The following is a 55,851-nucleotide window of genomic DNA, read 5'->3' as shown; positions in this document are numbered from 1 at the left end:
GGTCTGGGCGGGCTCTACGACTCGTCCTGGATTAGCGGCAAGAAAAACGACTAGACAGCAAAAGGGCCGGCGCCCGACGGGGAACCGGCCCTTAGCTACCCCGGTTTTTGTGCAAGTACCCCCGTTTTTACCCGGGGTATCTGCACCAAAACTGGGGTACTTAGTAGAAGGGGCTGACAGGCATGCACGGCGTCTGCTGGCACGGGGCTGACTGGCTGAAGAGGACGCACGGATGCGCTGGGAGCCGGCTGGCTGGGGCTGGCAGGCATGCGCGGCGTCTGCTGGCACGGGGCTGGCGTGAATCATGACGAGCCCCCAGGCGAGGAATGAGAGGGTCGCAGACGCAAGCGTGCCTGCCAGCCCCCTGTTCTCCGCACGTCCTCCAAATTGCCTTATCGGCGCATGACCTTGCGGGCCAGCATGTTGCCCACCAGCTGGATGAGCTGCACCAGAATAATAATGACGGCGACAACTGACCAGGTGATGACTTCGTTGAAGCGCTGGTAGCCGTCCACCAGGGCGACCTTACCCAGGCCGCCACCGCCGATGTAACCGGCCATAGCCGACATGTCGACTACGCCGATGACCAGGAAGGTGTAGCCCAGGATTAGCGGGCCGAGGGCTTCGGGGATCATGACGGTGAAGAGAATACGCATCTTGGAGGCTCCCATGGCGCGGGCGGCCTCAATAACACCGGGGTCAATCGATACCATGTTCTGCTCGACGATGCGGGCAATGGCGAAGGTTGCGCCGAAGACCATGGCGAAGATGGCGGCGTTGACACCCAGGCGGGTGCCGACCACCATTTGGGTCAGGGGGCCCAGGGCTGCGAGGAGGATGATGAAGGGGATGGGGCGTACTACGTTAACCACGACGTTTAGCAGGATGTTGACGAAGCGGTTAGCCAGGATGTTGCCCTGGCGGGTGGTGTAGAGCAGCAGGCCGAAGATCATGCCTAGGGCACCGGCGACCAGCATGGTCAGTGAGACCATGTAGAGGGTGTCGCCGAGGGCGGGGATGAGTTTGTCGGTGACGAAGGTTGAGTCCACGGTTAGCGTACCTCCTGCACGCGGGTGACGGTCTTGAGTTCAGCGACCACAGCGTCGAGGCTGGTGACGTCGCCCAGCAGTTCGAGGGTGAGGTTGCCGTAGCTCTTACCTTGCAGGGTTTCGAGGCCGCCCTGCACGATGTTGAAGGAGACGTTGCGGGAGCCCAGGTAAGAGAGGACCTTGCCGATGCCGTTGTTGCCTTCGGTGATTTCGATGTTGATGAGGTAGCCCTTGTGGCGGGCTTTGAGGTCGGCAGCTTCGTCGCCTACAGGCAGGGACTTGACGGTGGTGCCCACGAAGCGGCGGGCGACCTCGGTTTGCGGGTTGGAGAAGACGTCGTAGACGTTGCCTGATTCGACCACACGGCCATTTTCCATGACGGCGACGCGGTCGGCGATGGTGGAGACGACGTCCATTTCATGGGTAATGACGATGACGGTGATGCCCAGCTCGGCGTTGACCTTTTTGAGCAGGTCGAGCACTTCAGCGGTGGTTTCGGGGTCCAGGGCGCTGGTTGATTCGTCGGCCAGCAGCAGGGAGGGTGAGGTGGCGAGGGCGCGGGCGATACCGACGCGCTGCTTCTGGCCGCCTGAGAGCTGGTCGGGGTAGTTTTTGGCCTTGTCGGCCAGGCCCACGAAGTCCAGCAGCTCGGCTACGCGTTCGGCGCGCTTGGCCTTGTCCCAGCCTGCGATGATGAGGGGGAATTCGACGTTGCCGGCAACGGTGCGGGAGTTCATGAGGTTGAACTGCTGGAAGATCATGCCGATGTTGGTGCGGACCTGGCGCAGCTGGGATTCGCGTTTACCTGCGATTTCAAAGCCGTCGACGGTGAGTGAGCCTTGGGTGATGGCTTCTAGGCCGTTGATCAGGCGAACCAGAGTTGATTTACCGGCACCGGAGTAGCCGATGATGGCGAAGATTTCACCCTTATTGATGGTGAGGTCTACACCGTTGACGGCGGTGACGGTTTTTTTGCCGACCTTGAACTCTTTGGTCACGTTGTTCAGCACGACCATGGGCTGGGGCCCGGTTGGCTGTAGTCGCTGTTCGGTCATGTCTTCTTCTTCGGTTGGGGGCTTACTGTGGCTGCGGGCGGACGCACCTGCTGGGGTGGGTGCACAAAGCGGCAGCTGCTGCGGGGCTAGAGCTGGGCACCGGACGGAGCCGAAGTGTCTAGCCTACCGCAGGTTGGCTGCCGCTTATGGGGTGCGTGAGCTAGCTCAAGGGTGAGCTTTCACCTAGTGTTTTAGCCGTTGCGCTTCTGCTCTTCGAGGGTTGCCAGGGTGGAGCGCAGTTCGGAGACGTCGGTGGTGACTTCAACTGCGGTGCCCTGGGTGTCTTCCTGTACCACTGCCTGAACTTCTTCGGTGTGGTAGAGCTCTACGATCTTCTTGTAGGTCTCGTTGTCGGCGTTATCGGCGGTGGAGACGAAGAGGTTGACGTAGGGGCGGGCTGACTCGTTAGCGGGGTCGTCCTGGGCCAGGGCGTCCTTGGGGTTCAGGCCGGCGTCCTTGAGGAAGTCGTTGTTGATAACGGAGCCGTCAACGGACTCGAGAGCGAGAACGGTCTGGGCTGCATCAACGGGGGTGACGGTGACCTTGGAGGCTGCGGTGTCGAGGTCGTCAACGGTGGGGCTGGTGGTTTCTGAGGTGAAGGAGACCAGGCCGTTAGCTTCAAGCAGCAGCAGGGCGCGTGCTTCGTTGACGGTGTCGTTGGGGATGGCGATTTCAGCACCCTGAGGCAGGGCGGAGATGGAATCGTGCTTGTTGGAGAACAGCGCCATGGGGTAGATAACGGTGGGGCCTACGATCTGCAGGTCGTCGTTTGCTTCTACGTTGTAGTTGGAGAGGTAGGCGATGTGCTGGAACCAGTTGAGGTCGATTTCGCCGGAGCTCAGAGCGGGGTTGGGCTGGGTGTAGTCGGAGAATTCAACGATTTCGATGTTGATTCCCTCTGCCTTAGCGACCTCAACGAGCTTGTCGTTGGAGGGGTCGGTGCCCACTACGCCGATTTTGACGACGTCGTCGCTGGAGGATGAGCCGCAAGCTGCAAGACCGAATGCAAGGGGTACGAGAGCCAGAGTGGCAACAAATTTCTTCACGGCTATGAATCTTTCTGTTGAGAAATAGTGGTGTGTGCGGCCACGGTTCAGCGGCACCGTCTCTAGCGCTGTGTGCTGATGTGGTTTCGGGCGTCCAGGCTAGACGCCTCTTCTATTAGAACACTGTGGCGCCACCGCTCCCCAATGCGGCTTCTTTTTGGGTCATATGTCACGTGTATGACCGCAACAAAAAGTTACGTCGTCATAAAACGTCATAAAAGGAAAGTTGGTTTACCGTGAACGCTCCGCAGCTTTGCTTGGTCGCCATGTACGATCAGTAAGTACATGAGGTATTGATAGGGGCACTGATGCCACGCACCATTCTTTTTCATTCGCTTCGCCATCTCACCCTGCAGAGCAGCCTCACAGTCTGGGTTCTGGTGGAGGGCGAGCGCCTGCTGGCCATGGGGGAAGGTGAGAGCTGGCGGGAGGAGCTGACGGCAGATCAGCTGGCCTCCACCCAGGTTCGCGAGGCCCACGACTGGCTCCTGGCCCCCGGCTTTACCGATATTCACTGTCACGGTGGGGGCGGCACTGCCTTTGAAGATGCCCCTGACGTTGCCCCTGCCCTGCGCGTGCACGGTCAGGCGGGGACGTCCGCCCTGGTAGCTTCCCTGGTGTCTAACCCGCTAGAGCAGATGCAGGCCAGCATGGCCCAGCTCCTGCCTCTGATGGATCAAAAGGTGCCGGGGCAGGCCCGTCTGGTGGGCTTTCATGCTGAGGGGCCCTTCATTTCCCCGGCGCATAAGGGGGCCCACGCCCCCGAGGCCCTGCGCACCCCAACACCCGATGCCCTGGAACAGCTCTGGGAGGCCTCAGAAGGTAGGCTCCTGCAGATTACCCTGGCACCCGAGACCGACCCCGGCTTGGCCACTCTGCAGCGCTGTGTGGAGCTGGGTATCAAAGTAGCGGTCGGGCATACCGACGCCACCTACGACCAGGCTAAAGCCGCCTTCGACGAGGGCGCGTCGCTACTGACCCACACCTTTAACGCCATGCGACCCCTTCACCACCGTCAGCCCGGCCCGGTGGCCGCTGCCGCAGACAGCTCCCACGTTACTCTGGAGGTTATTTGCGACGGGGTCCACGTACACGGGCCCATGGTGCGGGCCGCCTTCGCCCTGGCACCGGGGCGGGTAGCCCTGGTCACCGACGCTATGGCCGCTGCCGGGTGCGCGGACGGTCCCTACCGGCTGGGTTCTTTGGCGGTAGAGGTGCAGGACTCGGTTGCCCGCATCAGGGGTACCGAAACGATTGCAGGGAGCACCCTCACCCTAGCGCGAGCGGTAGAGCAGGCTGTCGCCTTCGGCATTCCCCTCACCGAAGCAGCCAGGGCTGCCACCAGCGTCCCCGCCGCTGCCCTCGGCCTAGCAGAGCCCGCAGACAGCTACGCCCTGCTGGGGGCGGACGGCTCCCTGCAGGGCGTGTTTCAAGCGCGAGCCTGCATAGCCTAGCTGTATTTGGCTTCGAGGCTTTCGCGCACCTTGCGGCGCAGGGTCTTGCCCAGCATGGAGCGGGGCAGTTCGTCGACCTCGTAGTAGTTCTTGGGTACCTTGTAGCGGGTCAGGCGCTCGTAGCAGTGCTGTTTGAGCTCTTCGGGGTCGATGGCGTGGCCCTCGGCGGGGATGATTACGGCGGTAACCTTTTCGCCGCCGGAGCCGTCCGGTAGGCCAACTACGGCGCAGTCCGCTACCGAGTCGTGCTGTTTGAGCACGTTTTCAACCTCGGTGGGTGAGACGTTGAAGCCGCCGGTGATGATGACTTCCTTGATGCGGTCAACGATTTCGATGAAGTAGTCGTGGTCCAGGCGCACGATGTCGCCGGTGCGTAGCCAGCCGCCGGGTAGCAGGGTTTTGCTGGTGTCTTCGCCGCGTTTCCAGTAGCCGCGCATGACCTGGGGGCCGCGTACCAGCAGTTCGCCTTCGGCGCCGTCGGGAACGTCTTTGAGGGTTTCGGGGTCGACCACGCGGATGTCGGTGGAGGGGAAGGGCACGCCGATTGAGCCTGCTCGGCGGGTGGAGTTCAGGGGGTTGCAGGAGACCAGGGGTGAGCACTCAGAGAGGCCGTAGCCTTCAACCAGCATGCCGCCGGTGGCTTCTTCCCATTCAGCGACCAGGTCGGTGGGCAGGTGCATGGCACCGGATACGGCGTAGCGGATGCCTTTCAGGGAGACACCGCGCTTTTTAGCTTCTTCGAGCATACGGCGGTAGACCGGGGGCACAGCAGGGAGAATCGTGGGGGTGGTTCGTTTCATGGCCCGGAAGATGAGGTCCATATCTACGGTGGGGAAGAGCACTAGGCGGGCCTTGCAGACCGCCGCGATGGTCTGGCCCAGGGTCATGCCGTAGGCGTGGAAGAGGGGCAGGACGGCGTAGATGACCTCGTCGTTGCCGGGCTGGATCCATTCCTCACCCATGCGTCCGTTGGATTCGAGGTTGCGGTGGGTGAGCATGACGCCCTTGGGCAGGCCGGTGGTGCCCGAGGTGTACTGGAGCAGGGCCAGGTCGTGGGCTGTGGGGCGGTGGTGGTCGGCGGCAAGGGGGCTGTTCTTCATGAACTGACGCCAGGGAGTGGTGCCGCGGGCGGTGCCTTCGAGCTTTTCGCGGGAGGCCTTGAGGCTGCCGATAGGCAGCTTGAGGGCGGTACGCATGGTGAAGGGCATCTCTTCGATCATGTTGACCGCGTAGATATTCTTAGGGCGGATATCGGCGGGCAGGGAGGTGATGTTGTCTGCGATCTTGTCCCAGACAATGGCGGCCTTGGCGCGGTGGTCTTCGAACATGTGGCGCAGCTCGGCGGAGGTGTAGAGGGGGTTGTGTTCAACCACCACAGCGCCCAGGCGCAGAATCGCGTAGAAGGCCACGATGTGTTGGGGGCAGTTGGGAAGGACGAGGGCCACGCGGTCACCGTGCTGAATACCGGCCTTGCGTAGGCCTTCGGCAACGCGCAGAATCTGGTCACCCAGTTCACCGTAGGTGGTGGTGGCGCCGAAGAATTCCAGGGCAATTTTCTGGGGAACGGTGCGCACGGCTTCAGCCATGAGGTGGCTCAGTGAGGTTTCCGGCAGAGCAACGTCTCTGTTGCTTTCTGGCCTGTAGTTCTTAACCCAGGGGCGGTGGGCTAAGGGGAAGTCGGTGTCGGTCTGGGATGAATTTTCGGCTGACTGCATACACACGATTGTGCCACAGGGGCGGTGGAGCTGACATACTTAGGGGTATGGCTCGACGTAGAAATGACGATATTAGCCCCGAAGAATTCCGGGAGCTCATGCGAGAGATTAACAAGCGCATGATTATTGCCGGTCTCATTGCAATCGGGGTTGGTCTGGCGATTATTGCTCTAATGACCCTGATGTATGGGAGCTAGCATGACGAACTGGAATGAACTGCGCGCCGGTAAGAGCGTCTTTGAGCAGATGACGGCGGGCTTTGCCTACCGCCCCGATCAGGAGTGTGCCGATACCCATTACCGGGTGGTGGAGCTGGTTGAGGAGTACACCCGTCTGTACCGGGCTCGCGATAGCCGCAAGCAGGAAGTACTGGCACAGATCGTTGGCTCTCTCGGTGAGGGGTCGATGATTCGCCCTTCGGTCTCCTTTGATTATGGAGTGAACACCCATATCGGGGCGGGGTGTTTCTTTAACTTTGGCTGTGTTTTTCTGGACGTGGCCCCCATTACCTTTGGCGATGCCGTCCTCGTGGGCCCCAACGTGCAGTTTTTGACCCCCACCCACCCCCTTAACCCGGTAGACCGTGAGGCCCTATGGGAAGGTGGCCTGCCGATTACGGTGGAGCGTAACGTCTGGATTGGCGGCGGGGCGATTCTCTGCCCGGGCGTCACCGTGGGTGAGAACGCCGTGATTGGCGCCGGTGCGGTGGTGACCAAAGATGTTCCGGCCAACGCTGTGGCTGTCGGCAACCCCGCACGGGTCATTAAGTATGTGAATGCCGATGAGCGCCCCGCCGACCCGGCCCACCAGTACAGCCCCCAGGCTCTGGGGCTAGCCTAAGTATTTCCACTACAGAAAGGGGTACCGGTGACCGAGCCGTCCCAGAACCGCCGCGACTTTGATGAGTGGGATGCCGTCTTTGAAGACTCCGACCCCACCCGGGTTCTCGATCCGCGTACCTTTGGGCAGGACGCCCGCGGCAGCCAGGCGTCCACCCCAGCAGACCCCGAGGTCTCGGCTACCCGCTACCAGCGCGTCCCGCCCGCAGAGCAGAACCACCAGCAGACCGCACCGCCCCAGGCGCAGCCCCAGCCCACGCAGCAGGTTTATTCTGCTGAACCGGCAACTCCTGCCCAGCCTCTGCAGGCGGTACCGGCGTCCGCCCGCCCGGCAGCGAATCTGGGCGTGACGGTGCCCGTTGCCGCCCTCAAACGGGTGCAGTTCATCCCGGCTTTCTGCGGTGCGCTGGTTGCCTACGGTTTGGCCACCGGGGGCCTGGCCCTAGCTCGAACTCTCATGGGGCTGCTGGGAGTATCTATCTACAGCGGCCTCACCGAAACGGTTCTAGCTGTTACCACACCCGCCAGCCGCACCCAGGCCCTGCCCTGGCTTATCACGGTCGCCGTCCTTATCTCGGTGGCCTTTGGTTTTGCAGGCTACACCGCCTCGCGCATGACGGCCCTAGCCCCCAGCAAACAGGCCGTGGGCGTCCTTGCCATGAGCACCCTGGGCGTACTTCTTGCCACCCTGCTCACCTGGGCAACCGCCCAGCTCACACACCCCCTAGCACCCGCCTACGCCCTCCAGCCCCTCTTGGCCCCCGATCTACCTATCGGTGCCCTGACCGTCCTGGCCACCGGTGTCCTAGCTCTTCTTGCCGCCCTCGCGGGAGCCGGGTTAGGCCTGCGCTACCACCGTGCCCTGACTACCGCGGACGCCCACAGCCGCTAAAACAGTAAGAGCGCGTCACCGCGCCCATAGTTCAGCCCACGAAGCACACTTTGCCTGTAAAATATTTTCGTAAGAAAAACACCCCGGTCTGCTCACCGCACCACACACAGCAACCGACGAGCAGCCACCGCCCACAGGTGAAGGTTGCACCAGCACACGAGGTAAGTAGGGATCATGAGCGTAGTACGCGTAGGCATTGTCGATGACCACGAAGTCGTCCGTGAGGGCATGCGAGCCGTCGCAGCAGGCGCCAGCGAAATCGAACTGGTCGCCGCAGCACCCACCGCGGCAGACCTTCTCGTTGCCCTGGGTCGCAGTCTCTCCGACCCCTCGTCCGCTGACCTGGGCAAGCTCAAGCGCGACTGCGACGTTGTGCTGCTCGACCTCTCCCTGCAAGATAAGTCCCGCCCCTCAGAAAACGTCGACATCCTGCAGCGTGCCGGCATCAAGGTGCTCATCTTCAGCATCGGAGAAAACCCCGGCCTGATTCGTGAAGCCCTCAAGGCAGGTGCCCTTGGTCTGGTGCGCAAGTCAGAGCCCCTCGAACATGCGCTGGCAGAAGCCAAGAACATCGCCGAAGGCAGGGCCGTTGTCACCAAGGAACTGGCAGCAGCAATCGACGGTGACCACGAGTTCTCCCGCGCCAACCTCTCCCCCCGCGAGCAGGAAACCCTGCGCCTCTACGCCTCAGGTTTCGCACAGGTACAGGTAGCCCGCCGCATGGGCATCAAGCAGTCCGCTGTTAAGACCAATATCGACCGTATCCGCGAGAAGTACGCCCGCGTCGGCCGCCCCGCCCCCACCAAGATCGACCTGCGTATTCGCGCTATCGAAGACGGCCTGGTTGATTCCATGGAAGACACCTCAACCGCAGACCGCAACCTCTAAGACGCGAAGACCTAAGGACGCACCCTGTCTACCACCACCGGCGGCGCCTCCCGGGACCTAGCCCACGCGCTACAACCGTCGCGGGCAGACCGCATCCGTTCTTTCTCCTTCAAGTCACTCTCCCTCACCACAGGGCAGCAGCGACTCATGGGGCCGAGCTCCTTCGGCCTCTACTGCACCCTGGAAATCATCTACTCCCTCATCGCTGTAGGTCTGCTATTCCAGTCGCTTGCCAACATCTCTGAGATTCGCGGGGGTGACTCCTACTGGTATCTGGCGATCATTCCCTTACTAGTAGCCCACGCTGCCCTGCTGATGTTCAACGGCATTCGCAAGGAGGTCTCTGCTAAGGTTGTGAGCTTTATGCTGGCGATCGCCTACGGCTCTTACCTTCTGTGGCCCTTCACGGTAGGGGCTGAACACTCCGCAATTCCCTGGTCTTGGCTCTTTGGCATCTATGCCATGCTGGTTCCGGTCTTCGAAGAAAGCCCGCGAGAGAGCATCATTCACAGCATCGTTTTCCCGGTGCTACTGGTCATCAGCTCGGTGTCTGCCCACGTGATCAAAGGCTCCCCCCTCGACGCCACCGAGCTTCTCATTCGTGTGGCCTATCTAGGCTTCTGTTGCGCCCTGCTGGCCGGCCTGGCCCGCTTTGCCCTCAACGCCGTCCGCGAATCAGATAAGACCTACTACGAGACCCTCTCTGCCCAGCTTCTGCTCAACCGCTCCCGCGACTACGCCAAGGAGCTGCAAGACTTCGATAAGCTGGTCCACGATAACGTGATGGCAGCCCTGCTCGACGCCAGCCGTAACCCCGGCGAGCTACCCCAGCGCACCCGACTGCTAGCCCGCCGCGCCATCGGCGTGCTCGAAGAAGAGGCTCTCAAGTCCCAGCCCCAGCGTCCCATCACCTTCCAGGCTCTAACCGAGCAGATTGCAGAGGGCGTGGAGCCCTGGAACCAGCGCCTGCGCTTTGTCTCCGACTCCATCGAAAAGCACCCGCTCGCCAGCCCCGATTCCACCCTGCCCTACACCGCAGCAAGGGCCTTCACCCACGCCGTCACCGAGGCGGTATCTAACTCTGCCCGCCACTCGGGCACCCGCACCACCCAGATCTCGATTCGTACCGAGATGCGCCGCCCCTTCAACTCCACCCGCTCCGACGAGGTGCGCCCCTACATTCTCTGCACCATCTCAGACAAGGGCCAGGGCTTCTCGATGAGCGATATCGATTTCCGCCGCCTGGGCGTGCGCGTGTCGATGATTCGATCGATGGAGGACGCCGGTGGTATGGTCACCATTACCTCGGCACCGGAGAAGGGCACCCGCGTCGTCGTCCAGTGGCCCCATGAGGAACCCAATGCTGGCTAAGTACTATCGCTCCCGCATCCTCACCCTCATTCTGGGTACCGTCACCCTGCTGATTCTGGGGTCTTTCTTCTTCTGGTACAACCACTACACCGTCACCCGCGCCCCCCACTGGGCGATTCTGCTGAGTCTCTACGCCCTGGCTACACTACCGGTTTTCCTTCCCACCAAGCGTCTGGCCCTGCCCGACGTCATGATGCCCATCATCATGGTGCTGGGGCTTAACTCGGTTGATACTACGCTGAGCGCTATCAGCCACTCGATTACCTTCTCCAATCTCTCCTGGCCCCTCATGGCCTACACCCTGCTGGCTGCGGGGCTGGTCTTGCGCCGTCATACCTTCTTTGGCTGGCTCTTCTTTTGTGGCTTTGTGGTGCTGGTGCTGAGCTGGCACACCAACTATTTCGATACCCGCCTGACGCTCTCTACCGAGTTTGCTATCCCCTTCCTGCTCATGCTGGTGAGCATGATTGTGCCCAAGCAGATTGAGCAGGCGGTCTCTAAGACCAGGCAGGCCCGCGGTATGCGCATTATCGCGGACGCCGGGCGCGCCGAAGAGACCGATATGGGCGCTATCGCTACCCAGCGTGTGCAGGAGGTCCGCGCCCTGACCGAGGATATGCTGCACCGCATCGCCTATAACGAGTCACCGGTGACCCGCGCCGAGATGGACGAATTCCGCTTCACCGAGGCGCAGCTGCGCGATACGATTCGCGGTCGCTACATCGTGAATAAGGAGATTCTGGACGCCGCCTGGCTGGCCCGCCAGCGCGGGGTCAAGGTCGATATTCTGGACGAGCGCGGCTCGGCCCTACCCTCCCGCGTATCGCTGGCGCTTACCCAGTGTGCGGTTGATCTTTTTGACAACGCCTCAGGCGGTACTATCACGGTGCGCGCCTTCCCCGCCGACGACCAAACCGCCGTGATGCTAGTGCACGATGGCAATTCAGAGGACGAAGAGCCGAGCGCTATCGAAATCTCTCAAACCGGTGTGATTGAGCGTTTCTAGTCTCCTGCGGTCTGGGTCTTCTGCACCACGGTGGGGCCATCTTGTGGACGTTTTAAGGGAAGCCCTCAACCGGTTGCCCCCTGCTTAAGACCTAGTGTCGCCCTATATGAGGACATACAGCGGCCTATAACCTTAGCTAAAATATAAGTACCTTGAATGCTTCTTGCATCGAGTCGGGGGACTCGGTGTTCTGGCGACGTTGGGGGACTGACCCAGAGCTTATCAAGAGAAGTTCTTTCAAGGGCATAAGGTAACCTACGAGACCTGAACCCATGTGGGCTCAGTGCCCATAGATTCGGATTTCTTGGGGGAGATAATTCGGATTATGCTCCAGGTTTCGTACCTTGGCGTTGTGAGGCTCCCGCCCTAACCGGCGGGAGCCTCACTCTGTTCACACTCGTTCCGTTGGTTTTTAGCCATCAGGTTGAACTTTCGACGGAGCCAGCGAGGTTACCGTGTGCTGCAAGGCCCGGGCACTCTTTTACAGTGCCCGGGCCTTGTGCTTTCCCAGCGTTTTACATATCCAGAAGCAGGGCAGGCTCTTCTAGGATCGAAGCCACATCGGCTAAGAACTTAGCGGAGAGATCACCGTCAAGGACGCGGTGGTCAAAGGAGCCACCTAGGGTAGTGACCCAGCGGGGGATGACCTCACCATCGACAACCCAGGGCTTCTGCTTGATGGTGCCAAAGGCAATAATGGCAGCCTCACCGGGGTTGATAATCGGGGTTCCGGTATCAATCCCCAGAGAACCAATGTTGGTGATAGTCATGGTGCCCTGCTGCATTTCGGCGGGCTGGGTCTTCCCCTCGCGGGCCCTGGTCGTCAGGTCGTTAAGAGCCAGGGCTAGTTCGCGCAGGTTCATGGTCTGGGCGTCCTTGATATTAGGCACCATCAAACCCCGTGGAGTGGCAGCTGCTATCCCCAGGTTCATGAAGTGCTTAATCTGAATCTCAGAGTCGGTCCAGGTGGCGTTAACCTGAGGGGTTCGGGCGGTAGCCCAAATGACGGCCTTGGCCAGGATCAGCAGCGGGGTAACCTTAACACCCTCAAACTGGGGGGACTTTTTGAGTCGCTTGACGAACTCCATGGTGCGGGTGGCGTCCACGTCCACGAAAATAGAGACGTGAGGGGCCTTGAAAGCAGATTCGACCATGGCTTTGGCGGTGGCCTTGCGGACGCCCTTGACCTTGATACGTTCGATGCGGTCGCCGCCAACACCTGCCGGGATCCAGAAGCTGGTGGGGTCGGTGGTGTCGGTGACGTTGGCCTGCTCGCTGAGACTTAGGTGGGCTGCGTAGTTGAGCAGGTCTCGCTTGGTCACCTGCCCCTGGTCACCGGTGGGGGTCACTTGAGCTAGGTCAATGCCCATGTCTTGAGCGGCTTTACGCACGGGGGGCTTGGCGAGGGGCTGGCGGCGGGGTACCTCACTGGTGCCGGTTTCTGTAGGTAGCTCGTGGCTTCCCAGGCGGCGGAGCACTCCCTTGCCGCCTTCGCCCAGGAGCTTGCCTGCGCGGGCGGGCAGGCCGGTCAGCAGCTGACGGCGGCTGTCGGTGCTCAGCGGTACGGACGCCGCTGCAGGGGCGAACGTATCTGTACCAGCGGTTGCCGCAGGCTGGGGGACGGCGACGGGCTGGGCAGCAACCGGGTGGGTAGCGGCTGTCTTCTTACGGGCCCGGCGCTTGACGGGGTCGGCCTTGGGGCCTGAGCCTACCAGGGCGTTGCCGCCGCCCTGCTCCCCTGCCGGTGCGGCAGACTGCTGGGGGGCGGCGTCCGGACGCTCTGCCGCAGGCCTACTCCCCCCGCCATCTTCGGCGCCTTCCCCGGCGATAGCGATGATGGGGGTGCCTACCTCTACCGTCTCGCCCTCGGCAACCAAGAGCTCCTGCACGGTGCCCTCGTAGGGGGAGGGCAGCTCAACGACCGACTTGGCGGTCTCGATTTCAACGAGCACGTCGTTGACCTCGACGGTGTCGCCGGGGGCTACCTTCCAGCTGAGGATTTCTGCCTCGGTGAGGCCTTCGCCCACATCGGGCAGGTTAAAGATCTGTGACATGGTGTGCCTTTCGGGCTTTAGTAGGCCAGGGAACGGTCGACGGCTTCGAGCAGGCGGTCGATGCCGGGCACGTACTCTTCTTCGACGCGGGAGACGGGGTAGGGCATGTGGTAGCCGCCCACGCGGATCACGGGGGCCTCGAGGTGGTAGAAGCAGCGCTCGGTTATGGCGGCTGCGATGTCTGAGCCAATACCGCCGAAGGCGGGAGCCTCATGGGCCACCACAAGACGCCCGGTTTTCTGCACCGAAGCCTCGATGGTGGGGATATCAAGCGGTGAGAGGGAGCGCAGGTCGATGACCTCGATGGAGCGGCCGTCCTCAACCGCGGCCTGGGCGGCAGCCAGGGCCACCGGAACCAGCGGGCCGTAGGTGGCGATAGTGAGGTCGTCGCCCTCACGTACTACCTGGGCGGTAAAGGGGTCGAAGTCGGTATCTGCCAAGTTGACCTCGCCCTTCATCCAGTAGCGGCGCTTGGGCTCGAAGTAGATGACCGGGTCGGGGTGGGCGATGGCTTTGCGGAGCATCCAGTAGGCGTCGTGGGGGGACGAGGGGGTCACCACGCGCAGGCCCGGGGTATGGGTGAAGAGGGCCTCGGGGGACTCCGAGTGGTGCTCTACCGAGCCAATCATGCCGCCGTAGGGAATACGGACGGTAACGGGCACCTCGTACTGGCCGTGGGTGCGGCCGTGCATTTTAGAGAGCTGCGAGGTGATCTGGTTGAAGCCGGGGAAGACGAAACCATCGAACTGAATTTCGGGTACGGGCCGGTAGCCGCGCAGGGCCATGCCGATGGAGGTTCCGATAATACCGGATTCGCCCAGGGGGGTGTCCATGACGCGGGTGGGGCCAAAGGTTTTTTGCAGGCCGTCGGTTACGCGGTAGACACCGCCGAGTTTGCCGATGTCTTCGCCCAGGGCCAGAACCTTGCGGTTGGCGGTCATTTCATCGTGTAGGGCGCGGGTAATAGCCTTAGCCAGGGTGAGGGTTTCGGTGCCCTGCTGAGGGGTCTGGTCTGACATGGTTTAGTCCTCCTCGAAGCCGTCGTTGTAGGCGCGGTAGAAGGCGCGGTCGTCCTCAACCTGCTGGTGGGGGGCCGCGTAGGCGCGGTCCAGGTAGGTTTCGAAGGTGTCCGGTTCGCTGGCAAGAACGTAGGAGCGGACGCCCTTCACCTGCTCTTTGGTGTAGGCGGTGACCTCGTCAAAGAAGGCGTCATCGGCCTGGCCTGTTGAGCGCAGGTAGGCTTCGAGGCGCACCATGGGGTCGAGCGGCTCGTAGGTGGCGCCGTGGTCTTCGGGGCGGTACTTGGTGGGGTCGTCGGCCGTGGTGTGGGGGCCGAGTCGGTAGGTTTCTGCCTCAATCAGCACGGGCCCCTCCCCCGCCCTGATTTTGTCCATGGCGTAGCGGGTGGCGGCGTAGACGGCTAGCACGTCGTTGCCGTCCACGCGCAGACCCTCGAAACCGTAACCGGCGGCGCGGGTTGAGATGGGCACGCGGGACTGCACGCTAAAGGGCACAGAGATGGCCCAGTGGTTGTTTTGCACAAAGAACAGGACGGGCGCGTTGTAGCTGGCCGCAAAGACCATAGATTCGTGTACGTCGCCTTCGGTGGTTGACCCGTCGCCAAAGTAGACCGCTACGGCGGGTTTCTCGGCGTCCTGTTCGGGGTCGGTTCCCTGCCCCTGGCCGGTCTGGGCCTGACCGGTTTCTGACTGGATCTCGGCGTCGAGGTTCAGGCCCATGGCGTAGCCGGTGGCGTGGAGTACCTGGGCGGCCAGCACCAGGGTATAGGAGTGCACGTTGTGTTTTTTAGCGTCCCAGCCCAGGGTGCCTGAGCCCCGGAAGAGGGGGGTGATTTCTTCGGGAGTAATACCGCGTTCAAGGAGCACCCCGTGGTCGCGGTAGGAGGGGAAGATGTAGTCGTTGGCGGCAAGGGCCCGAGCGGACGCCACCTGGGCAGCTTCCTGCCCGCGGGAGGGAACCCAGAGAGCCAGCTGCCCCTGGCGTTGCAGGGAGGTCATTTCGTCGCAGAAACGGCGGGTCAGGGCCATGGTGCGGTACATGTCTTTGAGGTCTTCGCCGGTGAGTTCGTCGGCGTAGGCTGAGAAGCTGGTGTGGGAGGTGGTCTCACCCGCTTCGTTCATGAGCTGGATACGCTCTGGTATTCCCCAGGGATTACCTGGGGTTTGTGTCTGTGACATGGGGTCTCCGGTCTTGCTCTGTTACTACCTTTTCTTAACCCTACGCCTGCTCAGGGGCAGAGAGGGCCTATTTTTAGAATTTTGAGGGATTAATTGCAAATAAGTTGAGGTAGGCGGGCGGTCAGATGGCCCCGTCCGCCTACCGTCCGCCTGCCCTAGAGGGGCTTATCAGTGCGTCCTTCGAACTCTGCTGCGATTTTGAGCAGGCGGGCGTTGGCTTCATCCTCGCCAATGCTCACGCGCACGCCCTCGCCGGCGAAAGCGCGCACGGACAGGGCGTTGGCTTCAGCCAGGGCAGCGAAGGCTGCCGAGTGCTCACCCAGGGGTAGCCAGACGAAGTTTGCACGGGTTTCGGGCACCCAGTAGCCCAGATCTTTGAGACCGGCGACGACCTTTTCACGCTCAGCCACCAGGTGCTCCACGCGCTCCATAACCTCATCGTTATGGTCAAGGGAGGCCACGGCGGCCTTTTCGGCAAGGGCACTTACAGCAAAGGGGGTCGCACCCACGCGCAGGTGGGCGGTGACCTCGGGGTGGGTGATGGAGTAGCCCACGCGCAAACCCGCCAGCCCCTGGGCCTTGGAGAAAGTGCGCAAAATAGCGACGTTGGGGTAGTCGGGGTAGACGTCCAGGCCATTGACGGGAGGCTCTTGCCCTTCAGGAATCTCGGAGGCCGCACAGAATTCGAAGTAGGCCTCATCGATGACCACCAGCACGTCACTGGGCACCTTGGCCAGGAAGTCACGCACCTGCGACTCGGTGACGGCGGGGCCGGTGGGGTTGTTGGGGGTGCAAATCAGGATGACGCGGGTCTGGTCAGTGACAGCTGCGGCCATGGCATCCAGGTCGTGGGCACCGTTGGGCAGGTTGGGCACCTGCACGCTCTTAGCACCCGCTAGGCCAACGCAGATGGGGTAGGCCTCGAAGGAGCGCCAGGCGTAAATTACTTCATCCTGCACACCGTCGGCGTGGGTTCCTGCGAAGGTGGTCAGAATCTGGGTCAGAGCACCCAGACTGCCTGCACCGGTGACGATGTCGCTAGGGTCAACCCCCAAGTGCTCCCCCAGGGAGGTGCGCAGGGCGGTGGAGAGCGGGTCGGGGTAGCGGTGGACGGTATCAAACTCAGCCAGAATCTGAGCTACCGAGGCCACCGGCCCGAAGGGGTTCTCGTTGGATGAGAGCTTGTACTGGGTGAGCCCCTCAACCGGCACCGGGGGTTTACCGGCGGAGTATTTGGGAAGCTGGTTGAAGACCGGGCGGGGGTGTAGCCCGGAACGCTGTGAACTTGTCATGCCATCCATTCTAGTGTCGCAGGCCACAAAATCTAGGGTTGGGGGACCGCTCTTTTGGTCAGCGGTGCACGCAACCGGTGGTTGCAGCCCTCTCTTTCTGGTAAAGTTTTCTTTCGTTCGCCCCTGATAAAGGGGTAGGAACAGGCCTCCATAGCTCAGGGGTAGAGCATTTCCCTCGTAAAGAAAAGGTCGTCGGTTCAAATCCGACTGGGGGCTCCATCAACAAAATCTCGCGACCCGCACCGGTTCAGGTGCGAGCCGCGAGATTTTTTGTTGTCTATAGACCGTCCGTGCGGACGCGTCCACCCGCTTCCGGCGTCACCCGAGCCTGCGCGGGTGAGCTAGCCTTCGTCCAGGTGGTTTTCGGCCCCGTACCCGATGAGGTAGGCCCAAATCCAGGCGGTAATAACCGCCAAGAAAGGTACCACCAGCAGGTGGGTGTCGTTGGCAAAAAGCCAGCGATAGAAGCCCCAGAGAGCCAATGAGGGCACGAGGAGCAGGGCAAAGAGCAGCAAGAAACCGCGGGAGAAGCCGCCGCTGGGCGTCCTGCGCGTTTGAAAACCGAGATATTTCTTCACGCTGCCTATCCTATCGCTGTCACCTGGGAGTTCTTCTAGCTACGCCACAGGCCGTAGGTCTTGGCCAGGGATGAGACCTTGCGGGCGCGGGCCAGACGGGGCAGGTAGGAGCCGTCCTTGGGCACAGAGTCCCCCTCGCTCTTCTGCAGTAGCTCGCGGGCCCACTCGATTTCATCGGCGCTGGGAGCTAGGCCAACGTTGATGGTTTCGGTCTGGCCGGGGTCGAGGGTGAGCTTACCGGTCATGCCGTGGCTGGTGGTCACCGCGCAGTCCTTGAGCAGATCCCCGCCGTGCTTGCCCACGGAGGGGCCGTCAATGGGGCCGGCTAGACCGCCAACACGGGAGGCTAGCACCAGCTGCGAGCGCGCATAGGCCAGGGCGATGGGGTCGGCGGAGACGCCGGTGTCGCGGCGGTAGTCGCCTACGCCGAAGGCCAGGCGGAAGGTACCGGGGGCCTTGGCAATGCGTACCACGTTGACCATGCCCAGGGCGGTTTCGATCAGGGCAATGACGGGGGTACCAGCAGGGAGCATCATGGCGGTGCGGGTGACGTGGTCGGGGTGTTCGGTCATGGCTAGCATGACGCCTTTGAGCCCGGTTGCCCGGTTGAGGGCTTCAAGGTCTTTGGCCCAGTGGTCGCTTTCAATGCCGTTGATACGTACCCAGGCTGAGGCACCCTGGTTGAGCATCTCGATAGTGTGCTCGCGGGCTTCGTCCTTCTTCTCCTCGGGGCAGCCGTCTTCAATGTCGATGATGACCGAGTCAGCTTCAGATTCTAGGGCTGCGGCAATGGTTTCTTCGCTGGCGGCGGCTGAGACCAGCAGCCAGGAGCGGGAGAGGCGGGCGGGCAGGGAGGCGGCGCGTTCGTTGCGGTGAAAGTTAATCACGGGTGTGTCCTTGTAAAGGTTATTTTGACCTCTTCAAGTTTACCCTGCCCGCTGGGGCCCGGGAGGGCTGTCTCTCTGGGTAAAACCTAGGCTTCCGGTCAGGCCTGGAGTCGGCCGTCAACCATGTGTTCTACCCGGTGGGTGAGCTGGATCTGTTCGAGGTCGTGGGTGATCATGAGGGTTGCGGTCTTGAACTCGGCGGTGATGTTGGCCAGGAGCTCGACGATGGCGGCGGAGCGTTCGGCGTCAAGGGCGCTGGTGGGCTCGTCAGCCAGGAGCAGGGAGGGCGAGCCCATGAGGGCGCGGGCGATATTGACGCGCTGACGCTGACCGCCGGAAAGCTGGTGTACACGGCGGTTGGCGGCTTCGCCCAGCCCCACCATGTCGAGCAGGTCGGCGGCGGTGGCACGGGCGGCTTTGAGTTCTGCTCCTCGGGTGCCGCTGATGCGGGCGGTGAGTTCTAGCTGTTCGGCGGCGGTGAGGGAGGCAATGAGGTTGGGTTGCTGGAAGATAATGCCGATGTCGGTGCGGCGCAGGGCCGCAAGGTCGGCGTCCTTATAGGCGGTGGTGTCGGTGCTGTTGATCAGGCGGGCCCCGGCTGTGGGGGTGATGAGCCCGGCGGCGACCGAGAGCAGGGATGACTTACCCGAGCCGGATGCCCCGGTTAGGGCGATGAACTCGCCGCGGCTGGCAGTGAGGTTCACGTGGTCGAGGGCGCGCATGGTACGCGGGGTACCGTCGGCGTCTACACCGTCGGGGTAGTTCAGCACGATGTCGCGCAATTCAAGGACGCTGGGGGCAACCAGGGTTTCCTCAGCCAGGGGGCGGGTGAGTAGGTCAGTCATGAATAGTCTCTTTCAGGGGCAGTAAGCGAGTTTAGATAGAGGGAGCGGGCGCGCTGGAGCCTGCTGGCTGCGATGGAGCAAGCGGGTGCGCCAGCACGCAAGAGCGAGCGGAATCCGCCGCAAGGCGGGGCGTGAATCGGCCGAGCGCCCCGGCGCGAGTGCCGAGAGGGTCGGCAGGCGAAAGCGCGCCCGCTCCCTCTAGGCAAAATGTTCTAGTTGCCGCCGAGGGCAATCATAGGGTCTACTATGGCGACGCGGCGCAAGGCGATGAGGGCGCCGCCCATGCCCAGGGCCCAGATGCCGGCGGCAGGCCCAGCGATGGTAAGGGCGGAGAGTTGGAAGGGCACGGCTTCTGCAGCCAGGGTTCCCAGGCCCCAGCCCACCAGGGCACCCAGGACGGCACCGGCTGCCAAAATCACGGCGGCCTGGGCGAGGGCGTCCTTGGTGAGGAAGGCGCGGGAGGCACCCAGGGCGCGCATGACGGCGATGTCGCGGGTGCGCTGGATGGTCCAGACGGTCAAGAAAGAAATAATGACTAGGGCAGAGATACCGTAGAGGAAGCCCTGCATGGTTTTGAGGGAGCCGTTCTCGGAGGAGTAGGCGGGCAGGGCTGCGAAGGACTCGCGGGTGGTCAAAGCCTGGGTTCCGGTGGCATCTGCGGTGGCTGCGTAGTCTGCGCTACCGGTTACGGCCAGGACGGTGCCGAGTACGGCGTCCTGCCCTTCGGTTTCACGCTGGTGGGTGATGTTCTGCCAGGTAGCGGTGGTTGCCCAGCCTGTGTTGGTGTGGGAGTAGAAGGTGTCTTCGGTGATGCCTGAGACGGTTACGTCGGTACCCGAGAAGGTAACGGTATCGCCCACGGTCGCGCCGATCTCTTCAGCGACGCTGGTGGGCAGGGCGGTCTGGCCGTCACCGGGCTCGGTGCCCTGGAGCAGGGGCGCAGTGTGTTCAGCCAGGTCAGAACCGGCAGGGGTAGCGATGAGGCTCATCGAAGCGGCTCCGTTGCCCTCAACCTTGCCGGTGAGGAAACCGACCGGGGTGGCATTGGCACCGGCTGCCTGCCACTCGTCCTGCAGCCCAGCAGTGACAGCAGAGTCGGTGAAGGATGCCTTGCCTCCGCTCTCAGATGGGGCGAATACGAAGCGGTCAGCCCCCACCTTTTCAAGGGCATCGGTGTTCTGGTTACCCAGCCCGCCGGTCAGGCCAGTCAGCATCACCAGCAGCAGGGTAATCAGGGCTACCGTCGCCCCAATCAGGGTGAAACGGCCCTTAGCGAAGAGGATGTCACGCCAACCAACGAACATGACTGCACTACCTTTCAAACACAGGAAAACTTGATACTTCTATTCAAGCTCCCACCGGGGGTTACCCACATCGGGGTAAGGGTTGAACCTGGAATCAACCATTTGGTTGATGCGCTCCCCCGCTAGCTGTGCAGGGTTCTTGGTGCGTGTGCAGGTTTTTCTCTGCACACAGCCCAAAAACCCTGCACCGCCTCAGCTAAAGGTAAAGTGAATTTGTATGACGACCGCGCCCAGCCCCCTCCCCGCTACCTCCTCGCAGCAGACCCTGCTGGTGCTCAAGATTCTGCGGGTGAGCCTGCACGTCATGTTCGCTTTTCTGCTGTGTTTTGGTGCCGTTCTGGCCGTGGTCGGCAGCGTCTATCAGGTGCGGCATACCGTTATCGGGGTGCTCTCGCTGGCACTCGGTGGCATCTATCTGGCCGGTACGGTCTACGAGAACCGGCGGGGGCTGCCTGCAACCTTCACCGACTTCTTCCCCCGGTCGGGTGCGTCCGCCCGCTACCGGCAGGCAGCCAGGTTTACCCCCGCCCACCTATGGCTGCTGATCATTACCCTGCTGTGGCTGGGGCTTATGGCGCTCGATAGCTCCTTCACCTGGATGGTCTTCCCCATCATGTTCCTCTACCTGCACCTGCTCGCCCCCGTAGCGGGGGTAGCTGCCACCCTCGTCCTTTGTGCCCTGGCCATTGCCCTACCCCTGGTGGGGCCTGCCGGGTTTGGCCTCGACTACCTTCACTCCGAGGGGCTAGCCCCCGGCTACCTCATCGGCCCCACCCTGGGGGCCCTGCTCGCCATCGTCATCTCCTTCACCTACCGCGCTCTGCGCGCCGACGCCGCCCGCCAGTACCAGCTCGCCCAGCAGCTTCGCGCGGTGCAGGCCGAACTCGTCCAGCAGCAGTACAGCGCCGGTAAGCTCGAAGAACGCGAGCGCCTGGCCCGCGAAATCCACGACACCCTGGCCCAGGGGCTTTCGTCTATTGTGTTGGTCTCCCGGGCAGCGGCGTCCTCGCTTCAGGAGGGAAAGGCGGACGCCGCAGCCGCCCAGGTGCGTGTTATCCAGGACTCTGCCGCCGCCAACCTGGCTGAGGCCCGCCGTTTTATTCGGGATCTCTCATCCCCTGCCCTGGATGACTCCCTGGTGTCAGCGCTCAGGGCTCTCGCCGCGTCCACCGAGACCGCCCAAAAAGCCGCCGGGAAATCCCTCACCTGCGCCTTTATCCTCGAAGGGAAGGAAGAAATAGCCAACGCCCTACCCGAGGCGGTTTCGGCAACCCTCATGCGCGTAGCCCAGGGCGCCCTGGCCAACGTCGCCGCCCACGCCGAAGCCAGCCGCGCAGCCCTCACCCTCAGCATCTGGCCCGGCGAAGTCACCCTCGACGTCTTCGACAACGGCCGCGGCTTCACCCCCACTCCCCTAGCAGCGGGCCCCCTCAGCGAAACCGGAACCGGCTACGGGCTCACCTCCCTCGGCGAGCGCGTTGCCCACCTCGACGGTAGCCTAGACATTGAAAGCACCCACGGTGAAGGCACCGTCCTCACCGCCCGTATCCCCCTCAACCAGACCAACCAGCACCGACCCGACCAGGAGGCCCAGTGACCGTCCGCGCCCTACTCGTTGATGACCACCCCGTTGTGCGCGCCGGCCTGCGCGCCATGTTCGAAAGCTTTGAAGGTATCGATGTGGTTGCCGAAGCAGCTGACGGGTCGGCGGCGCTCGCCGTGGCCGCGGAGCAGGCCCGGGCTGGGGCGGCGCTGGATGTGGTGGTTATGGACATTCAGATGAAGCCCATGGACGGCATCGAGGCAACCCGCGCTTTCAAGGCTGCGGGCGGGCCGCCGGTGCTGATTTTGACGACCTTTGACACCCAGGGCGATATCGTTGCTGCTATTGAGGCAGGGGCCCTGGGCTATCTGCTGAAGGACGCCCCGCCCGAGCAGGTGCAGGCGGCGGTGCTGGCGACGGCGCGGGGTGAGCGGACGCTGTCGCCTGAGATCACGGCGGCCCTGATGGAGCGTATGCAGCGGCCCGCTATTTCTCTGTCGGCCCGCGAGATGGAGCTGCTCAAGCTACTGGCTACCGGGGCTACCAATAAGGAGCTGGCTGAGGCCCTCTTTATTTCTCAGGCCACGGTGAAGACCCACCTGGTGCATATCTACACCAAGCTGGGCGTCGATAACCGCACGGCAGCTATCGCGGCAGCCCGGAGCGAGGGGCTGCTCTAGCTCTTACTTCCCGCTAGCTCTTGGTTCCCATGGGGCCGGGGGTATCGGTCGCTGCTGCCTGCTTCTTCCAGTTCGCCCCGAAGTAGCGGTCTTTAAAACGCATTACCGGCACTTCGACCACCAGATACATCGCCACACCGGCGGCCACGCCCAGAGGGGCCAGCAGGGCAACCTGGGCCAGGGTAGGCAGCCCGTGCAGGTGGGGTTCCAGGGCCTTGAAGAGCACGTCGTGCACCAGGTAAATGCTGTAGCTCGACAGGCCAATCAGCTGTAGGGGTCGCCAGGCCAAGAAGCGGTGCACGGTAGCACCCAGTGGCTGGCGCGAAGCAACCAGGCCCCAGAGCATCACAGCGGACGCCGCCCAGGCCTGGAGTGAATAGCGCACCGTATCGCGGAAGGTATCATCACGAATCACCAGGGTCAGCAGGTAGACCCCCAGGGCGGCACAAAGCACCCAGTTGCGCCCCAGAAGCGGGATGGTGCGTCCGTCCTGAATCAGGGCCCCCGACCGGTAGCGGCGGCCCACGACCTCACGCCCCAGCACCATCTCGTCCGCGGCGTAGCGGTGGTACCACAGGGCGGTGAGCATGCCGATGGCAATAGCCTCCACGCGGGTGTCGGTGCCGAAGTAGATGCGGTCGGCACTAGCACCGGCGTCATGCAGAACCCAACGAGACAGCGACGAGTAGAGCACCACAGCTACACCCAGTACCGTCAGGGCCCGCCGGTAAGCGGTCCAGCGCACCAGTACCAGCCAGATTAGGGCAAAGACCAGGTAGAACTGCTCTTCAATCGACAGGGACCACATCACGTGCGTACCCGGCAGTACAGTAATCTGCGAGTCCAGGTAGCGCAGGTTAAAGAAGAAGAAGACCTGCCCCAGGAAGTCCAGGGTATCGACCGCCCCACCCATCGACCGATAAACCAGCGTGGGTATCACAATCGCCAGAATCAGGGGCGGTGCGATTTTGAGCAGGCGGCGAATATAAAAGCCTGCTAGGTCGAAGCTACCGGTCTTATCACGCTCCCGCAGCAGCAGGTAGGTGATGATAAAGCCCGAGATAGCAAAGAAAATTGTTACACCCGACCCGCCCGGCACAAAGGTCAGCCCGGCGTGGGAAAACACCACCAAAAGCACCGCAAAAGCGCGCATTGCATCAATGTGGGCGTAGCGGTTCATGACGTAGAAATCCCCTCTGAATCAGGTGCGGTGTGTGGCGGTGCCCTGAGAAAGCGCGAACGGGCACCCACCTACCTTACCGGCTAGCGGCACATGCGGGCAGGCACTTTTTAGGGGATAGCTACGCGATATGGATGACAGAACCGGTTAGGACGCCGGGGCAAGGGCTTCCTGCCGGGCGGCATCCAGGCGGGCTTCGGCGTCCGCAACGTGCTGCTGCACCGTTTCAACCCGGTGGGCGATAGTGGCGGTGCGGGTGCAGTCGGTGCCGCACTCACCGGCACAACGGGTCATAGCCAGGGCCTCAGCGCAAAGGGCTAAGGAATTACCCGCCTTGGAAAGCGCCCGGTGCAGGTCGGAGTACACCCCGGTGGGAGAAGCGGGGATATCGTTTGATTCGCTGGGCGCCAGGCGCTGGGCCTCAGCGGCAACGGTGCGGACGCGCGGCAGCAGGTCAGCCAGGTCATTAGCCAGGGGGACAAGCTCTTCAAGAGTGGGCCCGGCGGGCACACGTTCAAGAATCTGGTGGAAACGATCGAGGCCACGGACGAAGCGGTCGTGGGCGCGACGCCAGAGACCTTTGCCGAGTTCGGCGTCGTCCCTGCGGCTCTGCAGGAAGTCTTTGATACCCACGGTTACTCCTTTCACGAGGTCTACATACTTAGGTTACCCTAATATCGCTGTTCCCCAGAGAAGGTACCATCGTAGTCAGAAATACCCAGCTAGTTCGTGGGTTTTTCTCACTGCGATGGTACCTACCCAATCAGTGGGCAGATGCGCGGACGCCCGCGGTTTAGGGGGTCAGCAGAATTTTGCCGCGGTGCTCCCCGGCTTCTAAATGGGCGTGGGCTTCTGATGCCCGCTCAAGCGGGAAGACGGCGCTGGTATGGTTCGAGATTTCCCCGCTTTCAATCAGGGGCCACACGAACTGCCCCACACCGTCCACAATGCGGGCCTTATCAGCAGTCGACCGCGAGCGCAGGGAAGTGGCGTGCACGCTCAAGCGGCGCGGGAGCATATAGCCCAGGTTGAGCTGCCCCTTGGGCCCGCCCTGCAGGCCAATGACGGCCATAGAGCCATCTACCGCCAGGGTCTTAATGTTCTCTTCTAGGTAGGCTCCACCCACAACGTCCAGGATGTAGTCGGCCCCGCGTCCGTCCGTCAGCTGGCGGACGGTTTCGCGAAAGTCTTGAGTGCGGTAGTTGATAGCCTCAGCACCCAGCGCCCGGATAAAATCGCACTTTTCATCACTACCGCCGGTGGCAAAAACCTGCAGCCCCAGGGCTCGGGCCAGCTCGATAGCATGGGTGCCGATGCCACCGGTACCACCGTGAATGAGCAGGGTTTTACCGTCGTTTCCCTCGGGGCGGGGTGCAACTCCCAGGGTAAGAACCAGGTTGGAGTAGACCGTTGCAGCCACCTCAATGAGGCCGGCGGCGTCTTCGAGGCTGGTGCCTTCAGGCACCGGCAGGGTATGGCTCAGATCCACCGCCACGTACTCGGCATACCCACCGCCAGCGAGCAGGGCGACCCGCTCCAGGTTCAGGTAGCCCTCGTCGACACCCTCCCCCACGGCTTCCACCGTGCCCGAGACCTCCAGACCGTAGATGGAACTAGCCCCAGGGGGCGGAGGGTAAAAGCCCTGCCGCTGGGAGACGTCCGCCCGGTTTACCCCGCTGGCCGCCACACGCAGCAGCACCTGGCCGGGGCCGGGTGTCGGTGTAGGCTGCTCGCTCACGATCAGCACCTCGGGGCCGCCGTGTTCTTCTTCGAGGATGGCGCGCATGGGGACTCCTTTTCTCACAGGGTTTTCTGCCCCTTACCGGGGCAGTTAGGCGGACGGACGCTTACCTCCCACCCTTACACCTCAGCCTAACGAGAGCAAGGGCACAAAGACCACTATTTTGCTTTGGGGCGGCAACTGTGTACCATGGTAGGAGTGCTCAGCACAGTTTGGATGGTTGTCCGAGCGGCCGAAGGAGCTGGTCTTGAAAACCAGTAGGCGGCAACCCCGTCTCGTGGGTTCAAATCCCACACCATCCGCCACGAAGCCCGCTTCCGTAAGGGAGCGGGTTTTTTCATGCTTGTCTTCTTCTTGGTCGACCCGTGACCCCGTAAATTCACGGTTCTCAGCCCCACCCCTGCTTGAGGGGTTTTGACCGCCGCTATTTTTGTCGCTAGTATGGGTAGAGCTGTGTTGCTAGGCCACGTTGACGAGCCTCTACACAGACTATGGAGACGTGCCAGAGCGGCCGAATGGACTTCACTGCTAATGAAGGGTCGGGGTTAAACTCGACCGGGGGTTCAAATCCCCCCGTCTCCGCCACAAAACCCCGGCTAACCTTGGTTGACCGGGGTTTTTCTGTACCTTCACGGCACTCTGCTGGCAGGTGTGCTGCTAACCGCCAAATGTGGCGATGCCGCCGCCACATTTGGCGGTTAGCGCCACAGGTACGGACGCCCCACCCGCGCGGACGTCCGCTAGAAGGTCGCGAAGTGGGTGAGGCGGGCTTCCCCCTCAATCAGCTGGCCCCAGTCGCCCGTTACCTCAAAAACGGTCAGGGACGACGGAGCATACCCGTAGGAGGCATCCATGAGCGCCTCATATTCTGAATCGGGGCGGGCCAGCTGCAGGGCGGCGTCCTGAACCCCGGGTAGATGGGCAATCAGCATCAGGGACTGCACCCCGGCGGGGGTGCGATTGATAGCTGTGAGCAGAGCTGAGGCTGGCGCGTTATAGAGGCGTTCGTCCAGGCTGGCAGTGGGTGCTTTCTCCCCCAGGGCATCTGAAACCCAGGTAGTGGTCTGCCTGGTACGTAGTGCCGCTGAGCTGACCAGCATCTCGGGTATCAGCCCCTTCTCTTTCAGCCATTCCCCGGCCCGCTGAGCCTGCTCGCTCCCGCGGCGGGTCAGCGGACGGTTGAAGTCATCAAGCCCCCAGTCAGCCTCAGCGTGACGCATGATAATGAGGGTGCGGGCATCGTGACGGGGAAGGGCGAAATCGGTCATAGAACCATCCTACTCGGCTCCACCCTTTGCCGTACCAGGGCGCGCGCCCTCGTCCTGATCCGCCCAGGGGGCATCCTCGGGAGCCGGCACCACCGGGATCTCGTCAGTGTACTCACCGAGCTGGTAATCGTAGCTCACCTCGTTGCCGTCCTCGTCTCGCCGCACGTACCAGTCAGTAACCTCTGGAGCAGCTGAGTCAAAATCAGCGCCGGTGGCATATTCACTCGACGGGTCGGTCGGCTCAACCGCCAGAGCAAAGTTATCACCAAAGTCATTGACTCCGTGATGCACTGCGTTCTCTACCGCGGTTCGGGCGTACTGCTGGCGAATTACCATCGGGTCAGTGCGTAGCTCTTTCAAGAAAGAAACGCAGATCAGCACCAGAATAATAGCGAAGGGGAAGGCAGTAACCGTGATGAGGTTCTGTAGCCCCTGGAGCGCGTTCTCGCTGCCGGTGAGCAAAATGACGACCGCAATCCCGGCCATGCATAGCGCCCAAAAAGCAGTAATCAATCGCCGGGGTGCGGGGTTGCCGCGCTGGGAGAGCTGAGAATTAACCAGCGATGCAGAGTCAGCGGTAGTGATAAAGAAAATTGCCAGCATCACGATAACCAAGGGGGCAATGAACTGGGCACCGGGTAGCTGATCAAGCACCACGAAGAATATTTCTTGAGCGGGAGGGATGCTCGCTGCGGTGCCGTCAGGGGCAATAGCGTTTGACTCCCGCTGGAGCCAGATCGTCGTACCGCCGAGAATAGTAAAGGCTAGGATGATAATCGTAGAGGGGATAAAAAGAACGCCTAAGATGAACTGGCGGATGGTACGCCCACGGGAAATCTTGGCAACGAAAACCCCCACAAAGGGCGCCCAGCTGACCCACCAGGCCCAGTAAAAGGTGGTCCAGGCTGAGAGGAAGGCCTGCATTTCTTCACTTTCAGCCATGTTGGCTGACAGGGCATCGGGCAGGGTGCCCACGTACTCAATAATGGTCGCGGGAATAATATTCATCAGAAAAGCGGTAGGGCCCACGACAAAGATAAAGATAGCGAGACCTACCGCCAGGCCCATATTGATGTTGGAAAGGAGCCGAATTCCCTTCGATACGCCCGATACCGCAGAAATAATGGTGCCGATAGTCAACGCCACGATAATGATGAGCGCTAGGGTGTTTCCGGTGGTGCTCCAGCCCGTAACGAGCTGGGTACCGTGGGCGATTTGAAGCGCCCCGATACCTAGAGACGCCGCAGTGCCGAAGAGGGTCGCGACAATGGCAAGACCGTCGATGAGACGTGACCAGGGTGAGCCGGTTTTGTTGCCGAAGAGGGGCTCTAAGATTGCGCTCATCAGGGGGACGCGCCCGCGGCGGTAGGAGGCGTAGGCGACGGCTAGCCCAACGATAGCGTAGATAGCCCAGGCATTGATTCCCCAGTGTAGCGCGGACTGGGCCATGGCACCGGTGATCGCTTCGGGGCTAGCGGCTTCGTAAGCTCCTGGCCGCGGGGAAAGATAGTAGGTGAGAGGCTCATAGGGGCCGAAGAAGATAATGCCGATACCGATGCCGGCGCCAAAGAGCATGGCGGCCCAGGAGGCTGTTGAGTACTCGGGTTTTTCGCCGTCAAGGCCTAGCGGGATGCGCCCGTAGCGGGAGAAAGCAAGTAGCAGTAGAAGAACAGCTAGACCGGCAGCCAGTGAGGTAAAGACCCAGCCCAGGTTAGTCATCACCCAGGTCAGGGCGGTTGTCGAGTAGGCAAGCACCTGGTCGGGATTAATGACGCCCCAGGTGACAAACCCGATAATCAGCAGAGCGACAACAGTAAAGAGTGGTTTATCGAGTCCGTATCGTATCTTTTGGTCATCGACGGAGACGCCCGGCACGAGCGCGGGGTGGATATTGTGGGGGTAGATGACGTCCTTAATGAGCTGTCCTGCCCGGGATCTCCGGGTGGAGGGGGCAGCAGTCGGTGCGGACGCTTGTGCTTCGGTTGAGTTCTCTGGGGGCTGGTGGGCAGGGGGCGGGGTCATAGCTCTCCTCATGCAGTAAGTCTACTGATTTATGACTTTACTCTGAGAAGCCACCCAATTCACCTTGACCACCCAAGGTTGCCCTCTATGACAACGGTTCTACCGAACGCCCAGAAAAGTCTTGAGCAGGTAAATGGTCTCTTCGGGCTTCTCAGAGTGCACCCAGTGCCCGGCCCCCTTGATCACCACACGGCGTACCAGGGGGAAGAGCTTTTTCATGGGCTCAAGGTCAGCATCTGTGATGTAGGGGGAGTCCCCGCCTGCAACCCACAGCACAGGCTTCTCAAAAACTCCGTCAGCCCCCGGCCAGCCCATAATCTCGGGCAGGTGGCGACGGAGCATCTGCAGGTTGGGCTCCCAGGAGTTACCAGCCTTTGACATGGTCAGATTCTGTAGAAGAAAAGCTCGGGTGCCGGCAGCTGGCACATTGACTGCCAGGTCAGCTTCGGCCTGGGAACGGGTAGTGTAGGTGTCGATCGGCAGGTTCAGCATAGAATCCATGAGAATCTCAAAACTACCCTTAGATTCCCCCGGGGCGATATCGATAACGACCAGCTTGCTCACCAGGTGGGGGTGGCGCAGGGCCAGCAGCATAGCGATTTTGCCACCCATCGAGTGGCCCATCAGCACCACAGGCTCCCCAGCCCCGAATTTTTCAACGGCTTCAGCCGCCAGATCTGCCATCTGCCGGTAGTCGAAACTCTCTGTCCAGTAGCTCGCCCCGTGGTTGGGCAGGTCAACGAGCAGGGTCTGCACCCCCTCACCCAGCCCCTTCGCAATACGGGTGAAGTTCTTACCCCGCCCCAACAGGCCGTGCAGAAAGACAGTTTTGAGGGGGCCAGAGCCAACAAGAGAAGTTTTCAGAGAGGGAACAGTCATGCCCTCTACTCTACTACCGCCCGCTCGCCCGGCAGCAGGCAGCCGGGGCGGGAGCGTCCGCGCACACAAAGACCGCCGCACCCAGCCTGCATAGCTGAGTGCGGCGCTCCCGTCTGATCGGTGTGAGCCTAGATGGAGTATTCCGGTGCTGCCCAGACAACAACCTCGGGATGCTCGTAGAAGCGGTAACCCTGGCCGCGCACGGTACGCACGGTGTTCGACAGGCGACCCAGCTTAGAGCGCAGACGACGGATGTGAACATCGATGGTGCGCTCGTTGGGGATTTCCTCAGCGTCGCGCCACAGGCTGGTCAGCAGCTCTTCACGGGCAACGGTGCGCTGGCCGTTTTCAACCAGGTAGTTGAGGAGCTCAAACTCCTTGTAGGTGAGGTTGAGCAGTTCGCCGTCCAGGTAAACCTCGCGGCGGGAAAGATCAATCAGCACGCCCACTGAGTGGGTGGGCTTGGCGTCCTCGCCACCGTGATGAGCGGACGCCGGTACCGCCTCAGGCTGGTAATGCACAGCGGTGGGATCGCCCAGAGCATTGCGGACGACCTCAAGGTCGCTACCCTGCGCATCGGCAGGGGCCAGCGCCACAGCGGCGTAGGACTCTGCGCCGGGCACCTGGTTCTGCACGTAGGCGCGGGTATCTTGGACGATTCGCACCAAAGAGGTTCCGTGGTTAGCGGCAGCTTCTTCGCTGAGGCCAACATAAATGACGAAGCCGCGAGCTTCGTTCTCCTGCGCAGCTGCGCGCGGAGGCTCAGGCTTGTAGGTCATAGGGCGAAGATTAGCGGGCTGCTGCTTTGCAATACCACGGCTATGACCGGCTACACCCTGCTGGCGCTGAGCGGCAGAACGGTTGCGCTGCGAGATGTGAACATACCCCGGTGCACCTGACATTTTGCCTACCTTCTCCCTGTATGAGTCGAGCATTAGTGTGTGGTTCCGCTAGAAAGCAAACCCCGTGTGCGGGTGGGCCTGCTGTCTACTTTTAATCGTTGTCCGAATTTGTATTTAAAGCAAGTAATATTCGCGTATTTTTTCAACTTATCTGAGTCTAGCCTCTGGGCGGGTGTCAGCAAACATGAAAATCCTTACATTCGACGGCATATTTTTACACCCTAAAGTACAGATAAGGCACCCTAAAGCCCGGTTTTCTGCATATTTTTACCCAATGAAAAAACCGGACAACTAGAACACCCAAAAGCTATTTGTCAATACCCCTTGACGGGGGAATCTCACCATGCAATATATCCACCATCACGCACCAACCCCGCGCGGGGCCGTCCGCCCCCTTACAACACAAGGGGCAGCCCGCCATCCGGCGAGCTGCCCCTCAACTAAAGCAGTGGGTAAACCCTACTCAGCAACCCCGTACAGGCGGTCACCAGCATCGCCCAGACCGGGCACAATGTATGCCTTTTCATTGAGGCGCTCATCCTGAGCAGCCAGGAAGAGGTCAACATTCTCAAGACCATCAACGCCCTTCTCGAGTGCCTCGATACCCTCAGGGGCACCCAGTACGCATATACAGGTGATGTGCTCAGCACCGCGAGCGCGCAAGAACTTGATGGACTCAATCAGGGTGCCACCGGTTGCCAGCATGGGGTCAAGCACGTAGACCTGGCGACCGGTGAGATCCTCGGGGAGACGCTCAGCATAGGTGACGATATCCAGGGTTTCCTCGTTGCGGGCCATACCCAGGAAGCCCACCTCAGCGGTAGGGATCAGGCGAGTCATACCCTCCAGCATGCCCAGACCGGCGCGCAGGATCGGCACAATCAGGGGGCGGGGGTTGGCAATGTGCGAGCCGACGGTGGTAGCAACCGGGGTTTCAACTTCGCGAGGCTCAACGCGAATCTCGCGGGTAGCCTCGTAGGCCAGCAGGGTGACGAGCTCGTCAACAAGCTGGCGGAAAATCGGGGAGGGGGTGTTCTTATCGCGAAGAACGGTAATTTTGTGGTCAACCAGGGGGTGGTCCAGAACTTTAATACGCATAGTTAAAAGCTACCACTGGGCGCCAGTCCGTGAAGAGTTGGAGGGCAAACGAGTATCACACGGGTATCACCGCTTGACAGGTTTATGTCAGATTTTTGTCACGGGGCCGTTTTTGGGCATGAAAAAACCCGCTCCCTCTAGCTCTCACTAGGGGAAACGGGTTTTTATCGCTGGCGGTGACGGAGGGATTTGAACTCTAATACCCCACCTTGCCAGACCCCTAAAAACCGCTCTGACTAGGAATAATGATTACAAGGGTTTACACCAAATTCGCCTGTTTTCATGCACATTTACGTGGTATTTACGTGGCGCTTACGTGGCCCCACCACCCGCAGCCGGGGCCGTAGCAGCCCTATAAGCCGCGTCCATAGCAGCCGACACCGTGCCTATCTGAGACTCGAACAAGTCCGCGTACACATCAAGGGTCATAGCCGCCGACTCATGGCCCAACATTCTTTGAATCAGGTTCACCGGCGCACCCGAAGCCACCGCGAAAGACGCAGCAGAGTGCCTTAAATCGTGCGGGGTAATGTGCTTCTCGATACCCGCAGCGGCAACGGCCTTGATAAACCAACCGCTCTGAGACTGCGGGCGCTTTAACAGGCTGCCGTCTGGTTCGGTGAACACCGGCGCGGCCCCTATCTTGCCCCGGCACGCTGCCCGCAGGTGCTCGCTCATAAACGGCGGGAACGGAACCAGCCGCGCCTTACCGCTCTTAGGGGCACCCTCTTGGACTTTGTGCGGGGTCAGCTCGACCAGGTTGCGAGAGATACGCAGCACCCCGGCCATGAAATCAACATCTTGCACCTGTAGCCCCGTGGCTTCACCCCACCGTATGCCGGTATAGGCCAGGGTGTAAATGAGTTCAGGCCGACCGGACGCAGCGGCGAGCGCGGCTATCTGCTCATGGCTTAGGTAGACGTTGGAGCGCTTGGACTTTTTGGGGAGCTTCACGCCCCGGGCCGGGTTGGTGAGTAGGCGCTTGTCTTTCACCGCGTCATCTAGCACCCCGGCTAGAATCTCATGGCACCGTATGACCATAGACGCGCCTACGGCTTTACGTCCGCTGGTGGTGGTGCCGCGCTGTAGGTCTGCTATCCATGCTTCTACTTCTGTAGGGAGGATAGTTTTTATGGTGCGGTTGCCCCAGACGGGGGCGACGTGGTTGCGCCATGCAGCTTCTAGGGGCCGGTATGAAGAGGGCCTGAGACTGGTTTCTTTCTTGTGTAGCCATGCCGGGGCCAGCTGCCCGACTGTGGCGCGGGAATCTGAGGGGGTCACATACTCGTTGCGAGAAACGGCGACCTCAACGCCGCTGGCGTACTGGTCAGCTTCTGCCTTGGTTTTGAAGCCCCATTTTTGAGTCCACCGGCCTTTATCGTTCTTGAACTGAACGCGGTAGCGGGTGCGCTGGCGCTCGCTGCCTCCCCCTTTGACCAGGTATTTATACACCGAAGCCATGACTAGGACTTAACCCCGTAAATCGGCAAGACCCGCTCTGCTCGTTTAAGGGCAGGGGGCACGACATGATTTTCATATTCCCACCACTCCATTGCCCTATCGATAAACATATCTACCGTCTCGCCAGCCACAAGACTCCTAGTTTCTGCAAGATTTGAGTACATTCTGGAAAGAGCTTGCAGGTCTTCCCGGGTTGCATTCACATTAGGGGGCAACGTTGGGGAGTCCAGCAGTTCCCTTACATCTTGATTCAATCTTTCGTACTGCCATTGTTCGGTGTAAGCCTGTGACAAATCAGCAACTATCTGAGCAGCAGTCGTAATATCCGTTGCCGTCCCAGAGTTATAAATCATGTCTAGTTCACCCTGACTACCACCCAACAAGTAGGCAGGAAGCGGCACCGAATTACCCAGGGGCCTAATAAGTTCGGTGGGGTGATATGGGTTAGCTAGCAGGTTATTAAGCGGTAAGCCCAGGGCGCTCGCTAGCGTCACCATCTCATGGATAGGGTAAGACTTTTTTGCCGCCGTCTCGATATTAGCGATAGAGCTACGGGGAATCTTGAACCCTGCTTTTTCTGTACGGTCTGAGAGCTGCTGGGCACTAATGCCTAGCCTGTCCCGGTACTCCCGGACGTTGCGGCCAATAGTTTCCGTGTACTCGTTACGCCACTGTTCTTGTGCCGTTTTTGCGGTCTTTTCTTCCATATGTCCAGAATAGGGCAATTTCGTCTTGTTTTTGCCCATGTTTAAGGTATATCCTTGTTTTGGAACAAGATTACCCAAATCTGGACACTTGGAGGTGTTGAAACCTTGACTCCCACAGTCACCGAACCCCTTAAGCCGTCTTTCACTATCAAGACGCTAGCCCAGCGCTATGACTTAACCCCTGACGCGGTACGCGCCCAACTACAAGCCGGGGTAGACCTGCCCCCATCTATCCGTATTGGCCGCAATATCCGTTTTTTGCTCGAAGATGTAGAGCGCTGGGAGCGGGAACAGGTAGAGAAAGAAACCGCCCGCCGTGCCGCAGCAGCCCAGCAGACGGCCACCGCTTAAAAGAATTGCCCCGACCACTCACAGAGCAGCCGGGGCCAGAAGAAAAAAGACCGCGCACCAGCCGACCAAAGCGAGCGCGGTAATCAAACCATCAACCAAGGAGGAACACCCCCCATGACTGACACCAACCAGCTTACCATCACCCACCCCGACCTACCCGGCGCGATATTCCAGCCCCGCCCCGACACAGACGGGCACAGTGTCGCCTACTGGGGTGCTCACCTCTTCATGGGAGGCGCTACCGTCTGTGAAACCATCATCGGCACCCACGGGGAAGAACCGCGCTACATCGTAGACACACCAGAGGTAGGGGACGGAATGACCATCGACCAGCTTCATGAGTTCGTAGCCACCATCAACGCCTACTACGCTGCCGTGACCCACGACCGCGCCCACCATGCCGAAACCTCGCAGAAGAAAGGAGCCTAGCCCGTGACCGTCCATGAGCTGACCCCAGAAGATTTGAACCAACTACGCACCAGCCCCACCCCGGCGCAGGGTGTGACCTTGCTGCACTACTTCCACAGACACCAGCCCACGGCCCCGGCCCTGTGTGGCACCATGCCAGACGGCGGGAGCTGGGAGCACCATTACCGGCCCGGCACCACCGCTTATACCGCAGTCGGGAAACTGGCCCCGCAGTTTGAGCTATGCCCGGCCTGTCAGGTGCGTTATTCCTACCTGCCAGCCTCTAAGCCTGTGGGAGGTGGTGCCCAGTGACCGCCGCAGCTCTTGCCCTTGCTGCCCTGCCAGATGTTGCAGAGCCAGCACCGAACCGCAGGGAGCGCCGCAGCAAAAGGCCCACCCGCAGGGCAGACCCCGCCCGGTTCTACTCCCCCGACCAGCTGCACGAACTCACCGGAATACCCAAGGGCACCCTAGCCCAGTGGCGACACCGAAAGTTTATGTTCGACTACCACCGCATAGGAGGCCATGTTCTCTACGACCGGGAGCATGTGGAGCAGGTTCTAGCCCAGCACACCATCACCGCTAACGCCGATTACTAGAGAGGAACCTCGGCCTATGACGATTACCCCAGACTCACCCCCGAAGCCTGTAGCGCCGGACGCTCTGACCCTATGGCGAGCGCGGGTACAGGTAGCCATTCTGGAAGACCTGACCAGCACCGGCACCTGTGTAGCTGACAACCTGCACCGTGTAGGGGAACCAACCAATTCCCGACTTTGGGGCGGTGCTTTTGCTGACCCTGTGGTTCGCCCTCTTATGCGCCATGCCGGTTACACCCGCTCTACCCGCAGACAGCGCCACGGCGGGCCGGTAGGGGTCTGGGCACTCCTCCCAGGTATGGAGCAAGAGGCCCACAACCGCCTAGCCGCTGCCCGCGTTATCCTCGACCATCTCGAAGCTCTGCAAGGGGACGGGGACGCGCTGCCTATCTCGCCAGCACCCCGAACCCTGCCCACCCATCTCACCCGAAAGGACAACCAATAATGACCACCACCGCAAACCAGACCCGCCAGCACATCACCAACCTACTTGCCGCAGGCGAACCACTGACCGAAGCCCAGACCAAGGAAGCGCCCTACTGTGCAGGCATGAACGCCGCAGACTACATAGTTCGCCACTACGCCGCAGCCCTGGAAAACATCGAAGCGATAACGCCCAGCCCTGCCCGCGCCGCCCAGCTCCTACAGGCATACACCACCGTATTCCTGAACCGGGAACCGTGGACTAACTACACCAACGCCGCCACCGTTAGCCGTCTGAACCTGCCAGCAGCTGACCTTGCAGACCTCGAACGTGCCGGGGTTATCGAAGCTGCCCCGACCAAGACCGGCGACACTGATTACTACCTAGCGGTCTATGCCCAGTTGGACGAACCCGAAGCCAGCAACTAATTAAGGAGAACCCCCAAATGACCACCGCAGCCACGACCCCCGATAACCTCGACAGCCTGACCGCGCTCGCAGACCTTGAAGAAACCGTATACGGCTACGGGCTAGACCTGGAACCAGTAGCCCCCGGCGAATGGTTCACCAAGCGCCACAAGACCGAACCCGATAACGGGCAAGCTCTACGCTTCAACGCCCTTATGCTGCACCGCGACCTACTCGAAGCCGAAACCGCCACAGAGTCCCGCCCTATCGCAGCCGATACCCGGGAGTTCTACGACCGATACAAGACCGCCCCCAATGATGTGCCCCGCTACCTGCTGCACCATATCGACTACGACAAGGCCACCGGGGGCGCGTCCGTTGTCCTGGGAGTCACCAAAGATATGACCCTCGATACTCAGGGGGTTAAGGCGCTACTAGGCTACCTGCACCAGGTCACAGACGAGCTAGAAGCGCAGCGCAGCAGCGAGCGCCCCCGCAATATCGCCTTGCACCTGCTGGAAGCTGCCGACCGTATCGAAGAGTACGCCGTCAAAACAGACTCAGAGAACTGGGCAAATGTTGCCGGGCACCTGTTCGCCCAGTACCTCGTTATCTTCTCAGCCCGGGAGTATCAGAGCGACTTCACCCCTATTGAGTACCTGGAGGACGCGCTGTTATCTGAGGACGATTACAAGGCATTAGAGGACGCTGGCCTTATCTGCCCGATGGAAGACGCTGCAACCGGCAATCTCTCGTCATACCACCTGACCCTGTTCGCCGGGGAGGAATAACCGCCCCCACCATAAGCACGGGTGCAGGTAAGGCACCCCGGCCCCCTGCACTCGATACCCGGGGCGCTTGACCGGCCACACCAGCCAGCGAGCGCCCCACCCCGGGGAACACGAACACACCCTTGGAAACAAATAGAGCAGCAGCCCACCCGTTCGAGCGCCACCAAAAGACACCAGCGGGCCAGCAGAAAGGAAACTAGCCCATGAATCAACCGAATGAGTAACCAGGAAAGAGAGGTGTAAGGGTGTTCAGAAAAGAGATAGCAGAACTGACAGATGGTGAAATGGAAAACAACCCGTTTTGCCGTGTCAGTGCAGCTATGAGGGTATACGACCTTAGCCCAAGCGAAAAGTTAGTGCTCGGGGTTATTGTGGGCATAGCAGGGCCTAAGTATGGGTACACCTGTTGGGCTTCTCAGAGCGTACTAGCGAAAGAGGCAGGGGTAAGCCTTCCGACCACGAAGCGGGCTATTAAAGTTCTGCTGGCTCGCAAGCTTATTAGCTATACGAGAGTACACCCCGCGCCGCCAGGTTCGAAGACCCCGCCTAAGACTGAATCTCGAAAGCTGTACCCCAACTTTGTCCAGCTGCAACTACAGTGTGACCCTGAGTTTGCTGCAATGGTTGTTGAAGAGTGCAGGCGTGACACTATCCATCAGGGAAAGGTTAAAGCGGCTCTATCAAATCGGGTGCGTTATCGTGAGCCTGTGGAGCAGCCGCCCGCCCAGGTGTGGGAGGAACCGGCCCAGCAGGTAGAACCAGCGGGCGACCTGCCAGACCTCGAAGAAACCACCTCGGAACAGCTACCCCCGTTGTCTCTAGCTGACACCTCGAAGCCGGTAGAGTCTGTTGCTCTGGTCAGTGGTAGCCAGCAGAATAACGAGAAGTCTCACCCGTGGTTTGAGTCTGAGGACTTAGAGGACGAGCGGGCTAGGCAGTTAGCGGCCCTGGCTCGTTATGAGGAATCGGCCTAGCGTGGTTGAGTAGGGCACCCCTTGAACGTGTTTCAGGGGGTGCTTTTCTATGCCCTGTTAAGTCCTGCCCCGCCGTAGGTTTAGGTTAGGCGCTCGCACCTGTGCAACCCCCTCGCAGGGGCGCGACCCTCGCAATATGCGACCCCTCGCAGGAAGTAAATAGCCTAGTCAGTTGGGGGAACATGACACCTGTGTCAGGTGACAAATTGTCGCCCCCTGACAACAGTGTCACGCCGCTACGTCATTTTGACGTATACGTCACCCCTGACGTACGTCAAACCGTGCAAAAGTATCATTCTGATACCAGCTAGACAGCCCCAAATTATGCAAAAGTATCAATTTGATACCTCGCAAAAGTATCAATCTGACACCACCCACTCCCGCAAAAGTATCAATTTGATACCTCAGCTGGTATCAGAATGAGCTACTAAAGAGGAAGTTAAAAAGGTTCTTTAAAAAGGGAATTAGAAAAAGGAAGACCCCCGCCTCTGCCGTGCCGTTGCCGTCCTGCCCCGCGTCTCTCCGAACGCTCCGGACGGTACTTGACCGGCGCAGGGGGCGGGGGTCTAAGGGGGAGGGGGGCCAGAAATTGCACCCGGTGCAAAATCTGCACCTGCAAGAATTGCACCCCCACCACAGCAGCTACCACAACCACCGGCCAGCACCAGCGCCACCACTCCCCCAACGAAAGGGCCTAAGACGATGAAGAGCGCCACCAGCCCCACACCTACCGGCCAGCACCGCACGCCCCGGCTTATGGAACGCACAGACACCTGCCCACAGCTACCCCGGCCCCTCGACCAGCCACCAGCCCCCAAAGCCACCGCAACGAGCAGAGCAGACCCCCACCATAGGCGAGCGCTCGCAGACACACCACCAGCACCTAGCCACCGCACCGCCCTTAACGCTAGGCTTAACCCACACCAGCAGACCAACAGCAAAAGGAGCGCCCCCATCATGACCGCAACCGCTCACGAAACCGAAGCCACCGCCCAGGACTTCCAAGACGCGCTAGAAACCGTCCTCGACCGTCTAGAGGGTGTAAACGCTATCCTGGCTACTCAGTAACGCACCCGCCCGCCCCCTATGCGATATGTGGCCCTATCTGAAGCCCTAGCAGTACACGCCCACCTAGCACCGGGCCAGCACCTCAAACCCGGCGGGGAGCACCTGCTAGAAAGCGCCCTAGCCCGCCCTGCCACCAGCTACGCAGGCCACGAACTTTACCCCGGTATCTTCAACAAGGCCGCAGCCCTCCTAGAGGCGCTGGTACAGAATCACCCTTTTACGGACGGCAACAAGCGCACCGCCTACACCTGCACCGTCCTTTTCATGTACCTGAACGGCTGGGATATTCTCCCTCTAGAGGTGCTTGAAGATAATGAGCAAGCACAGTTTGTTGTTCAGGTAGCAGAGCACTCACTGACCTTTGAGCAGATAGCCCAGCAGCTCGAAGAATGGGCAATACCCCACAGCTCATAGCCCTAGCCCAGCCGGTGCCATGACCGGAACACAATTCCGCCCACCCCTGTTAATCTGGGAACCATGAGCACCACCAGCCAGCAGACCCCACCGGCCCCGGCTCTGACCGATACCGAACTAACCCACCTCTCTACCGCCCTGACCGGCTACACCACCAGCGCCCACCCCGCCTACCGCGCCGCAGCTGCCCGCACCGCCCTAGACGCTCTAGCTTCAATCAAGGCCCACATCTGGGAGTCAGCAGCAGCCCACCTAGAATGTACCGGCGATTTGCTGGCCGCGTCCGTCCTATGGCGCTCACAGCCCTACTACGCACCCCACACCCGCCACGCACCCGCCACCCTAGAACAGGTGAGAACCGTGTTAGCCCACCACCAGCCAGCACCGGCCCCGCAGCAGGATAAGACCGCCACCCTACGCGCTGCCCTCGACACCCTCACCAACACGCCCCTAGAGTCCATTACCGCCGCTATCCAACTGACCGATAGTGACCGCGCCGCGCTCGCCGCCCTTGCAACTGCCCGCCTTGATACTTGCCCGGTCTGTGCTGACCTCGTAGCAGAGGATAGCCCGGCCCCGTTCTGCTCCATCTTCTGCCAGCAGCAACACGGCGACACCAGCGCCTAGCCGCACCCTATCCCGGGTGCCCCTGGGGGGACTTTTTACCCGTTCGAGTAAAAAGTAAGCCCTACCCCGGGGGGTGCCCCCACCCCCACCCGTCACCCCCTACGGGTATAGTGACTTTCTCTCACGGGTGCTCTTACCGCGTCTCACAGTCTCACGTCACCAGCCCTAGCGCCCCTGCCTATGAGCCAGAATTAACCCCCACAGCCCCGAACACAGCACCTACGGGGAATGAGTCACCCCACCCTATTCCAGCCCCGCAGAAGAGCACACAGCACCGGGAGCCAGAGGCCAGGTCATGGGCAACTACCAAGAAAATCTCGGTGGTTGCTTCGTCCGGGAAGACCCGCGAAGTGACAGCCCTGCATCGGGAACAGGGAGCACCGGCCCAGCGCCACAGCACTCACCTACCCGGCCAAGCAAAACCTCGAAACCGGCAACTAATCGGTTTTGAACCCTGACACCAGGGGGCAGGGGGTAGCCCCCCAAACCGGCAACAGGTCTTACCGCCCGTACATAGCAAGCCGCGGCGTGTACGGGTTACAAGCCCACCAGCAAAAAGGGGGTGACTCAAAGCCACCCCCTCACCGCACCTAGTCACACCCATATTCCCGGCGCTGGGAAAAAGGAACCACCCTACACCCCAGAGGACAAACAAGGGACGAGAGACATACGCCCCCCATCTTGCCTAGTTGCGCCGATAATGGCGGCACCGCCAACAAGGGCATGCAGATTGTGCATACACCTAAGACACACCCGCACCTGCCCATAGAACAGGCAAGGGTATAAGCTCCACTGACCCCCTTTTCACGCCCCCGCACGCTCAGGGCAACCCATGAGGGAAGTACGAGAACCGTACACCAGACAGCCACAGCCAGCCCCACACCAAGCCCACGACCTAACCAGCACCCCCCAGCACCCCCAGGGGGGGCGGTAAAATCTCTAGCACCGCAGCCCACGGACACTACCCGGGGCGCTCCTATCCTCTCCCCCCGCACCCTGAAAAACATTCGACCAAGTTCGCATATTTATGAGGTCTATACAGGCGAACCCAATAAATCACTGACCAAACACCCGCCACCCACACCGCCCAGTAACCCGCGCCTTGACCTCATGGACACCCATCACCCCAAGGGGGCACCCCACAAGCGAGCGCACCCCAAGCCGACACCACCACCGGCCACCAGCTACCCCGCACCTCTCACCACCGCGACAAGACCACCAGTCCACCGCCACTCACAGCAACCACCAAGATTTTCTTGGTTCTTGCCCACACCCGCCGCCGTCCGCCGCCCTCGTATGCCCAGCAGCACCAGCCCACCGCCTACACGCCGCCCCTAGCGTCCCCACCTCGCACACCGTGCCCGCGCTCGCCGACTCCCTCCCAGCCCTCGGCCAGCACCTCGAAACCCGGCCCGCAACGTCACGCAGCAGCCACGCAAACTAGCCCCCGCGCCGGTACGTTGCTCAACAAATTTACGTGGTATTTACGTGGCGGAGCCTTTTTTGGGCACGAAAAAACCCGCCTCCTCTAGCTCTCACTAGGGGAAACGGGTTTTTATCGTTGGCGGTGACGGAGGGATTTGAACCCTCGGTACGGGGTTACCGTACACAACATTTCGAGTGTTGCACCTTCGGCCGCTCGGACACGTCACCAAACTCTGGAAATTTTACCCTAGATACCCCGGTCACTCAACTCAATGGGACTTGCGGGCGGGGTTCTAGCCCTGGATATACCCGTCGATAGTGAGCATGGCGAGCTCGGCTCCCTCTTCGGGGGTGCGTTCTGCGCCGTGGCGGGTTTCGTCCATGGAGAGCATGAAAACAGCACCAAAGATAATGAGGGAAACCCCCTCAATGGAGCGGTCTGTACGCACGGTGTAGCGGGTAGCCAGACGGCTAATGAGCTCGCGGATAAAGCGCATAATATCGGCACGGATCAGGTCGGTGGTGGGCGACCAGTCCGCACCGGCCCGCCAGAGTTCAGAGACCCACAGGCGGGCGAAGCCGGGGTGCTCGCTCAGATAGATAATGGCGGCGTGCAGGGCACTCCGCAGGGCTTCTCGCGGGTCGTCATGCTTACTGGCGACCGTGGTCATCTCGGCCAGCAGCAGCTTGGCACCGTACTGCAGGAGCTGGTCGATCATGGTCTTCTTCGACCCAAAGTTGTAGTAGACCGTGCCCTTTGAGACTCCGGCGCGTTCAGCAATATCTTCTACGGTAGTCGCGGTGGGGCCGCCTTCGCTCATGATGTCCATGGCGGCTTCAAAGAGTTTGAGCTGGGTCTTATTTGTGCGTCCGGGGCGGCGTGTGCTCGCCTCAACCACCGGTGTTTGGTGCGCATAGACGACCGTTTCTACCTGTTGCGTGGTCACACCTTCCCCTTACCGTATTTGAAAAAATAATGTTTCTTTTTCAAAGATACATGATGGCGGGGCAGGGTTGCAGGTTTCTATCACTCGTGTGAAGAGCTATTTTCTCTCTACCGATGTTTTCTAAAGAAAGTAGTCAGCAGCTCGGCGCATTCGCTCTCAAGCACGCCGGGGTAGACCTCTACCCAGTGGTTGACTTTGCGGTCGCGCAGCACGTCGTAGACGCTCCCGGCAGCTCCTGTTTTTTCTTCCCAGGCCCCCATCACCACGGTGGGCAGGCGGGCCAGCAGGATAGCCCCGGCGCACATGAGGCAGGGTTCGAGGGTAACAACCAGGGTGCAGCCCTCTAGCCGCCAGCTCCCCAGGTGTTCTGCGGCCTGCCGAATCGCGATGACTTCGGCATGGGCGGTGGGGTCGGCATCGGCTTCGCGCCGGTTGTAGCCGCGCCCGATCACCTGCCCGGCGGCGTCCACAACCACCGCCCCGATGGGCACATCATCACTGGCTAGGGCCAGCTGTGCCTGGTCAATGGCCTGGCGCATGAGGGCTTCGTGCTGCGGGTTGCGCGGACGCGTGGGCAGGGCGGATCGGGGCATGGTTCCTTCGGCGCGTGCTTAGTTGGTGAGGGCCAGGGCGTAGGGCAGGACGGCGGTCGCACCGGCTGCCCGCAAGGTACGGGCGGTGACGGTGGTTGACCAGCGAGAGTCAATTCTATCGGTGACGATGAGAACCGGGCCCGGGTTGGTCGCCAGATAGTTGGCCGCCGCCGGTGGTAGGCGGTAGGCGTTCAGTACCCCGGCACAGCGGAAGACGCTGTTGCCGCCGAAGTGGGCGGGGGCGTCCGCCAGTTCAAAGTCGCCCAGGTCGGCCAGGCGTCCGGCTGCGGCGATACCGCGGGCCAGCGAGGATGCCAGCTGTGGACGCACCGGCGAGGGTAGCCCAATAACGGCAACTGGGCGATCTTCCCAGCCCCATTCAGCCAGCACCTGCAGGCTGGCTCGGCCCAGGTCGGCGGGGACGGGACCGTCCGCAGCCTGCCCGTCGGGGCCGGGGGCAAAAATCTCGCGCAGGCGGTTCCCCCAGCCCAGGTCGGTCAGGCGGGCTAGTGCCCGGCCCTCACTAGCGCGTTCAGTCTCGGCGATCTTGCCGCGCAGGGGCTTGCCGGTGACTTCATGTACCGCCTGGGGAACCAGGCGGTCAAGGCCGGTGGGCCACATGCCGCGCGGCTCAATGAGTACGCCCACGCGGGCCAGGGCCGCCCCTGCCTGCTCAGTCAGAGCCGGGTTAAAGCCGGTGGGGTACCAGGGGCCAGCGCACACGTCGCAGATGCCGCAGGGGCGGGCTGTGGTGTCGTCTAGTTCGCTGGCGAGGAAGACCATGCGGCAGGTGTCGGTATGCTGGTAGGCCAGCATGGCGTCCTGTTCCCGCTGACGGGCCTGGCGCACTCGGGCGTAGCGCGGGGCGTCATAGTGCCAAGGATTACCGGTGGCTACCCAGCCGCGGGAGCCGCGTTCTACAGCCCCTTCCACCGCTAAGACCTTAAGGAGCAGGTCAAGAGAAGAGCGCTTAACATCGACTCGGGTTTCGAGGGCGGGCACGCTCAGTTCTGTGCCCGCGGCGGTTGCCTCGGTCAGCGCTGCCAGCACGGCACCTGTGTTTTCTTCGGTCGGCATGGAGGCGGTGGCGAAGTAGTCCCAGATTTCCCTGTCTTCACTGCCGGGTAGCAGGAGCACATCAGCCTTGATAGCGCCACGACCGGCTCGGCCCACCTGCTGGTAGTAGGCTACAGCGCTGGAGGGCGCCCCAAGGTGCACCACAAACCCCAGGTCAGGCTTATCAAAGCCCATCCCCAGGGCACTGGTAGCGACCAGGGCTTTGACCCGGTTTTCTTTCAGGGCACTTTCGGCCTCGCGCCGTTCGTCGGGGTCGGTTTTACCGGTATAGGCCAGCACTTCGTAGCCGGCGGCTCGCAGGGCTGTAGCGGTATCTTCAGCTGCCGAGACGGTCAGGGTGTAGACAATGCCAGAGCCCGGCAGGCTGCCAAGGTGGGTGGCCAGCCAGCCCAGGCGGTCGCTGGCGGTAGGCAGGGTAAGGACGCCCAGGCGTAACGAGTCGCGGGACAGCGGACCCCGCAGAATAAAGACGTCGTCAGCGGAGCCCGCGCTACCCTGCTGCCGGGTGCCGAGCTGCTCAGCGACGTCCTGCACCACCCGCTCATTAGCGGTTGCGGTGGTAGCCAGCACGGGGACGTCGGCGGGCAGGGCTGCGATTAGGTCGCGGATACGGCGGTAGTCGGGGCGGAAGTCGTGCCCCCAGTCAGAGATGCAGTGGGCCTCGTCGATGACCAGCAGGCCGCAGGTACGCACCAGCTCGGGCAGCCAGTCTGAGCGGAAGGAGGGGTTATTGAGCCGTTCAGGGCCCACCAGCAGCACATCGAGTTCACCGGCAGCGAGCTGGGCGCGCACGGCGTCCCACTCGGTCACGTTCGACGAGTTGACCATAGCTGCCCGCACCCCGGCGCGGGCAGCAGCCTCTACCTGGTCGCGCATGAGAGCCAGCAGGGGCGAAACGATAAGGGCAGGGCCACTCCCCCGCCTGCGCAGAAGCAGAGCGGAGAGGAAGTAGACCGCTGACTTACCCCAGCCGGTTCGCTGAATCACCAGGGCCCGGCGGCGCTGCTGCACCAGGGCCTCAATGGCCTCGAACTGGCCGGGGTGGAAGGCGGCCGCGGGGTTACCGGTCAAGCGGGCAAGAAGCTCGGTGGCCTCGGCTCGCAAGCTCCCGGGCGAAAGGACGCCGCCCGCCACCGGGTCTGGCTGTTGGGGCAGGGGCACTAGCGCTGGCCCCGGTCAGCACCCAGGTAGGCCTGCTGCAGCTTCCACTGCTGGTAGGCCTTAATCTGACGCATGTAGGTTGAGACGGGGTTCTTCCAGACGAAGACCAAAAAGACGATAGCTAGCACGCCAGCGAGCAGGTCTACCAGCATGGTCCAGTGGAAGACCAGAAGCAGGGTCAGCGCACCCATGAGCAGGGTCAGAATCTGGATGCTCGCCACAACGGTCAGAACGATACGGGCCCAGTTATGACCCTTGTTCATCATGATGGTGAAGAAGACGAGCAGGGCTGACCAGATAAGACCAAAGACCAGACCCATAATGAGGCCGGCAGTAGCGAAACCTGCATCTGCGCTCGCAGTTATCTCAGCCTCCGCCGCAGCGAAGTCTTCTTCGGTCATTATCCCGCTGAAGAGGGAGAGGATGCTGTTGCTCGTTGCCTGCTGAATCTCCTGGTAGAAGATAGTGCTCAGAATAGACCCCAGAACGCCCAGGCCAATCATCACGTACATGATGAGGCTGGCGGTTTTGAGGGCCTGCGGGCGCTCAGGGGCATCCATGTGGGCGGGGAGGCCCTGCCCGTAAGCCTGGGCGTAGCCGGCGTAGGCGCCCTGCTCGGTGTAGTAGCCGGGCTGGGTTGCCGAATAGGCCGGGGGCTGGGCCTGGTTGGGGTAGGTGGGGGGCTGCTGGGGCTGGTAGTTACCGGTGGTGTTGTCGTTGCCGGGGTACTGGCTCACGGGGTCCTCCTGGTCAGTGGGTGGCCGATGCTTATTTTAAGCCTACCGGCCAATAGCCCCGCTCACCAGGGTTTACGCGATTTCGAAGATGCCGCGGGCCCGGTCTTTTTTGACGGCTGAAGCGGGGAAGATACGGCCGCTCATCGAAATGTAGACGCCGGGTTCGAGCAGGTTGAGGGCGGCGACGGCTGCACCCAGGTTGAAGCTGGCGTCGGACTTTCGCATAGACGCCGGCTGCATGGCCCCGGTGAGCACAACTACCTTGTTGCCGAGGGTGGCGTTGGCTTCGAGGTAGCGGGCGGTTTCGGGCATGGTGTCGGTGCCGTGGGTGATGATGACATGGTCGTTCTGCACGGCGTCGAGGGCCTCGGTCAGCACGGCGCGGTCAGCATCAACCATATCGAGGCTGTCGAGCTTGAGCACGCTTTGAACCTCAAAAGCGGTATCGGTAAGCACGTAGCTGAGCAGCTCGGGTACTGAGGGTTCACCGATTTCGAGTTCACCGGCTACGGAGTAGACCTTGTCAAAGGTGCCGCCGGTGGTCAGGATGGTCACGGTTTCTGCGTTGTTGATGGGCATGGCTTCCTTGAGGGTTGGGGGGGTCTTGTTTCTAAGTCTAGTGGAGGGCCAAGCGGACGCCCGCGGCTGGCTCAGTGGGCGAAACGGTAGCTCAGCACCCCCGCAACTTTCACCAATAGCGAACAGGGTCGTGCGAGGGTTCGGTAAACACCAGGAAAAGTAAGGTGGGCCACAAAATTTTACCCCGAAAACGTCAAGTCTATACAACCTTAAAGTCGTCACCCGGTTATCGACATCGACCACATTTTCGCCGCAAATTATGTCTTTGATCTGCCCTCTGAAATCCAGCCCCACGCCCTAGTTTTTACCGCTCAAGGCGTACAAGCTTTCTGCTCATTGAGGGCGTCCTTCTGACAGCCAAAGCCCACTGTACGCCTATCAAGTTCGCGAGGGACGTTGCAGAGCTTCTGCGCCAGGTCCGCCAGGGCGATAACGCGGTGAACCCGCTACCCCCCTCCAAGTACCGTAATCCGCTCTATGAGGGTGCTGATGTGGTTTTTCTGGCTGACTGCCAGCCTTATGCCCTCAAAGCCTTCTCAGAGCCCCTGAGAGCCTTTCTAGCGACTGAAGACCCCCAGAGCCACCTAGCGCGTCCTACGCCGATTTGGGGCGAGTTAGAGGCAGGTCAACGTAACGAGACGATTTTTCAGACCATTCGGCGTACTGCCTACCGTGGCGGGGGCTTTGAAGCCCAAGCCTATGAGCTGCACGAACGGCGCAATCCGCCGTTAACCTTGTCTGAGGTCGCTGGAATCGTAAGGAGTGTTCAGAAGTTCATGCGTGAGAAGTACACCCCGAAAACAGGTTCCCAGGGGCGGGAGCCTATGCCTGATGCCTTGCGTGAGTTTATGGCTGAGATTGGGCGTAAGGGTGGCAGCCGAAAGACCGAGGCACAGAGCTATGCGCTAGCTAAAGGTGCGAATGCTTCTAGGGCTGTTCATAGCGCCCAGAGTATTGGGCGCAAGACACAAATTCAGGCTTTAAAAGAGGCCGAATACACACAGAAGCAGATTGCAGAAAAATTAAATTTAAACGTTAGAACAGTGCAGCAAGCCTGGAACTAAGCCTAGGGCGACACTTACGGAGCTTAATCAGGGTATTACGGTTCCGTCCGTCTGCCACGAGACTACCCTCACTCTGGTCCAGCCCTGCCAATCTGAAAAAGCCTCTTGACAACCTCTAGGAGCCGAGAGAATACTATGACTAAAGTCACACATAGCTCACTCTTAACTCCCCTCGGAGGCCCCCTATGAAAGCTCCCTACCGTGGTCTTGCTACCACTCTATGCATCGCTATCTCCGCGACCTTGTTTGCTGGGACGGCTGTCACACCGGTTTATGCCAACCCGACCAAAGAGTTTATTTAGTGAAAAATAAGAATCTAACTTCCACTGTCGTTACCGTACTTGTCCTTGCTGTGCTTCCTCTTCCTCTAGCGTTGGCATTGACTGGCGTTGAAGGTATTTTGCACGGCTCTGCCGCTGCATTGAAAGAGTTTCTCGTAAGTTATTTATTCGGGTTGTTTACATTGCTTGTTGGGTTGGGCTGGTTCCTCTGGAATAGCCGTGACTCTAAGCAACAGAAAAAGTAACCGGATGACTTTATAAAGAACCGCATACCAACTCTTCAGAGTGGTATGCGGTTCTTTACTTTTAATGACCTGCCGTCATAGCTAGTGAAAACGACAGCGACGAGATAGTTACCCCCAAAGCACTCTTGCTAACCCCGTCAAGGTCTACGTGCTTATACACCTACCCAGTGCAGATATTCAGTCAGGCAGATATTCAGTCAGGCACCTGGGCTTCAACGCTGCCACCTCAACCCGCAGCTTCCTGGTCACCCTGGCCAACCCCATCAAGGTTGGTGAAACCCAGCTGGTCGCAAACCTCAACTTCGGTGATGGCCTCACCTCAGAGGGCCGCCTGCGCAACTACATCACCGTCACCCAGGTAGGCCGCATCGCCGGGGATACCTCAACCGGCAACGACCAGAACCGTGACTCCCGCGAGATTACCCTGACCGACACCGGCCGCAAGGCTACCGGCATTTTCTAAGCCGCCCAGACCCAAGCTCCGGTTGCCCGGCTAGTTGCGCCCCGATGTCCTTGCCTTCGATACGGCAGGACGCCGGGGCGCAGCCTTTCACAGGCAGCTGCCATGTCAGTAGCATGGGATGGTAACAACACCTCACTGAAAGGCTGATCATGCCCGAAACTTCCGCTCTTCATCTGCGCTTTCCCATCGTGGGAGCCCAGTGGCTCTCGGCTAATATCGCCGCCCCTAACCTGGTTATTCTGGACGCCTCAGTGGGCGAGTTCGCCGGGGCAAGCACGGGCATTCCGGGAGCCCGCCGCTTCGATATTGACGGACAGTTCAGCGCACCCGAAGGGGTACACACCATGCTGGAGGCCGCGGACTTTGAAGCTCAGGTACGCGCTCTGGGTATCAGCAAGGACGCCGCCATCGTGGTCTATGACCGCCAGGGCATGTTTTCTGCCGCTCGCGGCTGGTTTATGTTTGTGGCTATGGGGCACGACAACGTGGCCGTCCTTGACGGCGGCCTACCCGCTTGGGAGGCAGCTGGGTTCAGCCAACTCCCTCTCAACGAGGGGCCTTTTACTCCCGGTTCATTCGTGGCAGAAGACCGCGGGCTCTTTGTGGACGCCCTGACCACCAAGGCCTTAGCTGAACGCCCGGACGCCGCCGTCATTGACGCCCGTAGCGCCGAACGCTTTGCCGGTACTGCCCCCGAGCCCCGTCCGGGTCTTCGGGCTGGCCATATTCCCGGCTCAGTCAATCTGCCCTTCACGTCTCTGCTCGATGAACAGGGGCGCTTCCGCGCCCCCGAAGAGGTGAAGGCTGCCGTTGACGCCGTCGCCGGGGATGCTGAGACCCTCATCTTCTCGTGCGGGTCTGGCGTCACTGCCTGTATCGACGCCCTGGCCGCCTACGTTTCGGGCTATACCGAGCTCGCTGTCTACGACGGTTCCTGGACTGAATGGGGCGCAGAGGACCCCGCCGGTCTGCGCCCCGTTGAACGCTAACCGCATGGTCAACTGAATCCAACACTGAAAGCTGCCCGGGAGATCCTGTGTCAGGACCTCCCGGGCAGCTTGTGCAGAGGAGAGGGATTTGAGGTTACTGACCGAAGTTTTCAGTCCAGTAGTCGTTGGCGCCGGTGATGTTGCCGTCCTCGTCGTAGAGGTAGAAACCCTTGCGGTCGGCAACGCCACTGAAGCCAGCGTCGAGAGCTTCCTTGAGCTTGGCACCGAACTCGCGCACGGTCTCATCGTCACTCGCTGAGGCAATATGGGAGGCGACGTTGAAGCCTACAGTATCGTAGGCGGCGAAGGGACCGGACTTGGTACCGGTGGCGATGGTCCATGCCTTATCGATTTCCTCGGGGGTGCCTACGCCATTGACGTAGAGCTTCGCACCGGCGTCGAGCCAGGGAATGAGCAGGGAGTTCAGCAGGTAACCGGGCTGTTCCTTGCGGACGTGGACGGGAACCATGCCGGTTTCTTCGGCGTAGCGGATGGCGTCCTTGATGTTCTCTTCATCGGTCTTGGCGGTGCCCATAATCTCTGCGGTGTTGCGGATCCAGACGCGGTTGGCGTAGTGGATAGCCAGGAAGCGGTCGGTGTGGCCGCTGGCGTCTGCAAAATCAGAGGGCAGCAGGGACGAGGTGTTGGTAGCGAGCAGGGTGCGCTCATCAGCCAGCTCCCCTACCTTAGCCCAGGTTTCGCGCTTGAGGTCGAGGTTTTCAGGTACAGCCTCGATGACGATATCGACGTCGCCGACCGCTTCTTTGAGGTCACTGGTGGGTACAATGCGGGCGATGGCTTCGTCGAACTTTTCGGGGGTGTAGTCGGGAAGATCCTGTTCGTAGCCCTGACGAATCCAGGCCCAGCGGTCGGTTAGTTTTTCGAGGGCTTCGGGGAAGGCATCGTAAGCAAATACCTTCTTGCCGTGCCAGGCTGCCTGCATGATGATTTGTGAGCCCAGGACGCCGGTACCCAGAACAGCTACGGTCTTGAATTCGCGTGACATGGTCATCTTCTCCTTCGAAGTTGCATTTCATTGATGTAATAAATAATACGTCTACTTATTCCGGAAGGGAAGCTTTACAGGGAAAATATTAAGAAGTATGTCAGGCGCCTTACTGCATGACCTGTAGCAAAAAGAACCCCGCCTGACCTGTTTCACCAAGTCAAGCGGGGTTTTCTTGTGCGCCCTGTGGGGCTCGAACCCACGACCCACGGATTAAAAGACCCAAGCTACAGATACACCGTTGCCACAACCTTCATCGTCCAAAAAATCTTAAGCGCCTTTTTCGAGAACACCGACAGGGAGGCAAACTGACGATGAACACCACTCTCTCCAACCTCGAAGCACTACTTACCTTCAAAAACCATCTATGCCTTGAACTCATGGCCGCCCTCGCACCGGCTCTGTTGCAAAGATTGGCGGCAGTCAGAGGTAGGCTGTCGCTCTGCGCCGATCAGGCGGCTGCTGCGAAATGGTGGTTGAGCATGCCCATGGCCTCCGTCAGCGCCGAGGGCCCAATGCCAAAAGCTCTCTCCACAAGGCGCACCTCGCCCCTGATGCCGGGCTGCAGGCACCAGGGGCGAGCCTGTCCTTTGCGCAGGGCTCGCATGACTTCGAATCCCTTGATCGTGGCATAGGCCGTGGGGATCGATTTGAAACCGCGCACCGGCTTGATCAGTATCTTGAGCTTTCCGTGATCGGCCTCGATCACGTTATTGAGATACTTCACCTGCCGGTGGGCCGTCTCCCGGTCCAGCTTTCCTTCGCGCTTCAATTCGGTGATCGCTGCACCATAGCTCGGCGCTTTGTCGGTATTGAGCGTGGCAGGCTTTTCCCAGTGCTTCAGGCCTCGCAGGGCCTTGCCCAGGAACCGCTTCGCTGCCTTGGCGCTGCGGGTCGGCGACAGGTAGAAATCGATCGTGTCGCCCCGCTTGTCGACTGCCCGGTACAGGTAGGTCCACTTGCCCCGCACCTTGACGTAGGTTTCATCCAGGCGCCAGCTCGGATCAAAGCCACGCCGCCAGAACCAGCGCAGCCGCTTCTCCATCTCCGGGGCGTAGCACTGGACCCAGCGATAGATCGTCGTATGGTCGACCGAAATGCCGCGTTCCGCCAGCATTTCCTCAAGGTCGCGATAGCTGATCGGATAGCGACAATACCAGCGCACCGCCCACAGGATCACATCACCCTGGAAATGGCGCCACTTGAAATCCGTCATCGTTCCGTCCGTCCAATCTCCGCCAAGCATGCTCAAGCTTCACGATTTTTGCAACAGAGCCTCCGAAGGAAACTCGTGCCAAGCGTTGACTAAGGGACGAAAGTAAGGATTAGAAGATGTATAACATCGAGCCGATTGATCCTCGTTTGGGTCGAGTTCTCGGAGAGAAGAAAGCTGCTTCTATAGCTATGAAGGTTTGGGGCGCCATCACACTGCTTGTTTCAACGAAAGGCAGAAACACCACTCCGTCGGACTTGACCCTGAATACAACGGATGCTAATGTCGAGAACATGTTGATTTTAGGAACTGCTTCGATGCGGTTGCGCCGCAACCGCTAACAGCGGTTGACCTTCCAGTAGTGGTCACCGCTCCGGTCACTAAGCCGGGCTGTCATTTTGCCATACCCGGCTCCAAAACTCTTCTTTTCGGAGCATCCCATGTCTGCATATTCTCGTGGTCGTCACGAAAACGGCCAGAACTTTCTCACTGACTCCCGCGTTATCGCCTCTCTCTTGGAGCGTGTGGGAAGCACTAGCGGCCCCTTGATTGAGATTGGTCCCGGCCAAGGAGCGCTGACTCATCCGTTGTCTTGTACGGGACGATCTCTCACAGCTGTTGAAATTGACCCCGCGCTGGCAGGTGCGCTGCGGCGGGAACTTGACGATGCTGTGACTGTCATCAACGAAGATTTTCTGAGATACCGTCTGCCAGCCCACCCTCATGTGATTGTTGGTAACATCCCGTTTCATATCACCACATCCATCTTGCGGCGCCTTCTTCGCGCCCCAGGCTGGACCGACGCTGTGCTGCTTATGCAGTGGGAGGTTGCCCGCCGACGTGCTGGCGTCGGTGCGTCAACCATGATGACCGCCCAGTGGGCTCCGTGGTTCACTTTTGAGCTTGGAGAACGTGTTAGCCGGGAGGCGTTTACCCCTCGTCCTAGTGTGGATGGTGGCGTTTTGCACATCCGACGCCGTCCTAAAATGTTGGTACCAGTTGGAAAGCGAAAGGCGTTCCAAGCTCTAGTGCACGCCGTCTATACGGGGAAGGGTCGTGGGATCGTCGATATCGTCACCCAAGCGAAGATATTTCCCTCTCGACAGGCGGCGCGGAAATGGGCCGAGCGGTCCGGTGTGCATTCGCATCAGCTGCCCTCTGACCTGTCTGTTGCTCAGATGGTCAGCCTCTTCGAAAGCCGTGGGGCAGTTCCGCCGCGACGCCGCAAACAGAGGAAATAGTTCCGAGAGGAGAATTCCTCTGGGGAGGCGGGCCAAGAAAAATCAATAACCCCGGTGATGTGCGTCTAAAACGCAGGGATCGCTCCGGGGCCTTCGGTTCCAAGTGTAACACTGGTACGTATGTCATCCAAGAATAATCCGGTTAGTGATCTTGAGGCTTGGTTTTCATCCGAGCGGATGAAAACCTACAGCTTCCACTCGGATCCCGACGCTCTCTACCTGTGGAATACTCGCGTGACCAAGTCCTTCCTGGAAGATATTCAGCATGTCGTGGTACGTATGCGACCAGCCGCTGGGCATGCCCCTGGATTGCTTTGACGTTTCTCGTCTTCGCGATTGCGTCCGGAATCATCTTGCTACTTCGCTACGGATACCCCGTGTAAGGCAGTCCTGTACCCGTAAATGTGCAAGACGGCTCCTAAGACTTCAACCAACTTTCCAACTCCGGATCCCACAAGACCGCCGATGACTGTGTGAGAGTCGTTGTCTCGCCCCCAGAAGGCCGAGATCGTCTTTGACACCGTCGTTCGACCGAAGAGAGGTAGACCATCATGTCAGCCCTGGCCGCACCTGGCCTCAGCGCTATCCGTGACTCACTCCGGTGCCCGATCTGCGCCGGTCGCCTCGAACTGACACCGGGGGCACTGCGTTGTCGTCAGCGACACACCTTCAACATCGCTCGGCACGGCTACGTCAGCCTACTGTCTGGGACTAATGCGATCAGCGGGGATGATGCGCCGATGATCCAAGCTCGAGAACGTTTCCTCGCGACCGGCGCCTACGAGCCGATACGCCGGGCCGTCTCGACGATGGTGTCTCATACGATCCCTCGTGATGGCATAGTTCTCGATGTTGGCTGTGGTACCGGCTACTACCTCGCCGGTGCGCTCGACAAAGTGACCGGGGCTCGCGGCCTGGGGCTTGACTCCTCGGTGCGTGCGCTGCGGGTCGCTGCGCGCGTCCACGAGCGAGCAGCCGCAGCGAGCTGGGACGTGTTCCGCCCGTATCCGTTGGCCGACCAGTCGGTGGATGCTGTGCTGAACATGTTCGCTCCGCGCAACCCCGGCGAGTTTCACCGGGTCCTCCGCCCGAACGGCAGCCTGATCGTGGTGCGTCCGACGGTCGACCACCTGGCCGAGTTGCGCCGCGATGTGCCCGACTCGGTGACTATCGATGTTTCCAAGGAGCAACGCCTGCATGACGCCCTGGCACCGTTCTTCGAACAGGAGCGAGATCAACACGTCGGCTACATCGCAGAGATTGAACCGCAAACGGCTCGCGATCTGCTCGGAATGACGCCGAGTGCGCGGCACATCACCCCGGCAGAGGTCTCGGACGACGACCTGCCCGAGCGAGTCACCATATCCGTGCTTGTCAGCTCATACCGGCTACGGGAGACTTGACTGGTGGCAGAGCGATCCCGTCGCATCGGGATGGCACCTTAGCGCGGTTATCGAGATCGCCGTGAGGCGCATGTCTCACGGATCATCAGGAGGGCGCAGAGAACGTAGAGCGCTGCGGCGCAGATCCAGAGGGTGCCGTCTGACGAAAAAATGGGCGCTAGAACAGGAGTTTCGTCTCTGGGGGAGCCTGCGGAGGAAGAGGCAACTGAAACGTTCTAGTGGCTTTTCGTCCGGCAGACTTGCCGCGGTTTTGCACATGAGGCCAGCCTGTGTACAGAGCTGTCCATAGATGGGGGAGCCTGCGGAGGAATCTGTGGGCAGGTCTGTGCATCAGGGCTGAGGTTCTTGTGGGAAAGTTGACCGCAGGTAAAGTCGGGGGAGCCTGCGGAGGAGACTTTAGCTGTGCACAGCTTTTCCACAAGTAGCAAACACAGTGCTGACTCGACAAGCACGCAAGGTACGAGCAATAATGCTTGAGTCAGCACGTTAGGTTTGCGTATCCGTGCCGATTGTGTAAAACCGTACGCCGGGCTTTGCCCGGCGCGCGAAGTGCCCCCGTGACCGTTAGGTGGTCACGGGGGCACTTACCTTTCTGCTTAGCTGGTCATATCCGCCAGGTACTCAAAAACTCCGGCGCTGGTCATGAGTAGGTGGTATCGCACTTCTTCAGGAAGATACTTGGGAATGTCCTGCCCGCCCTTATCGCGTACTAACTCAAATGAGCACCAGCCCCGCATTTTGGTAGGCTTCTTCCAGTTCACAAAGCAAGTCACCAGGTGAACATACTTCTTAGGAATGTAGATACAGATTCCCTGTGAGGGCTGATGTACTTCATGCTCGGTCGACTCAGTCTCCAGGTAGTATGCAATTTCTGCCCCGGTGCCTTCCTCGTCAAACATAATGCGAGTCATGAGCTTTTCGGTACTTGCTGAGGTTGCCATTTTGGCGGTATCCTTTCTATACGGTCTTAGGTAAAGCCGGTAAAACTTGAACCTAAGATTTTCTGGGTGCCAGGACACTTTGTTTAAGTGTCCTGGCGCTTTTCTTATCTCTAACGACAAGCTCTAGGCGTAGTTTGAGTAGTAGAGCTTTTGCCCCTCATAGGGCCAAGCGTCTGCCACTGCGTTCACCGAAAAGAACGGTGAGTCTCCGCCCTTGAGCTTGCGCCTGAGAACCTTATCTGAAATAAAACTGTCCTTAGCTGGCTCGGTGTGTCCGCTCCACCAATCACCGGAATTTGCTCCGCTAATCTCGCGTACCCACACAGTCTTTTCGGTGGCTCTGATGACCTGGTAGAACTCGACATTAGTCTGGTCGTATCCCCAAGAGGTGTAAAAAATATCGCCTACCTGAACCATGATGTTCTCCATTCGCTAGGTGAGAGGGGCGGGTTAGATGTGTGGCTGGGAG

The 55,851-nt window shown here is 60.5% G+C and carries 57 protein-coding genes, 4 tRNA genes and 1 pseudogene (1 of these 62 cut by a window edge); 30 read left to right on the top strand and 32 right to left on the bottom strand.

Annotation, left to right across the window (positions count from 1 at the left end):
• Positions 1–54, top strand: partial view of a hypothetical protein gene (locus tag ACEE43_RS09865; protein ID WP_449108164.1) — the 3' end only. Its footprint begins 546 nt before the window's first position; only the last 54 of its 600 coding nucleotides appear in the window; its start codon lies off the left edge, out of view; the stop codon is at positions 52–54.
• Between the two features lie 338 nt (positions 55–392).
• Here ACEE43_RS09865 and ACEE43_RS09860 read toward each other — a convergent pair whose 3' ends face one another.
• From ACEE43_RS09860 to ACEE43_RS09850, 3 genes are all read right to left on the bottom strand, one after another.
• Positions 393–992 carry a methionine ABC transporter permease gene (locus tag ACEE43_RS09860; RefSeq protein WP_185174719.1) on the bottom strand — a complete coding sequence of 200 codons (600 nt, stop codon included), beginning with the start codon at positions 990–992 and terminating at the stop codon, positions 393–395.
• A 59-nt stretch (positions 993–1,051) separates the two neighbouring features.
• The gene (locus tag ACEE43_RS09855; RefSeq protein ID WP_237207374.1) at positions 1,052–2,104 is read right to left on the bottom strand and encodes a methionine ABC transporter ATP-binding protein; all 1,053 of its coding nucleotides are present in this window, start codon (positions 2,102–2,104) and stop codon (positions 1,052–1,054) included.
• Positions 2,105–2,295: 191 nt separating this feature from the next.
• Entirely contained in the window at positions 2,296–3,150 is an 855-nt protein-coding gene (locus ACEE43_RS09850; RefSeq protein WP_283490278.1) for a MetQ/NlpA family ABC transporter substrate-binding protein, read from the bottom strand.
• A 308-nt stretch (positions 3,151–3,458) separates the two neighbouring features.
• On the opposite strand from ACEE43_RS09850, the gene ACEE43_RS09845 reads away from it, so the two are divergent.
• The gene (locus ACEE43_RS09845; RefSeq protein WP_449108163.1) at positions 3,459–4,604 is read left to right on the top strand and encodes an N-acetylglucosamine-6-phosphate deacetylase; all 1,146 of its coding nucleotides are present in this window, start codon (positions 3,459–3,461) and stop codon (positions 4,602–4,604) included.
• Here ACEE43_RS09845 and ACEE43_RS09840 read toward each other — a convergent pair.
• Positions 4,601–6,319, bottom strand: a complete 1,719-nt coding sequence (locus tag ACEE43_RS09840; RefSeq protein WP_449108162.1) for a long-chain-fatty-acid--CoA ligase — start codon at positions 6,317–6,319, stop codon at positions 4,601–4,603. The genes ACEE43_RS09845 and ACEE43_RS09840 overlap by 4 nt on opposite strands.
• Positions 6,320–6,366: 47 nt before the next feature.
• On the opposite strand from ACEE43_RS09840, the gene ACEE43_RS09835 reads away from it, so the two are divergent.
• The 6 genes from ACEE43_RS09835 to ACEE43_RS09810 all read left to right on the top strand — a co-directional run bounded on the left by ACEE43_RS09835 (position 6,367) and on the right by ACEE43_RS09810 (position 11,315).
• Positions 6,367–6,516: a hypothetical protein gene (locus tag ACEE43_RS09835; protein WP_237222181.1), complete on the top strand. Its 150-nt coding sequence runs from the start codon at positions 6,367–6,369 to the stop codon at positions 6,514–6,516.
• 1 nt (position 6,517) lies between these two features.
• A complete protein-coding gene (locus ACEE43_RS09830; RefSeq protein WP_449108161.1) occupies positions 6,518–7,159 on the top strand; it encodes a sugar O-acetyltransferase in 642 nt (213 codons plus the stop codon).
• Between the two features lie 27 nt (positions 7,160–7,186).
• Positions 7,187–8,050: a hypothetical protein gene (locus tag ACEE43_RS09825; protein ID WP_449108160.1), complete on the top strand. Its 864-nt coding sequence runs from the start codon at positions 7,187–7,189 to the stop codon at positions 8,048–8,050.
• A 174-nt stretch (positions 8,051–8,224) separates the two neighbouring features.
• Complete coding sequence (locus tag ACEE43_RS09820; protein WP_237196459.1) at positions 8,225–8,938, top strand: response regulator transcription factor; 714 nt, start codon at positions 8,225–8,227, stop codon at positions 8,936–8,938.
• A 147-nt stretch (positions 8,939–9,085) separates the two neighbouring features.
• Entirely contained in the window at positions 9,086–10,309 is a 1,224-nt protein-coding gene (locus ACEE43_RS09815; protein ID WP_431464039.1) for an ATP-binding protein, read from the top strand.
• Positions 10,299–11,315, top strand: a complete 1,017-nt coding sequence (locus ACEE43_RS09810) for a hypothetical protein (protein ID WP_449108159.1) — start codon at positions 10,299–10,301, stop codon at positions 11,313–11,315. The genes ACEE43_RS09815 and ACEE43_RS09810 overlap by 11 nt, the downstream gene beginning before the upstream one ends.
• 515 nt (positions 11,316–11,830) lie before the next feature.
• On the opposite strand, the gene ACEE43_RS09805 is transcribed toward ACEE43_RS09810, so the two are convergent.
• From ACEE43_RS09805 to ACEE43_RS09790, 4 genes are all read right to left on the bottom strand, one after another.
• The gene (locus ACEE43_RS09805; RefSeq protein WP_449108158.1) at positions 11,831–13,369 is read right to left on the bottom strand and encodes a dihydrolipoamide acetyltransferase family protein; all 1,539 of its coding nucleotides are present in this window, start codon (positions 13,367–13,369) and stop codon (positions 11,831–11,833) included.
• 17 nt (positions 13,370–13,386) lie between these two features.
• The gene (locus ACEE43_RS09800) at positions 13,387–14,388 is read right to left on the bottom strand and encodes an alpha-ketoacid dehydrogenase subunit beta (RefSeq protein WP_449108157.1); all 1,002 of its coding nucleotides are present in this window, start codon (positions 14,386–14,388) and stop codon (positions 13,387–13,389) included.
• 3 nt (positions 14,389–14,391) lie between these two features.
• Positions 14,392–15,567, bottom strand: a complete 1,176-nt coding sequence (locus ACEE43_RS09795; protein WP_449108156.1) for a thiamine pyrophosphate-dependent enzyme — start codon at positions 15,565–15,567, stop codon at positions 14,392–14,394.
• A 155-nt stretch (positions 15,568–15,722) separates the two neighbouring features.
• Positions 15,723–16,859: a histidinol-phosphate transaminase gene (locus ACEE43_RS09790; RefSeq protein WP_449108155.1), complete on the bottom strand. Its 1,137-nt coding sequence runs from the start codon at positions 16,857–16,859 to the stop codon at positions 15,723–15,725.
• 144 nt (positions 16,860–17,003) lie between these two features.
• Between ACEE43_RS09790 and ACEE43_RS09785 the strand changes: the two genes are divergently transcribed.
• Positions 17,004–17,078, top strand: a tRNA-Thr gene (locus tag ACEE43_RS09785).
• Between the two features lie 122 nt (positions 17,079–17,200).
• On the opposite strand, the gene ACEE43_RS09780 is transcribed toward ACEE43_RS09785, so the two are convergent.
• From ACEE43_RS09780 to ACEE43_RS09765, 4 genes are all read right to left on the bottom strand, one after another.
• Positions 17,201–17,437 (bottom strand): hypothetical protein, encoded by a 237-nt coding sequence (locus ACEE43_RS09780; RefSeq protein ID WP_237205643.1) that lies wholly within the window; start codon positions 17,435–17,437, stop codon positions 17,201–17,203.
• A gap of 35 nt (positions 17,438–17,472) precedes the next feature.
• The gene (locus tag ACEE43_RS09775) at positions 17,473–18,324 is read right to left on the bottom strand and encodes an HpcH/HpaI aldolase/citrate lyase family protein (protein WP_449108154.1); all 852 of its coding nucleotides are present in this window, start codon (positions 18,322–18,324) and stop codon (positions 17,473–17,475) included.
• Between the two features lie 98 nt (positions 18,325–18,422).
• A complete protein-coding gene (locus ACEE43_RS09770; RefSeq protein ID WP_449108153.1) occupies positions 18,423–19,169 on the bottom strand; it encodes an ABC transporter ATP-binding protein in 747 nt (248 codons plus the stop codon).
• A gap of 212 nt (positions 19,170–19,381) precedes the next feature.
• Positions 19,382–20,473, bottom strand: coding sequence for an ABC transporter permease (locus tag ACEE43_RS09765; RefSeq protein WP_449108152.1), 1,092 nt, complete (start codon positions 20,471–20,473; stop codon positions 19,382–19,384).
• Positions 20,474–20,690: 217 nt separating this feature from the next.
• On the opposite strand from ACEE43_RS09765, the gene ACEE43_RS09760 reads away from it, so the two are divergent.
• Together ACEE43_RS09760 and ACEE43_RS09755 are read left to right on the top strand one after the other, a co-directional pair.
• Positions 20,691–22,070 carry a sensor histidine kinase gene (locus ACEE43_RS09760; protein WP_449108151.1) on the top strand — a complete coding sequence of 460 codons (1,380 nt, stop codon included), beginning with the start codon at positions 20,691–20,693 and terminating at the stop codon, positions 22,068–22,070.
• Positions 22,067–22,696, top strand: coding sequence for a response regulator (locus ACEE43_RS09755; protein WP_272878415.1), 630 nt, complete (start codon positions 22,067–22,069; stop codon positions 22,694–22,696). Before ACEE43_RS09760 ends, ACEE43_RS09755 begins: the two co-directional genes overlap by 4 nt.
• A 13-nt stretch (positions 22,697–22,709) precedes the next feature.
• Here the strand turns inward: ACEE43_RS09755 and ACEE43_RS09750 are convergent, their stop codons facing one another.
• The 3 genes from ACEE43_RS09750 to ACEE43_RS09740 all read right to left on the bottom strand — a co-directional run bounded on the left by ACEE43_RS09750 (position 22,710) and on the right by ACEE43_RS09740 (position 25,662).
• The gene (locus ACEE43_RS09750) at positions 22,710–23,876 is read right to left on the bottom strand and encodes an acyltransferase family protein (protein WP_449108150.1); all 1,167 of its coding nucleotides are present in this window, start codon (positions 23,874–23,876) and stop codon (positions 22,710–22,712) included.
• Positions 23,877–24,023: 147 nt separating this feature from the next.
• Positions 24,024–24,509, bottom strand: a complete 486-nt coding sequence (locus ACEE43_RS09745) for a dehydrogenase (protein WP_185174715.1) — start codon at positions 24,507–24,509, stop codon at positions 24,024–24,026.
• A 160-nt stretch (positions 24,510–24,669) separates the two neighbouring features.
• Positions 24,670–25,662, bottom strand: a complete 993-nt coding sequence (locus tag ACEE43_RS09740) for an NAD(P)H-quinone oxidoreductase (RefSeq protein WP_449108149.1) — start codon at positions 25,660–25,662, stop codon at positions 24,670–24,672.
• Between the two features lie 169 nt (positions 25,663–25,831).
• Here ACEE43_RS09740 and ACEE43_RS09735 point away from each other — a divergent pair.
• Both ACEE43_RS09735 and ACEE43_RS09730 read left to right on the top strand, forming a co-directional pair.
• Positions 25,832–25,922, top strand: a tRNA-Ser gene (locus ACEE43_RS09735).
• A 188-nt stretch (positions 25,923–26,110) separates the two neighbouring features.
• A tRNA-Ser gene (locus ACEE43_RS09730) sits at positions 26,111–26,202 on the top strand.
• Between the two features lie 155 nt (positions 26,203–26,357).
• On the opposite strand, the gene ACEE43_RS09725 is transcribed toward ACEE43_RS09730, so the two are convergent.
• The 7 genes from ACEE43_RS09725 to ACEE43_RS09695 form a co-directional block, all read right to left on the bottom strand.
• The gene (locus tag ACEE43_RS09725) at positions 26,358–26,885 is read right to left on the bottom strand and encodes a SixA phosphatase family protein (protein WP_449108148.1); all 528 of its coding nucleotides are present in this window, start codon (positions 26,883–26,885) and stop codon (positions 26,358–26,360) included.
• Positions 26,886–26,894: 9 nt separating this feature from the next.
• On the bottom strand, positions 26,895–28,907 hold the full coding sequence (locus tag ACEE43_RS09720; RefSeq protein WP_449108147.1) for a BCCT family transporter: 2,013 nt from the start codon (positions 28,905–28,907) through the stop codon (positions 26,895–26,897).
• Between the two features lie 99 nt (positions 28,908–29,006).
• Entirely contained in the window at positions 29,007–29,786 is a 780-nt protein-coding gene (locus ACEE43_RS09715; protein ID WP_449108146.1) for an alpha/beta fold hydrolase, read from the bottom strand.
• A 128-nt stretch (positions 29,787–29,914) separates the two neighbouring features.
• Positions 29,915–30,688: a winged helix-turn-helix domain-containing protein gene (locus ACEE43_RS09710; RefSeq protein WP_237185177.1), complete on the bottom strand. Its 774-nt coding sequence runs from the start codon at positions 30,686–30,688 to the stop codon at positions 29,915–29,917.
• A gap of 459 nt (positions 30,689–31,147) precedes the next feature.
• Positions 31,148–31,786 carry a uracil phosphoribosyltransferase gene (gene upp / locus ACEE43_RS09705; protein WP_185174039.1) on the bottom strand — a complete coding sequence of 213 codons (639 nt, stop codon included), beginning with the start codon at positions 31,784–31,786 and terminating at the stop codon, positions 31,148–31,150.
• Between the two features lie 312 nt (positions 31,787–32,098).
• On the bottom strand, positions 32,099–33,247 hold the full coding sequence (locus tag ACEE43_RS09700; RefSeq protein WP_449108145.1) for a tyrosine-type recombinase/integrase: 1,149 nt from the start codon (positions 33,245–33,247) through the stop codon (positions 32,099–32,101).
• Between the two features lie 2 nt (positions 33,248–33,249).
• Positions 33,250–33,993, bottom strand: coding sequence for a helix-turn-helix domain-containing protein (locus ACEE43_RS09695; RefSeq protein WP_449108144.1), 744 nt, complete (start codon positions 33,991–33,993; stop codon positions 33,250–33,252).
• Between the two features lie 66 nt (positions 33,994–34,059).
• Between ACEE43_RS09695 and ACEE43_RS09690 the strand changes: the two genes are divergently transcribed.
• The 10 genes and pseudogenes from ACEE43_RS09690 (at position 34,060) to ACEE43_RS09645 (ending at position 40,017) form a co-directional block, all read left to right on the top strand.
• Positions 34,060–34,305: a helix-turn-helix transcriptional regulator gene (locus ACEE43_RS09690; protein WP_237199550.1), complete on the top strand. Its 246-nt coding sequence runs from the start codon at positions 34,060–34,062 to the stop codon at positions 34,303–34,305.
• A 114-nt stretch (positions 34,306–34,419) separates the two neighbouring features.
• On the top strand, positions 34,420–34,734 hold the full coding sequence (locus tag ACEE43_RS09685; protein ID WP_449108143.1) for a hypothetical protein: 315 nt from the start codon (positions 34,420–34,422) through the stop codon (positions 34,732–34,734).
• A 287-nt stretch (positions 34,735–35,021) separates the two neighbouring features.
• A complete protein-coding gene (locus ACEE43_RS09680; protein ID WP_449108142.1) occupies positions 35,022–35,312 on the top strand; it encodes a MerR family transcriptional regulator in 291 nt (96 codons plus the stop codon).
• A gap of 16 nt (positions 35,313–35,328) precedes the next feature.
• Entirely contained in the window at positions 35,329–35,757 is a 429-nt protein-coding gene (locus tag ACEE43_RS09675) for a hypothetical protein (protein WP_449108141.1), read from the top strand.
• A complete protein-coding gene (locus tag ACEE43_RS09670) occupies positions 35,757–36,164 on the top strand; it encodes a hypothetical protein (protein ID WP_449108140.1) in 408 nt (135 codons plus the stop codon). The genes ACEE43_RS09675 and ACEE43_RS09670 overlap by 1 nt, the downstream gene beginning before the upstream one ends.
• A gap of 17 nt (positions 36,165–36,181) precedes the next feature.
• Positions 36,182–36,934: a hypothetical protein gene (locus ACEE43_RS09665; RefSeq protein ID WP_449108139.1), complete on the top strand. Its 753-nt coding sequence runs from the start codon at positions 36,182–36,184 to the stop codon at positions 36,932–36,934.
• 284 nt (positions 36,935–37,218) lie between these two features.
• Positions 37,219–37,407, top strand: a pseudogene (locus ACEE43_RS09660) (helix-turn-helix domain-containing protein); the annotation flags it as partial.
• Between the two features lie 234 nt (positions 37,408–37,641).
• The gene (locus ACEE43_RS09655; protein ID WP_449108171.1) at positions 37,642–37,908 is read left to right on the top strand and encodes a hypothetical protein; all 267 of its coding nucleotides are present in this window, start codon (positions 37,642–37,644) and stop codon (positions 37,906–37,908) included.
• A gap of 1,095 nt (positions 37,909–39,003) precedes the next feature.
• Positions 39,004–39,390 (top strand): type II toxin-antitoxin system death-on-curing family toxin, encoded by a 387-nt coding sequence (locus tag ACEE43_RS09650; protein WP_185174029.1) that lies wholly within the window; start codon positions 39,004–39,006, stop codon positions 39,388–39,390.
• A 63-nt stretch (positions 39,391–39,453) separates the two neighbouring features.
• Positions 39,454–40,017 carry a hypothetical protein gene (locus ACEE43_RS09645; protein ID WP_449108138.1) on the top strand — a complete coding sequence of 188 codons (564 nt, stop codon included), beginning with the start codon at positions 39,454–39,456 and terminating at the stop codon, positions 40,015–40,017.
• A 1,562-nt stretch (positions 40,018–41,579) separates the two neighbouring features.
• Here the strand turns inward: ACEE43_RS09645 and ACEE43_RS09640 are convergent.
• From ACEE43_RS09640 to ACEE43_RS09615, 6 genes are all read right to left on the bottom strand, one after another.
• Positions 41,580–41,670: transfer RNA gene (locus ACEE43_RS09640), tRNA-Ser, on the bottom strand.
• Positions 41,671–41,735: 65 nt separating this feature from the next.
• Positions 41,736–42,389, bottom strand: coding sequence for a TetR/AcrR family transcriptional regulator (locus ACEE43_RS09635; protein ID WP_449108137.1), 654 nt, complete (start codon positions 42,387–42,389; stop codon positions 41,736–41,738).
• 107 nt (positions 42,390–42,496) lie between these two features.
• Positions 42,497–42,982 carry a tRNA adenosine(34) deaminase TadA gene (gene tadA, locus ACEE43_RS09630; RefSeq protein ID WP_449108136.1) on the bottom strand — a complete coding sequence of 162 codons (486 nt, stop codon included), beginning with the start codon at positions 42,980–42,982 and terminating at the stop codon, positions 42,497–42,499.
• Positions 42,983–43,000: 18 nt separating this feature from the next.
• Positions 43,001–45,220, bottom strand: coding sequence for a RecQ family ATP-dependent DNA helicase (locus ACEE43_RS09625; protein ID WP_449108135.1), 2,220 nt, complete (start codon positions 45,218–45,220; stop codon positions 43,001–43,003).
• Positions 45,220–45,957, bottom strand: coding sequence for a hypothetical protein (locus ACEE43_RS09620; protein ID WP_449108134.1), 738 nt, complete (start codon positions 45,955–45,957; stop codon positions 45,220–45,222). Before ACEE43_RS09620 ends, ACEE43_RS09625 begins: the two co-directional genes overlap by 1 nt.
• Before the next feature lie 72 nt (positions 45,958–46,029).
• Positions 46,030–46,536: an asparaginase domain-containing protein gene (locus ACEE43_RS09615; RefSeq protein ID WP_431463994.1), complete on the bottom strand. Its 507-nt coding sequence runs from the start codon at positions 46,534–46,536 to the stop codon at positions 46,030–46,032.
• Positions 46,537–47,027: 491 nt separating this feature from the next.
• On the opposite strand from ACEE43_RS09615, the gene ACEE43_RS09610 reads away from it, so the two are divergent.
• The 4 genes from ACEE43_RS09610 (at position 47,028) to ACEE43_RS09595 (ending at position 49,578) form a co-directional block, all read left to right on the top strand.
• Positions 47,028–47,600, top strand: a complete 573-nt coding sequence (locus ACEE43_RS09610) for a primase C-terminal domain-containing protein (protein WP_449108133.1) — start codon at positions 47,028–47,030, stop codon at positions 47,598–47,600.
• Between the two features lie 301 nt (positions 47,601–47,901).
• Complete coding sequence (locus ACEE43_RS09605) at positions 47,902–48,126, top strand: hypothetical protein (protein WP_449108132.1); 225 nt, start codon at positions 47,902–47,904, stop codon at positions 48,124–48,126.
• Positions 48,127–48,274: 148 nt separating this feature from the next.
• Positions 48,275–48,589 (top strand): hypothetical protein, encoded by a 315-nt coding sequence (locus ACEE43_RS09600; protein ID WP_431463991.1) that lies wholly within the window; start codon positions 48,275–48,277, stop codon positions 48,587–48,589.
• A 149-nt stretch (positions 48,590–48,738) separates the two neighbouring features.
• Positions 48,739–49,578 carry a sulfurtransferase gene (locus ACEE43_RS09595; RefSeq protein WP_449108131.1) on the top strand — a complete coding sequence of 280 codons (840 nt, stop codon included), beginning with the start codon at positions 48,739–48,741 and terminating at the stop codon, positions 49,576–49,578.
• A 94-nt stretch (positions 49,579–49,672) separates the two neighbouring features.
• Here ACEE43_RS09595 and ACEE43_RS09590 read toward each other — a convergent pair whose 3' ends face one another.
• Both ACEE43_RS09590 and ACEE43_RS09585 read right to left on the bottom strand, forming a co-directional pair.
• Positions 49,673–50,584, bottom strand: a complete 912-nt coding sequence (locus tag ACEE43_RS09590) for a 3-hydroxyacyl-CoA dehydrogenase (RefSeq protein WP_449108130.1) — start codon at positions 50,582–50,584, stop codon at positions 49,673–49,675.
• A 451-nt stretch (positions 50,585–51,035) separates the two neighbouring features.
• Positions 51,036–51,800: an IS6-like element IS6100 family transposase gene (locus ACEE43_RS09585; protein WP_001389365.1), complete on the bottom strand. Its 765-nt coding sequence runs from the start codon at positions 51,798–51,800 to the stop codon at positions 51,036–51,038.
• Between the two features lie 116 nt (positions 51,801–51,916).
• Between ACEE43_RS09585 and ACEE43_RS09580 the strand changes: the two genes are divergently transcribed.
• The 3 genes from ACEE43_RS09580 (at position 51,917) to ACEE43_RS09570 (ending at position 54,441) form a co-directional block, all read left to right on the top strand.
• Positions 51,917–52,138 carry a hypothetical protein gene (locus ACEE43_RS09580; protein WP_129546808.1) on the top strand — a complete coding sequence of 74 codons (222 nt, stop codon included), beginning with the start codon at positions 51,917–51,919 and terminating at the stop codon, positions 52,136–52,138.
• 99 nt (positions 52,139–52,237) lie between these two features.
• Complete coding sequence (gene erm(56), locus ACEE43_RS09575; RefSeq protein ID WP_129546809.1) at positions 52,238–53,038, top strand: 23S rRNA (adenine(2058)-N(6))-methyltransferase Erm(56); 801 nt, start codon at positions 52,238–52,240, stop codon at positions 53,036–53,038.
• Between the two features lie 551 nt (positions 53,039–53,589).
• Positions 53,590–54,441, top strand: a complete 852-nt coding sequence (locus ACEE43_RS09570; RefSeq protein ID WP_010889964.1) for a putative RNA methyltransferase — start codon at positions 53,590–53,592, stop codon at positions 54,439–54,441.
• A gap of 596 nt (positions 54,442–55,037) precedes the next feature.
• On the opposite strand, the gene ACEE43_RS09565 is transcribed toward ACEE43_RS09570, so the two are convergent.
• Together ACEE43_RS09565 and ACEE43_RS09560 are read right to left on the bottom strand one after the other, a co-directional pair.
• Positions 55,038–55,382 (bottom strand): hypothetical protein, encoded by a 345-nt coding sequence (locus tag ACEE43_RS09565; RefSeq protein ID WP_421084768.1) that lies wholly within the window; start codon positions 55,380–55,382, stop codon positions 55,038–55,040.
• 123 nt (positions 55,383–55,505) lie between these two features.
• Positions 55,506–55,799: a hypothetical protein gene (locus ACEE43_RS09560; RefSeq protein ID WP_449108129.1), complete on the bottom strand. Its 294-nt coding sequence runs from the start codon at positions 55,797–55,799 to the stop codon at positions 55,506–55,508.
• Between the last annotated feature and the right edge of the window lie 52 nt (positions 55,800–55,851).

Source organism: Rothia sp. 11254D007BW (assembly GCF_053548195.1).
Note: the sequence above shows the minus strand (reverse complement) of the source record. Positions and strands in the feature narration are given on the sequence as shown.

Coding starts and splice junctions, on each gene's coding strand:
- ACEE43_RS09710 (WP_237185177.1), bottom strand. CDS start 30,688: ATGTCAGGTGCACCGGGGTATGTTCACATCTCGCAGCGCAACCGTTCT.
- ACEE43_RS09675 (WP_449108141.1), top strand. CDS start 35,329: ATGACGATTACCCCAGACTCACCCCCGAAGCCTGTAGCGCCGGACGCT.
- ACEE43_RS09810 (WP_449108159.1), top strand. CDS start 10,299: ATGCTGGCTAAGTACTATCGCTCCCGCATCCTCACCCTCATTCTGGGT.
- ACEE43_RS09815 (WP_431464039.1), top strand. CDS start 9,086: ATGGGGCCGAGCTCCTTCGGCCTCTACTGCACCCTGGAAATCATCTAC.
- ACEE43_RS09830 (WP_449108161.1), top strand. CDS start 6,518: ATGACGAACTGGAATGAACTGCGCGCCGGTAAGAGCGTCTTTGAGCAG.
- ACEE43_RS09570 (WP_010889964.1), top strand. CDS start 53,590: ATGTCAGCCCTGGCCGCACCTGGCCTCAGCGCTATCCGTGACTCACTC.
- tadA (WP_449108136.1), bottom strand. CDS start 42,982: ATGCCCCGATCCGCCCTGCCCACGCGTCCGCGCAACCCGCAGCACGAA.
- ACEE43_RS09585 (WP_001389365.1), bottom strand. CDS start 51,800: ATGACGGATTTCAAGTGGCGCCATTTCCAGGGTGATGTGATCCTGTGG.
- ACEE43_RS09750 (WP_449108150.1), bottom strand. CDS start 23,876: ATGAACCGCTACGCCCACATTGATGCAATGCGCGCTTTTGCGGTGCTT.
- ACEE43_RS09720 (WP_449108147.1), bottom strand. CDS start 28,907: ATGACCCCGCCCCCTGCCCACCAGCCCCCAGAGAACTCAACCGAAGCA.
- ACEE43_RS09715 (WP_449108146.1), bottom strand. CDS start 29,786: ATGACTGTTCCCTCTCTGAAAACTTCTCTTGTTGGCTCTGGCCCCCTC.
- ACEE43_RS09740 (WP_449108149.1), bottom strand. CDS start 25,662: ATGCGCGCCATCCTCGAAGAAGAACACGGCGGCCCCGAGGTGCTGATC.
- ACEE43_RS09685 (WP_449108143.1), top strand. CDS start 34,420: ATGACTGACACCAACCAGCTTACCATCACCCACCCCGACCTACCCGGC.
- ACEE43_RS09590 (WP_449108130.1), bottom strand. CDS start 50,584: ATGTCACGCGAATTCAAGACCGTAGCTGTTCTGGGTACCGGCGTCCTG.
- ACEE43_RS09805 (WP_449108158.1), bottom strand. CDS start 13,369: ATGTCACAGATCTTTAACCTGCCCGATGTGGGCGAAGGCCTCACCGAG.
- ACEE43_RS09700 (WP_449108145.1), bottom strand. CDS start 33,247: ATGGCTTCGGTGTATAAATACCTGGTCAAAGGGGGAGGCAGCGAGCGC.
- ACEE43_RS09845 (WP_449108163.1), top strand. CDS start 3,459: ATGCCACGCACCATTCTTTTTCATTCGCTTCGCCATCTCACCCTGCAG.
- ACEE43_RS09615 (WP_431463994.1), bottom strand. CDS start 46,536: ATGCCCATCAACAACGCAGAAACCGTGACCATCCTGACCACCGGCGGC.
- ACEE43_RS09565 (WP_421084768.1), bottom strand. CDS start 55,382: ATGGCAACCTCAGCAAGTACCGAAAAGCTCATGACTCGCATTATGTTT.
- ACEE43_RS09695 (WP_449108144.1), bottom strand. CDS start 33,993: ATGGGCAAAAACAAGACGAAATTGCCCTATTCTGGACATATGGAAGAA.
- ACEE43_RS09795 (WP_449108156.1), bottom strand. CDS start 15,567: ATGTCACAGACACAAACCCCAGGTAATCCCTGGGGAATACCAGAGCGT.
- ACEE43_RS09790 (WP_449108155.1), bottom strand. CDS start 16,859: ATGACAAGTTCACAGCGTTCCGGGCTACACCCCCGCCCGGTCTTCAAC.
- ACEE43_RS09855 (WP_237207374.1), bottom strand. CDS start 2,104: ATGACCGAACAGCGACTACAGCCAACCGGGCCCCAGCCCATGGTCGTG.
- ACEE43_RS09580 (WP_129546808.1), top strand. CDS start 51,917: ATGTATAACATCGAGCCGATTGATCCTCGTTTGGGTCGAGTTCTCGGA.
- ACEE43_RS09665 (WP_449108139.1), top strand. CDS start 36,182: ATGACCACCGCAGCCACGACCCCCGATAACCTCGACAGCCTGACCGCG.
- ACEE43_RS09770 (WP_449108153.1), bottom strand. CDS start 19,169: ATGACTGACCTACTCACCCGCCCCCTGGCTGAGGAAACCCTGGTTGCC.
- ACEE43_RS09820 (WP_237196459.1), top strand. CDS start 8,225: ATGAGCGTAGTACGCGTAGGCATTGTCGATGACCACGAAGTCGTCCGT.
- ACEE43_RS09835 (WP_237222181.1), top strand. CDS start 6,367: ATGGCTCGACGTAGAAATGACGATATTAGCCCCGAAGAATTCCGGGAG.
- ACEE43_RS09560 (WP_449108129.1), bottom strand. CDS start 55,799: ATGGTTCAGGTAGGCGATATTTTTTACACCTCTTGGGGATACGACCAG.
- ACEE43_RS09840 (WP_449108162.1), bottom strand. CDS start 6,319: ATGCAGTCAGCCGAAAATTCATCCCAGACCGACACCGACTTCCCCTTA.
- ACEE43_RS09765 (WP_449108152.1), bottom strand. CDS start 20,473: ATGTTCGTTGGTTGGCGTGACATCCTCTTCGCTAAGGGCCGTTTCACC.
- ACEE43_RS09645 (WP_449108138.1), top strand. CDS start 39,454: ATGAGCACCACCAGCCAGCAGACCCCACCGGCCCCGGCTCTGACCGAT.
- ACEE43_RS09725 (WP_449108148.1), bottom strand. CDS start 26,885: ATGACCGATTTCGCCCTTCCCCGTCACGATGCCCGCACCCTCATTATC.
- upp (WP_185174039.1), bottom strand. CDS start 31,786: ATGCGTATTAAAGTTCTGGACCACCCCCTGGTTGACCACAAAATTACC.
- ACEE43_RS09800 (WP_449108157.1), bottom strand. CDS start 14,388: ATGTCAGACCAGACCCCTCAGCAGGGCACCGAAACCCTCACCCTGGCT.
- ACEE43_RS09760 (WP_449108151.1), top strand. CDS start 20,691: ATGACGACCGCGCCCAGCCCCCTCCCCGCTACCTCCTCGCAGCAGACC.
- ACEE43_RS09860 (WP_185174719.1), bottom strand. CDS start 992: ATGGTCTCACTGACCATGCTGGTCGCCGGTGCCCTAGGCATGATCTTC.
- ACEE43_RS09595 (WP_449108131.1), top strand. CDS start 48,739: ATGCCCGAAACTTCCGCTCTTCATCTGCGCTTTCCCATCGTGGGAGCC.
- ACEE43_RS09670 (WP_449108140.1), top strand. CDS start 35,757: ATGACCACCACCGCAAACCAGACCCGCCAGCACATCACCAACCTACTT.